General features: G+C 70.1%; 35 protein-coding genes (2 of these 35 only partly in view). 18 read left to right on the top strand and 17 right to left on the bottom strand.

What is annotated here, in order from left to right; translation table 11 throughout:
- The 6 genes from ABS735_RS24010 to ABS735_RS23985 form a co-directional block, all read right to left on the bottom strand.
- Positions 1 to 1,248 carry the 5' portion of a DUF4357 domain-containing protein gene (locus ABS735_RS24010; RefSeq protein ID WP_373900503.1) on the bottom strand. Its footprint begins 570 nt before the window's first position, so the window shows 1,248 of its 1,818 coding nt (coding positions 1–1,248); the start codon lies at positions 1,246 to 1,248; its stop codon lies beyond the left edge, outside the window.
- Positions 1,249 to 1,492: 244 nt separating this feature from the next.
- Positions 1,493 to 1,870 (bottom strand): hypothetical protein, encoded by a 378-nt coding sequence (locus tag ABS735_RS24005; protein ID WP_373900504.1) that lies wholly within the window; start codon positions 1,868 to 1,870, stop codon positions 1,493 to 1,495.
- Entirely contained in the window at positions 1,867 to 4,284 is a 2,418-nt protein-coding gene (locus ABS735_RS24000; protein ID WP_373900505.1) for an AAA family ATPase, read from the bottom strand. The genes ABS735_RS24005 and ABS735_RS24000 overlap by 4 nt, the downstream gene beginning before the upstream one ends.
- A gap of 503 nt (positions 4,285 to 4,787) precedes the next feature.
- A complete protein-coding gene (locus ABS735_RS23995; protein ID WP_373900506.1) occupies positions 4,788 to 5,453 on the bottom strand; it encodes a contact-dependent growth inhibition system immunity protein in 666 nt (221 codons plus the stop codon).
- A 24-nt stretch (positions 5,454 to 5,477) separates the two neighbouring features.
- Positions 5,478 to 7,589 carry an RNase A-like domain-containing protein gene (locus tag ABS735_RS23990; RefSeq protein ID WP_373900507.1) on the bottom strand — a complete coding sequence of 704 codons (2,112 nt, stop codon included), beginning with the start codon at positions 7,587 to 7,589 and terminating at the stop codon, positions 5,478 to 5,480.
- Between the two features lie 222 nt (positions 7,590 to 7,811).
- Positions 7,812 to 8,273, bottom strand: a complete 462-nt coding sequence (locus tag ABS735_RS23985) for an ATP-binding protein (protein ID WP_373900508.1) — start codon at positions 8,271 to 8,273, stop codon at positions 7,812 to 7,814.
- A gap of 319 nt (positions 8,274 to 8,592) precedes the next feature.
- Here ABS735_RS23985 and ABS735_RS23980 point away from each other — a divergent pair, with 319 nt between their 5' ends.
- The gene (locus tag ABS735_RS23980) at positions 8,593 to 11,247 is read left to right on the top strand and encodes an ATP/GTP-binding protein (RefSeq protein WP_373900509.1); all 2,655 of its coding nucleotides are present in this window, start codon (positions 8,593 to 8,595) and stop codon (positions 11,245 to 11,247) included.
- A 5-nt stretch (positions 11,248 to 11,252) separates the two neighbouring features.
- The gene (locus ABS735_RS23975; RefSeq protein WP_373900510.1) at positions 11,253 to 12,179 is read left to right on the top strand and encodes a phosphotransferase; all 927 of its coding nucleotides are present in this window, start codon (positions 11,253 to 11,255) and stop codon (positions 12,177 to 12,179) included.
- Positions 12,180 to 12,402: 223 nt separating this feature from the next.
- Here ABS735_RS23975 and ABS735_RS23970 read toward each other — a convergent pair whose 3' ends face one another.
- From ABS735_RS23970 to ABS735_RS23960, 3 genes are all read right to left on the bottom strand, one after another.
- A complete protein-coding gene (locus tag ABS735_RS23970; protein ID WP_373900511.1) occupies positions 12,403 to 13,500 on the bottom strand; it encodes a PASTA domain-containing protein in 1,098 nt (365 codons plus the stop codon).
- 160 nt (positions 13,501 to 13,660) lie between these two features.
- On the bottom strand, positions 13,661 to 15,373 hold the full coding sequence (locus ABS735_RS23965) for a GTPase (RefSeq protein WP_476755850.1): 1,713 nt from the start codon (positions 15,371 to 15,373) through the stop codon (positions 13,661 to 13,663).
- Complete coding sequence (locus ABS735_RS23960; RefSeq protein WP_373900513.1) at positions 15,351 to 18,368, bottom strand: GTPase; 3,018 nt, start codon at positions 18,366 to 18,368, stop codon at positions 15,351 to 15,353. Before ABS735_RS23960 ends, ABS735_RS23965 begins: the two co-directional genes overlap by 23 nt.
- Before the next feature lie 599 nt (positions 18,369 to 18,967).
- On the opposite strand from ABS735_RS23960, the gene ABS735_RS23955 reads away from it, so the two are divergent.
- The gene (locus ABS735_RS23955) at positions 18,968 to 19,828 is read left to right on the top strand and encodes a helix-turn-helix domain-containing protein (protein ID WP_373900514.1); all 861 of its coding nucleotides are present in this window, start codon (positions 18,968 to 18,970) and stop codon (positions 19,826 to 19,828) included.
- On the top strand, positions 19,825 to 20,010 hold the full coding sequence (locus ABS735_RS23950) for a DUF397 domain-containing protein (protein ID WP_373900515.1): 186 nt from the start codon (positions 19,825 to 19,827) through the stop codon (positions 20,008 to 20,010). Before ABS735_RS23955 ends, ABS735_RS23950 begins: the two co-directional genes overlap by 4 nt.
- Positions 20,011 to 20,057: 47 nt before the next feature.
- Here ABS735_RS23950 and ABS735_RS23945 read toward each other — a convergent pair whose 3' ends face one another.
- The 5 genes from ABS735_RS23945 to ABS735_RS23925 are packed head-to-tail and all read right to left on the bottom strand — an operon-like array spanning position 20,058 to position 35,424.
- On the bottom strand, positions 20,058 to 20,615 hold the full coding sequence (locus ABS735_RS23945; RefSeq protein ID WP_373900516.1) for a hypothetical protein: 558 nt from the start codon (positions 20,613 to 20,615) through the stop codon (positions 20,058 to 20,060).
- Between the two features lie 55 nt (positions 20,616 to 20,670).
- Entirely contained in the window at positions 20,671 to 22,113 is a 1,443-nt protein-coding gene (locus ABS735_RS23940; RefSeq protein ID WP_373900517.1) for a hypothetical protein, read from the bottom strand.
- 10 nt (positions 22,114 to 22,123) lie between these two features.
- On the bottom strand, positions 22,124 to 26,143 hold the full coding sequence (locus ABS735_RS23935; protein WP_373900518.1) for an Eco57I restriction-modification methylase domain-containing protein: 4,020 nt from the start codon (positions 26,141 to 26,143) through the stop codon (positions 22,124 to 22,126).
- Positions 26,143 to 29,091, bottom strand: a complete 2,949-nt coding sequence (locus ABS735_RS23930) for a helicase-related protein (RefSeq protein ID WP_373900519.1) — start codon at positions 29,089 to 29,091, stop codon at positions 26,143 to 26,145. Before ABS735_RS23930 ends, ABS735_RS23935 begins: the two co-directional genes overlap by 1 nt.
- A gap of 30 nt (positions 29,092 to 29,121) precedes the next feature.
- Positions 29,122 to 35,424, bottom strand: coding sequence for a protein kinase domain-containing protein (locus tag ABS735_RS23925; protein ID WP_373900520.1), 6,303 nt, complete (start codon positions 35,422 to 35,424; stop codon positions 29,122 to 29,124).
- Between the two features lie 218 nt (positions 35,425 to 35,642).
- Here ABS735_RS23925 and ABS735_RS23920 point away from each other — a divergent pair, with 218 nt between their 5' ends.
- The 8 genes from ABS735_RS23920 to ABS735_RS23885 all read left to right on the top strand — a co-directional run bounded on the left by ABS735_RS23920 (position 35,643) and on the right by ABS735_RS23885 (position 50,802).
- Entirely contained in the window at positions 35,643 to 39,311 is a 3,669-nt protein-coding gene (locus ABS735_RS23920; protein ID WP_373900521.1) for a sigma-70 family RNA polymerase sigma factor, read from the top strand.
- 98 nt (positions 39,312 to 39,409) lie between these two features.
- A complete protein-coding gene (locus ABS735_RS23915) occupies positions 39,410 to 42,547 on the top strand; it encodes a helicase-related protein (RefSeq protein WP_373900522.1) in 3,138 nt (1,045 codons plus the stop codon).
- A complete protein-coding gene (gene drmB / locus ABS735_RS23910; protein ID WP_373900523.1) occupies positions 42,544 to 44,406 on the top strand; it encodes a DrmB family protein in 1,863 nt (620 codons plus the stop codon). Before ABS735_RS23915 ends, drmB begins: the two co-directional genes overlap by 4 nt.
- Positions 44,403 to 45,488, top strand: a complete 1,086-nt coding sequence (locus ABS735_RS23905) for a DEAD/DEAH box helicase (RefSeq protein ID WP_373900524.1) — start codon at positions 44,403 to 44,405, stop codon at positions 45,486 to 45,488. Before drmB ends, ABS735_RS23905 begins: the two co-directional genes overlap by 4 nt.
- Positions 45,489 to 45,548: 60 nt before the next feature.
- Complete coding sequence (locus ABS735_RS23900) at positions 45,549 to 46,106, top strand: GNAT family N-acetyltransferase (RefSeq protein ID WP_373900525.1); 558 nt, start codon at positions 45,549 to 45,551, stop codon at positions 46,104 to 46,106.
- A gap of 107 nt (positions 46,107 to 46,213) precedes the next feature.
- Entirely contained in the window at positions 46,214 to 47,752 is a 1,539-nt protein-coding gene (locus tag ABS735_RS23895; protein WP_373900526.1) for an ABC transporter substrate-binding protein, read from the top strand.
- Positions 47,753 to 47,767: 15 nt separating this feature from the next.
- Complete coding sequence (locus tag ABS735_RS23890) at positions 47,768 to 49,558, top strand: ABC transporter permease subunit (protein ID WP_373900527.1); 1,791 nt, start codon at positions 47,768 to 47,770, stop codon at positions 49,556 to 49,558.
- Positions 49,555 to 50,802, top strand: coding sequence for an MDR family MFS transporter (locus ABS735_RS23885; protein WP_373900528.1), 1,248 nt, complete (start codon positions 49,555 to 49,557; stop codon positions 50,800 to 50,802). Before ABS735_RS23890 ends, ABS735_RS23885 begins: the two co-directional genes overlap by 4 nt.
- 169 nt (positions 50,803 to 50,971) lie before the next feature.
- Here ABS735_RS23885 and ABS735_RS23880 read toward each other — a convergent pair whose 3' ends face one another.
- On the bottom strand, positions 50,972 to 51,094 hold the full coding sequence (locus ABS735_RS23880) for a hypothetical protein (protein ID WP_373900530.1): 123 nt from the start codon (positions 51,092 to 51,094) through the stop codon (positions 50,972 to 50,974).
- A gap of 103 nt (positions 51,095 to 51,197) precedes the next feature.
- On the opposite strand from ABS735_RS23880, the gene ABS735_RS23875 reads away from it, so the two are divergent.
- Together ABS735_RS23875 and ABS735_RS23870 are read left to right on the top strand one after the other, a co-directional pair.
- On the top strand, positions 51,198 to 51,362 hold the full coding sequence (locus ABS735_RS23875; protein ID WP_373900531.1) for a hypothetical protein: 165 nt from the start codon (positions 51,198 to 51,200) through the stop codon (positions 51,360 to 51,362).
- 511 nt (positions 51,363 to 51,873) lie between these two features.
- Positions 51,874 to 52,575, top strand: a complete 702-nt coding sequence (locus ABS735_RS23870) for a restriction endonuclease (RefSeq protein WP_373900532.1) — start codon at positions 51,874 to 51,876, stop codon at positions 52,573 to 52,575.
- Positions 52,576 to 52,608: 33 nt separating this feature from the next.
- Here the strand turns inward: ABS735_RS23870 and ABS735_RS23865 are convergent, their stop codons facing one another.
- Positions 52,609 to 53,196 (bottom strand): TetR/AcrR family transcriptional regulator, encoded by a 588-nt coding sequence (locus ABS735_RS23865; RefSeq protein WP_373900533.1) that lies wholly within the window; start codon positions 53,194 to 53,196, stop codon positions 52,609 to 52,611.
- Positions 53,197 to 53,268: 72 nt separating this feature from the next.
- On the opposite strand from ABS735_RS23865, the gene ABS735_RS23860 reads away from it, so the two are divergent.
- Positions 53,269 to 54,081, top strand: a complete 813-nt coding sequence (locus tag ABS735_RS23860; protein WP_373900534.1) for an SDR family NAD(P)-dependent oxidoreductase — start codon at positions 53,269 to 53,271, stop codon at positions 54,079 to 54,081.
- Positions 54,082 to 54,111: 30 nt separating this feature from the next.
- Here ABS735_RS23860 and ABS735_RS23855 read toward each other — a convergent pair whose 3' ends face one another.
- A complete protein-coding gene (locus ABS735_RS23855; RefSeq protein ID WP_373900535.1) occupies positions 54,112 to 54,897 on the bottom strand; it encodes a CDP-alcohol phosphatidyltransferase family protein in 786 nt (261 codons plus the stop codon).
- 109 nt (positions 54,898 to 55,006) lie between these two features.
- Here ABS735_RS23855 and ABS735_RS23850 point away from each other — a divergent pair, with 109 nt between their 5' ends.
- The 3 genes from ABS735_RS23850 to ABS735_RS23840 all read left to right on the top strand — a co-directional run.
- Complete coding sequence (locus tag ABS735_RS23850) at positions 55,007 to 56,017, top strand: zinc-dependent alcohol dehydrogenase (protein WP_373900536.1); 1,011 nt, start codon at positions 55,007 to 55,009, stop codon at positions 56,015 to 56,017.
- 115 nt (positions 56,018 to 56,132) lie between these two features.
- Complete coding sequence (locus tag ABS735_RS23845) at positions 56,133 to 56,531, top strand: 6-pyruvoyl trahydropterin synthase family protein (protein ID WP_373900537.1); 399 nt, start codon at positions 56,133 to 56,135, stop codon at positions 56,529 to 56,531.
- Between the two features lie 107 nt (positions 56,532 to 56,638).
- On the top strand, positions 56,639 to 57,671 hold the 5' portion of the coding sequence (locus ABS735_RS23840; protein ID WP_373901262.1) for a glycosyltransferase family 4 protein. Its footprint extends 188 nt past the window's final position; 1,033 of the gene's 1,221 nt are visible here — the first part of the coding sequence; its start codon is at positions 56,639 to 56,641; its stop codon lies off the right edge, out of view.

Genomic DNA, 57,671 nt, shown 5'->3' with positions numbered 1-57,671 from the left:
CGCGGTGAGCCGGAAGTCGACCTTCCGTGTCTCCACATCCTCCTGGGGCCGGAACCCCTCGAAGAAGTCCTCGTAGGCGTACGAAGGATGGAACTGCACCAGCTTGACCTGCTCTGGCCCGCCACCCAGGAACTCGGCCAGCCTCAGCGCGAGGTAGGTCTTACCGGTGCCCGGAGGGCCGTAGAACACCAGCTGCCGCTCATCGGCGAGCAGCTCACGCACCTCGTGCAGCCATGCCGTGTCGTGCACGAGCAGTTCGGCGGTCAGTTCGTCCGTGGGCTCGGGCAACTCCAGGTCGCGCCGGGCGACGATCGCCGGTACCTCCATGGTGGGGTCACGATCCGTCGCCTCGGCCTCCTCGGCCAGCTCCTGGTCACTCCGCCCCAGTCCGTCGATGAGGGGAAGCACAGCGGTGAGGTCGACGACGTCGTGCTGCACGGACAGCTTCTGCTGCAACGCCTCCGGCAGCTGGTCGTACGGCACGCCGTCGCGTCGCCAGGTGGCTCTGCGACGCAAGTCGGAGAGACCGCCCTCGGAGTCGACCCGCTCCAGCCCGCCGTCGACGAGACCGACATGGAGCAGTCCCCCAGAGATGGTGCAAACGGTGTCTCCGGGGCGCATCTGTGTGAGGAAGTAGTGCAGTTCGTCGACCATCGCCTGCTTCTGGCTGTAGGAGGCGGTGGCGTCATAACCCTCCTGGACATATCTGCGCAGCGCGCTCTTGGTGGGATCGCTCTCATCGATCAACGGCAAGTGCGTCGCCGGAAGGGTGACGAGACCGTCGGCCAGCCACAGGCGTTTCACCAGGTCCCGTCCCGCCACATTGGACCCACGGACCAGCCAGGCCTTGCGGGGCGGGCGCCAGGAGTGCCCGAGGTAGTCGACGAGCGGGAAGTCTTCCTCCGTACGCCACTCGGACAGTGCGTCCGAGCCGCGCCCGGCCACGATCGAGGCCGCCGCCGAGGGCGAGTTGCACTCGATGTCCCGGACGGTCTCCAGGTAGCCGGGCCAGCGCTCCGACTCCCGGATGGCACCCTCCTCGATCAGCGCCTCCCGTTGCGCCGTCGCGTAGGGTCCGGTACCCGGCAAGGTCTCCCGCCGTACCGGCGACCCGGCCAGCACCCGGAACTTCGGGCTGCCGTTCATCCCCTTCGCCGGCAGCACGCGCCCGCGCGCGTAGGGTCCGCCGTTCGGCAGCCGCAGCCGGAACTCCGGGTACCGCGCCTGATCGCCGCTTGTCGTCATCATTCCCCCAACAGGAAGTCCCAGTGAAAGACTATGCGGGACCGGGGCTTGCAACCTGATGGGCGTCCGGTCTCGCGCGTCGTCCAGCACCGTCAGGTCAACAGGAGGCCGGGGGCCTGCATGAACAGTCTCCGTACCGCCCCACTCTGGCGATCGTCGAGACAGCCGGGGACAAGCTCAAGGGCCTGTCCCGGTGCGACGTACGGTCGTTGGGCGACGATTCGCCCCTCTACACAGCCAAGCGGGCTCATGTGTCCTCGCGGGCGAGGGCTACGAGGAGGCCTGTGACTTCCATCAGCCGGGCGTGGATCTCGGCCGGGGCGGGCGGCAGCTCATAACCGCGGTAGTGGCAGGCTGCGCTCAGCGAGGTCCAAGTGGTGCGGCACCGGCGGGCGGTGTCGTGGCCGGCGTACCACTCCAGGCAGAGCATGCGGTGCTTGCCGATCCGCGTCATCGACGGGGTGATCCGCAACCAGTACGCGTCCAGGGCCAGATCGAGCGCCATGCGCAGCAGCACCGCTGCGGCACGGGCACGCAGGCCCGGGGCCAGCGTGTGGACGGTTCCGGGCGCGGGCAGCAAGAGCTTGCGGGCGGCGGTCACGAGGGTTTCGGGGGCGGCGCTCATCGAGTGTCTCCGATCTGCCGGGCGCCGGCACCACTCCGGATCGCCGTCGCCAGCGCCGTGGTGCGACGCACGAGGTCCTTGCGGTCGTCGACACGGGGCAGCGGCGAGTGTGACCCGGCATTGAAGGCTTCCACCAACGCCCAGCCACCCACGCAGACCCCCTCGACCGCCTCACGAGCGTGCTGCCGCTCGTCGCCGAGCAGGGCCAGGGCCACGTACGACTTCGTACGGTCCAGGGAAGCGACGCACTCCTCGATCGCCCGCAGGCTCAACCCCCGCTCGTCACGGAGCGTGCGCCGCGCGGCCTCCAGGCAGGCGGCCTCCACCGCCACCCGGCACATGGTGGGCAGGACATGTTCCGCCACCTCCTGGGGGATGCCCCGGTCGTGCGAGATGGCGCGCGCCTCCGCCAGCGCTTGCTCGACCGGATCGGTCAGTGGCTCCACGCCCACTACCGAGTCTGTCTGCCGGGTGACGCGCAGAACGGTCGCCTTGATGCCCAGGTGGACGATGGCCTGCTGGAGCCGGGTGTCGTGGGTGAAGACGTCGACCTGGCGGTTCCTGGCGTACGCGTCCAGTACTCGTGCCAGTCCCTCGACCTTCTCGGGGTCCATCGACTGCACCGGGTCGTCGATCACGAGAAAGCCGAAGGGGCTGGCTTCGTGGGTGGCGCGGGGAAGGAACAGCGAGAGTGCCAGAGAGTGCAGCTCGCCCTGGCTCATCACGCTGTAGGCGGGGGCTTCCATGTCGTCCACGGAGACGCCGAGCTCGACCTTGCCGCGCCCGGGAGTACCCGCGAGCGTCACGGATCCGAGCACGACGCTGCTGTGCTCGCACAGCTTCTGCCACACCTCCTGAGACCGCTGCGCGAAGGGACGCAGCCGCTCGTCGCGCAGCTCGTCGATGATGGGGCGCAACCAGGTCCGCGCCTTGCGGGCATGCCTGCGCCGGTCGCGCGCGGTCTCGGCTGCCTCCGCCGCACCGAGCCACTCGGAGAGCCGTACGGCCGCCGGCCGCCAGACGCCGTCGTGCTCCGCGAGCCGCAGCGCGGCCTCCTCCCGCACCTGTCGGCAGGCATCGTCCAGTACGGCCGCGGCACGCTCGACACGGTCCGCCAACTCCCTGGGGTGCGTGACGTCCCGGCACTGGGCCCACTCATGCCATACCGACGCCAGTGGCGACGTTTCACCGCGCAGCCACACCGGGACCGGCTGTACGAGGTCGTGTACGGCCCGCACCGCGACGGCGGCGGCCTTGCGGGCGGCCTCGGCCGCCACGGCGTCCGTGCGCAGCCGCTCCACCTCCGCCCGCGCCTGCTCAGCCCAGGCGCGGTCTAGCCGCTCCTCCGCGCCGCAGACCGGGCAGTCGGTCTTCTCCGAGCGACGCCGGTGCTCCAAGGCCGACTCCAGCAGGCCGGCGAGGCGGCGGGCCTCCTCGGCGTTGCCGTGGCGGGCCTCCTCGGCGGCCGCGGCCGCGTCCCGGAGGCGGGTCACCGTGCCGTGGACCTCGCGCAGGTCCGGTCCGGCGAGGCTCGCGTACTGCCGCAGCCGGGCCAACTCGCCCTCCGCGGCCGGGGTACGGCTTTCCAGCAGGGCGCGTACCCTGCCGAGGTCGGGCTTGGTTCCCGTCAGCGCCTGCGTCGCTTCACGCGCCCTGGGGTCGTCGAGCGAGGCCAGCTCCTCGAGGAGCCCACCGGTGAGCGAGTCCGCGCGCCTGATGACCTTCTCGCACTCGCTCGCGGCGGCCATGACCCGGCCGTCGAACTCGGCGAGCAGCTCAAGGCCGAGGAGCTTGAAGAAGGCGTCGTGCAGGTTGCCGAGCGTGCCATTGATCATCGAACCGAGCTCGCTGTACGGCAGGAAGGGCCGGGCGAGGTCCAGCGCATCGGCGTCCAGGACTTCCCCCAGCTTCCGCTCGGAGCCGTCCACGCCCCGGACCTCGGTACGCGCGTCCTCGACCTTGGTGCCGTGCCAGGTCCGCCGCACGGTGACGATCTCGGACTCCTCGCCGACGGCCAACTCCACGCCGACCTCCGGAGTTACATCCGGACTGTGCAAGTTGCGCCAGCCCTTCTGCCAGTCACCAGCCCGGCGCCCCTCCCATCGGGAGTTGTGACCCGTGATCGCGGTCTCCGCGGCTTCGGCGAAGCTCGACTTCCCGGAGCCGTTGGGGCCGGCGACGACGACCAGTCCAGGGCTCGGCGGCAGTTCGAGCGTCGTCCGCGGACCGATACCTCGCCAGCCGGCTGCGGTGATGGACCGCAGTTGGACGGGCCCGGCCCGTCCGCCGGTGTCCTTGGACCGGTCCTCGGGGAGCAGCTCGCAGAGCAGTGCCCGCACTTCCGGGGCGAGACCGGAGTGGCTCAGACGATCGAGGAGGAGGGCCCGCAGGGAGGCGGGGGACTGGTCGGGCATGGGCGATTTCCCTTGTTCGGTGCGAGAGGAGAGCAGAGGCGTGATCGATGTGCTGTTCGCACCCTAAGCATGTCGATACCCTGTTAGCGACGTCAACGCGTTTCTGCGAATCAGTTATTCGACTTTGTGTACTCGGGTGTGCGCGTGTTCGAGCGGTGGGAGGTGGCGTGGGTGTCCGCAGGTCAGTGCGCTGCTGCTGCGTGAGCACGACAGCTCACCCCTGAGGCTTTGCCGCTGGGCGGGTAAGACGCCTTAGAACGCCCACCACCGGATCGTCAGTGGAGGCGAGCCTCAAGTCGCGGCGGTGCAGGTGGCCGTGCCACGCGAGGTGCGGTGAGTTCCGCGACGGCCCGTTCCGCTCGGTTGATGACGCTGAGCGGCACCGACCCTGGCACTACCGTGACGGACGCGCGAGGGTTAGTCCCAAGGTGCCCGCCCCGTGCCCGAGAGCGCCGGCTGTGTCCCGGCGTGTGGTGCGCACGTCGATGACAGCAGTGCCTTGTTCAGGCCTCCGGGTAACGGGAGACAAGGCCGTGCACGTCACCCAGCCAGCGCCGGATGCCAGTGCCTGCGGGAGGCGACACCTCCATGCCCAGGATTGAGACGGCCTGCTTCAGTTCCTTGTCGGTGCCGGCCAGTGTCAGCAGGCCTGAGATGTCCCTGACGAGTTGCTCCCGGTCATCCTCGGAGGCCCCTGCCAGGTAGTCGTCGACGGCTTCGCCGTAGGAGGCGTACTCGTCGAAGAAGTCCTGATGGAAATAGCTGCCGAGGAACTGGTTCAGTTCGGGGAAGCGTTCCCGGACCTCCCACCTGCCGGTGGGCAGGGACTGCGCCGCCGGTACGGGATTCTCGAGTCGGCGGACCAGATGTGCGCGGATGACGCGGAGACAGTCCTCGACACTTCTGCCCGCCGGCGGCTCGATCTTCGGGAACAACTCGACGTCGTCCTCGATCTCGGACGACTGAAGACCGGCAAGGAGGAGGTCGTCGAGTTGCTGTACGGCCGTAGCCGCCCGGCGGGGGTCCCGGGAGACGATTCTGAGGTACGCGGACAGCGCTGGGCCGGGCGCTTCGGGGGTGTCGGTGAAGGCGTAGTCGTGTGCTGCGTACGCCGCAAGCAGGTCCTGGACCTCGTAGAACCGGTACCCGGGCTCGGGGGACGATGACATGTGACTGCTCCGTGAGGTGTTCGGTCAGGGAGTGGGGAACGAGGTCAGGATTCGGTAGCCGGAGGGGGCACCGGGGTCCCGCTTCAGAATGACACGGACCGAACGCACCTCTCGCGGCGATATGCCGTGTTTGGCGTCGTACCGGGTCAGGCGCAGCCCCGTAGTTTCGGCGAAGGTCTCGTCAAGGGTGAGCTTGCTCTTCTTCCCCTGCAGCCAGTTGCCGATGCGCTTCTGATTGCGCAGCAGCGTTCCGTCCGCGAAGCGTTGGGCATCGGCCTCGCGGAGGAAGCGTGAGTCCGCGTCGAGCTGCGGCTCGTTGCGCAGTCGGCTGCGCATGTCCCGCGTGGTCTTTTCCACATGGCGCTCAATCGTGTGCGAACCGTTCTTGCCCTCGTCTCCTTTGACGTCGGCGCGGTGCCTGGGCTTGACCGGCCCCTTCCGTTTGCTGCGAGGCCAGGCATGCTGCGACAAGCCGTCCTGAGTGCCGCTTCCCGCCGGGCCACCGCCGGCGCCCGCGACCATGAGGACGATGCCCGCAGTCCCGAGAAGCGCGGCCGGGAACACCGTTCCGGTCGCGGCGGAGCCGACCGAACCGACTCCGGCCAGGACAACTCCGCCCGGTGGGAAGAGCGCGAGGAGAGACAGCAGAACGAGCGCGAAGCCGAGACTGACCAGGAAGCAGTCGAGCGTGTCGAGCAGGTGGGAGGTGGAAATGGCCTTGCCGTCCGGGCCGGCGTCGCCGAAGCCGCGGCTGAGCAGGAACGTGCCGGTGATGCCTGCCCCGAGTGCTACACCGAGACGGAAGCGATGGACGGTCAACGGCTCTGCGAGCAACTGGTGGGAGACGACTCGCCAAGTGCGGAGCAGGACGGCCAACTGCCAGACAATCCACAGAAGGGAGGCGACACAGAAACCCATGAGTATCCGCGGTCCCGCGCCGGTGCTGAAGAACTCCTGCACGCCGGTCGTGGTGGTGAAGGACCCGACACCGAGGAACAGCAGCGCCGGCAGACTGAGAACCCAGGGAATGAGCACCAGCCATATCCGATGGGGACAGCGCGCACGGGCGGCCTTCAGGCGAGCCCGGAGAACGTCGCGCTGCCAAGCCCCTTGGCGGTCGGAGGCGTCCATTCGGCCGGTGATCCCGGCGACGGCGGCCCGCAGCCCTTCCGTGTCGTGTCCCGTCGTCGAGACGGCCGTCGCGAAAAGCAGGGAGCGGCGCAGCCGCACGAAGCGCAGGGCGATGAGCAGGCTCCACGGGACGTACCAAGTGGCATAACGCAGAAGAGCCCCCACGCTGTCACCCTCGGCACGCTCAGCGGCCAGCAGTACGTCAGGCATGGTCCGCTTGCCGCGATGTAACTGGCGGACGTCGACGGCCATGGCGACGGCCAAGCACGCGAGCGGCGCAGCCCACGCGTTCGCGTCCAACACCTCCAGCCATGACTCGGCCCACTCACCGGGCTCCTGCACGGTGTAGTTGTGCAGCGTGTGGTACACCGAGGCAGCGAGAAGCGGTACCGGTGCCAGGAGGCGCACCCAGCCCCGGGTCCGCCACAGCACGCCGACGCCCAATCCGGCCACGGACGTCCACACGAGGTGTGTGAACGTGTCCGTGGTCGGCACGGCTCCCGTCGACAACTGTCCGAACGGTGCGGGCAGCCAGGCGGTGAGCACTTGGTCAGGGCTCGGCACGTAGGGTGCGAAGAGCGAGTCAGGGATGACCCACGCGCCGTCCCGCACGATGGCTCGATCCCCGTCCAGGCCGAACCTGAGCACCGCCTCCAGTAGTCCGAAACCACCGCCCAGGGCTGCGCCCACTACTACGTAGTCGGTCAGCCCCCACTGCCGCCGCACCTTGATGCTCAGTCCGGCCAGCAGCAGCGGAGTTACCTTGACCAGTTCCTCCAGCCACGGCGCGACCGTGTAGCTGGTGATGTCCTCCACCTTCACCAGCGAGAGCCCGGACTGGTTGGCGTAGAGGCGCGTGTACGCGAACTCGATCAGGCCCGTCGCGACACCGCACCCGTACACGCCCACAGCGAAGGCGATCAGCACGGTTGACAGCCGCAGCGAACGTGTCGGCCAGGAGACGACGAACAACTGCAGCACGCCCCACACGGCTGCGGCAGCCATCACCACAACCATGCCCCGCCCCCGCCCCCGCCTCTTCTCGACGACATGCTCTGTGTTCGTGAAGGCGAAGGACAAGGTATGCGGTAACAGCACACTGGGCAACGCAGATTGACTTGTTGGCTTGATCGCGAAGTTGCGAAAGTCAAGCGACCCGTGCTTCCGCAACAAGGCACCTGAGTGCGTAGTGAGAGTCGGTGCAGTGCTGAATTCGGCGGACGGACATCAGTGGGAGTGATCAGCCGCTCGGTACTCGCACTCGGCCCAAACCGTCTTGCCGCCGGGCGGATACGGCTCGCTGCCCCAGCGGTCGGCGAGGGCGGTGACGATGAGCAGGCCTCGGCCCGACTCGCTGTCCGGCGGCGGCGGCGTGAGGAAGTCCGTCACGGGAGAGGGCGGCCGGTCCCCGCGGGCGTCGGTGACCGCGACGCGCAGGACACCGGCTGCCGAGTCGTGGGTGAGGGTGAGACGGAAGTCGCGGTCCTGGACCCGGCCGTGCAGCGCCGCGTTGGCGGCCAGCTCCGCGACGATCTGCTCCGCCCGGTCGATGACGTCGGATGACACCTGCCAGGTCCGCAACTGCTCATAGGTGAGCAGACGGGCGAGACGGGCACCGCGCCTGGTGGACGAGAACTGCAGCGTGGACGTCCGCATGGCGGCGGGGCGCTGGGGGGTGCTTGTGCTCATGGGACCACGGTGGCGGGCGCGGAGGGCGTCCGCCAGGGGTGACCCGCGTACGCACCGTTGTCGTACGGTCGCCCTTTGCGCCTTGTACGCGGGTATGGCACCCCTGGGAGTGCGAACTGGCGACTGCAGGGCGTGACACGCACGGCGCGACCGCTGGCGCTCGGCTTTCCGCCTGGATCGGTGACGTCCTGTGGTCACAAGGAGACGCGCATGCCGATGGGCGGGCAGTCCGAAAGGCTCCGCCCCAGGGTGACCGAGACTTGACGGAGTGTGAGACCGGCTGCTCTTCTGGCACCGTTGTCGACATAGAGGGGCGCTGGTGAGCAGGTCGGATCTGAGGGCTCTGTTCCGTTCGAACGATCGCGAGGTCAAGGCGGTCGACTATTTCGCGGACAGGCGCGACGAGTGGGAATCGGTGGCGCAGAGTCTCTCCCGTCTCGTCCATGTGGTCCGCGCCGAAGGCTTCGACGTGCAAGACCTCGAGGCGCCCCGCACCAATGTGCTCACGTTCTACGGCGTTGGCGGCATCGGCAAGTCGACGTTGTCCCGATGGTTGGCCAGACACCTGTCGGGAGGGCTCCCGGTTGAGGGGCACTGGCCTCCGCTGGACGACGGAATCGGCCCCGTCGTTCCGGTGCGCGTAGACCTGTCGCGTGACTCTGGCGTCGACTTCGAGTCACTGGTCCTGGCGATCAGGCTCGCCGCGGCGGAGATCGGGCGGCCGATGCCGACGTTCGATCTGGCTCTGCAACGCTACTGGGAGCACAACCACGCAGGGGAACCGCTCGACGAGTACGTCCGTCGTCGTACCCGGCTGAGCTCCCTTCCCGGAGCGCGGAACCTGTCCGGTCAGATGCAGTCGGCCTTGGCGGACGTCGCGCAGGCGGTGGCTCTCCCCGGCACGATGGGCCAAGTGGTCGGCCAGGGATTACGGACCGTTGTCCACGCCTTGAGGGAAAGGCACCACCGGATCAGGGCGCTGGCGGAATGCGACCGTTTCGCCGACCTCCTCGAAGCCGCACCCGACCAGGATGCGCTCAGCTTCTACCCGCACCTGCTGGCCTGGGACCTGGCGGGCCTCCCCACCAAGCACCGGGCCACCCTTGTGGTGCTGCTGGACACCTTCGAGGACGTGGGCGATCGGGTGCACCGTGATCTGGAGCGCCTTGTCCAGCGAGTGGTGTGGCTGATGCCCAACGTCCTGTTCGTCGTCACCGGCCGCAATCGTCTCCAGTGGGACGACCCGCGACTCGAGGGACAGCTCGACTGGGCAGGACCAGAGTGCTGGCCCCAGCTCGTAGGTGGCGCGACGCGCGAGCCACGGCAGCACACCGTCGGCTATCTGTCCGCCAGCGACTGTGAGACGTACTTGTCGCAGCGTCTGACGCGTGACGGCCGCCCGATGATGGACGATGCGACCCGGCATCTGATTACGGCGAACTCGCATGGCTTGCCGCTGTACCTCGACCTCGCCGCGATGCGGTTCCTTGATCTGTACCGTCGGTCGGGCAACGCTCCCTCTGTGCACGACTTCAACCTCGACTTTCCCGCCCTCGTCGCCCGGACCTTCCGTGATCTGCCCCCGGAGGCACGACGTGTCGTTCGGTCCATCAGCCTTTTGGAGTCCTTCTCCGTCCCGCTGGCCTCGGCCGCCGCAGGTTTCGACCACGACGCTCCGGCGCAGAACCTGGTGGACCGGCCGTTCATCGAGCAGGACCCCGGCGCTCCCTGGCCCTACCGCCTGCACGCCCTGGTCCGGGATGCGGTGCGGGAAGCGGACTCGACCAGCGACGACCGGTGGACGAGCGCCGACTGGCTGCGTGCCGCACAGCGCGCCTTCGACGCCCTCGGTCGTGAAGACAAGTCCCACCGAGCACGCCTGATTTCTGCCCTCCGTCAAGGCCTGGCACTGTCCCACCAGTTCGCCCTTCCACTCGGCTGGCTGGAGGACGCCGCCTTCCAGTACGTCGACGACTTCGTCTGGGAACCCATCGAACCGCCCGCAGGACCGCTGAACGGAGCTACCCCCACTCCTGCCCAAGCGCTCGCCACGACTCTCTCCGCCGTTGCCCAACGGCAGCGCCGGCACCGCGGCAGCACAGCACAACAACTGCGCGACGTCTTGCAGGCCGGCGTTCTGCCGCCGAGCCTGGAGGAACTGCCGCGATACTTCCTGGCAGAGTGCGACCGGGACCTGGGCAACTTCCAGGAGTCCCTGACCGGCATGCAGCGTGTTGCCGACCTGGACGGCCGCCTGGCCGCGACAGCTCGCCGGGGGCTGGTCCACCTCGGACGCCGCCTGGGTGAGTTTCCCCAGGCCCGGGAAGCGGCCCTGCAGCTCGGAGCAGAGGGACGTCAGGACCGTGTCCTCGGCGATCTGTGGTGGCCGCAGGGATCCATCGCCCTGGCTTGTTCCTCGTACGCGACCAGTCGCGACCAGGCTCTGGCAGCCGGACAGATCGGTGAAGCCGCCCTGTCACAGGCCTGCCTCGCCTTCGCTGCGGCCTTCCAGGACCGCCCCCGTGCGGCCGAGCAGATCGCCCGGGCCGAGGAACTCCTCGCAGGGGTGTCGATTCAGTGGGCCGATACGCAAACCCGCATCGCGGGGCTGGTGAGGGACGCGGGTATCACGCCGGACCTGCCGGAGCGCGCTGATGCCGTGGCCAGGGAAGCGGTCGCGGCCGGACTCACGTCGTCAGTCGCCTACGTCCGCTTCGCCGAGTGTCTGCACGCCCTGGTCGTCGGCGCGCCGGATGCGCTGACCTCGGCACGGCAGCGCCTGATGGAGGACTGCGTCAACGGAGCCGAGTTCGCGTACCTCGCCGAACTGACCTACCTCATGGCAGACGAGGAACCACCCGACGGCCTGCCGCGGGCCGCATGGCTGGACACCGCCACTCATGTAGGGGCACGCTGGGCCGGCCTCGTCGAGGACCGCCGACGCGAGTCGGCAACAGCACGTCAAGGAGCTTGAACCAGGTGGCTCACTACACCACGGCCGACCAGATCGACCTCGCAGCCGTTGCCAGCCGGTACGGGCTGACGGGTGTGTCCATTGCCCCGCTTTCCGGCGGCGCCGCGAACTCCAGCTTCAGGCTCGGCTCCCAGCAGGGGGAGTACGTCCTCACCTCGCTCGACAACCACGACGAGCAATCCGCGACCGCTCTCGCCGCCCACACCCGGGCCCTCCATGATCTCGGGGTGCCGACCAGCGAGGTCGTCCCGACCACGGACGGCGCACTGATCGCTTCGACCGGTGGCCGCCTCCTCGTCCTGAAGAAGTGGATCGCCGGCGGCGTACAGCAACCGCTGCCGCTCGCTCTCCTCACTGATGCAGGCGACCTGCTGGTCCGTCTGCACGCACTTGCCCCGAACGCCGAAAGTCTGGTCGACGTCCCCGTCGGTGCTCGACGCCTGTCCCCGGAGCACCTCGCCGCGATTCCGGGCTTCGCCGACCAGGAGTTCGCTCAATGGCTGACCTCGCGACTGGGCCGCATTCGCGACGCTGAGGCCGACACACACCGCTCGCCGTGCCTGATCCACGGGGACCTTTTCGACGACAACCTCATCGTCCGGGACGACGGCGGACTCTCGGTCCTGGACTGGGAGACGATTTCTGTCGACGACCCCCTGCTCGACCTGGGAATGGCAGCCGTCGGCCTTGCCCAGGACGAGGCCGGCCTTCTCGCCACCGATCGTCTCCACGCTCTTCTCGACGGGTACGAGAAGAGCCGCCCTCTCACCTCCGCGGACCGCGCGCTCCTGCCGTTCGAGATCGAGCACGCGGCACTCATCATCGCGTTCCACCGCTACTACCGCCACAATGTCCGGTTCCCGAACCCCGACAGGGCGACGTACCACCGGGCGATGGTTCGGTTCACTGAGTCGGTCGCCCGCCGGGTGTGAGCCCCTCGGCGGTCGCTGAACCCCGAGGGCGCAGCCTTGTCGCCGGGCACGGTTGGCGAGCCGCTGCTGGTCGGTGATGGGACAGTTCGTCCTGTGCGGGCCGCAGTGCGGACGGCATGTCGCTCGAGACGAACTGTCCCATCATCTCGCCGGGCTCAACGCTCACCCCGGCTGCCTCGGTATCCCGGGCGGGCGTCGGAGCGCTGCTCTGCGGGACCTACGGCTACGAGTGCCAGCGGTCGCGGCCATCGGAGCCGGGGCCGCAGACCATGGGCGTCCCCGCCTTGGTCACGCCGGTGGCACCCGGGGGTGAGCAGAAGGAGCCGGGGTGCACGGTGCCGACATTGCTGCTGCCGTCTTCGGACGACGAGGAGTCACCTCCCGTTGAAACGCCGCCGCCAGTCGTGCTGTCGCTGCTGCTGCCGTCGTGGTGGTTGGGGTCGTTGGCGGGGATCTTGTAGGTCGTGTCCTTCTTCGAAGGGCACTTCTGGACGAGATCGGCGTCGGTCCACTGACCCAGGTCGAGGTGAACCGTGGTGGTGGAAGTGACTTCGTCGTCCTCGTCGGGGCGTTGGAAGCACACCCGCCACTCGTCGCCTTCCTCGGCGGCCTCCTCGGCCGTGGGCGCGTCGATGTCGAGGTAGACGTCGTCGAGCGTGATGCTGTCGAGGTCGATGCCGGCCTGGTCCAGCGCCTTGACCGCCGTGTTGTAGGTGTCGCCGACGACATCCGGCATCGTCGGCCACGGGAGGGGGCCGCCGTCCTTCGACGGACAAGGCTCGTCGTCCTTCACAGCGGCGAAGGCGACCGACTTCGCGGCGGTGTCGGCCTCCTGGAAACACACCGTCCAGGTCGACCGCACGGCGATGGCACGGCCTTCCTGGGACGCGTCGTGACGCCCAGACGTGAAGCCGGCCGAACGAGCGCCGTTCTCCGCCTCGTCGAGGGCCTTGCCCGTGTAGTCGGCGAGTGCAGGGGCTTTCGCCGGGGCGGCGGACGGAGCGGCCTCGGTGTTCTTGTCGTCCGTGTCCTGTGCGCTGGCTACGGGCTTGTCCGGCTCGCTGTTTTCGAGCTGCCCGCTCATGCCGGCGCTGATCAGCATCAGGAAGAAGGCGCCGAACGTGGCGCCGAGCTTCGCGTACCAGCGCCATGCAGGCAGGACCCACACGGCCACCATGACAGCGATCATCACGAGGAAGCCGAGCCCGAGACTCACCGCGCTGAGGAGGGCGACGAGGACCAGGAAGCCGAGCAGGGCGGGGGTGGTCTTCCACCAGGGCCGGGACGGGGGAGGAATGGTAGGGGTGTTGTACGGGTTCACGGTTGCTCTCTTGTTCTCCGGTGTTCAGGGCTGATCGGACCGGCCGACTCATGTCAGGGGTAAGGCGTTCAACGGCAATGAACGGGCCAGTGTTACGTCAGCGGTCGTTCACTGACCGCGTACGCCGGGACGTCCGCCTGCCGGGGCCCGGCCCGCCGGGTCAGCCTGCGGCCTGCTCGATGAGCCTGCTGGCCGCGTCGCGCAGACTTCCGATCTCTTTCAGCGCCGCCTCGCGTGTGGCGCCGATCTGTCCGCCCGGGCGGGTGAGATCGCCCAGGGCGTGTTCCACGTCGGCGATCCACCCGCGCAAGTGCTCTTCGCCGGCGTCAACCAGGCCGTCCCGCTGCTGGAGCGCCACGTTGGCGAAATGGTCCCGGATTTCCTTCCGGTGTTTGTCCACCGCCATTCGATTGCTCTGGTCCTTGACGATGCTGACCGCGTCCAGGGCGGGGCCCATGACCATCGGTGCCCACTGAGCCTTTCCGGCCCAGCTGGAGACCTTGTTGGTCGCGTTGACCTTGCCCCACGGCTTGAACTTCTTCGCGCCGTTGGTGACCTTCCCGCCGGAGTCGAGCAGCTTCTGGCCCACCTTGTTCTTGCTGAGCCAGTCCACTACGGCAGCTGCCTGCTCTTTGTCGCTCGCGATCTTCCTGAGCCACTCCGACAGCTTTCCGGCCCCCTGCTTCGCGGCCTGCTCCGCCGCCTTCTTGACCGCTTCTTCGAGAGGTGACTTCGCGGGTGTGGCGGGATTCGCCTCGGGCGGGTTGACGTCGTTCACCCACTCCTCGGGCTCCGGTACGACATCTCCGTACTCGGCGGTCAGCGCGTCGTACGCCGCCCTCGTCGCGGAGGAGAAACTGATGTCGAAGTCGGTGTGGGAATCGACCAGCTTTCCGGCGACGTCGGTCGCGATGCCGGTCGGGACGGTGCCCTTCTTTTCCGAGACACTGTCGGCGATCCGGCCCCCTTCCGTTCTGATCCTGGCGGCGACGACCTCGCTCTCCCTCTCCAAGGCCTTCAGCACGCCCTCCCTCGCGCGGGAGAGCGACGCCTCGACCTTCTCCGCGGTCCGCACGGCGTCGAGGTCCTCGCCCTGCAGGTGCCACATCTCCTCGGCGTCCGCCAGAACCCGGAGGATTTCGTAAGCTTGCGCCCTGGGACGGAGACCGTTGACCCCCGGAGCGACTACTTTCCGCAACTCGGTGGTGAGGGCGTCGATGCCGCTCCCCGAAGCCAGCAACTCGCGCTCTTCATCGGTGAGGTCGGGATCGTTGGCCGCGTCGAGGAAGTCGCGGGCGTCAGTCGGGACGATCGGGACGCGGTCGGCGAAGGGGCCGAGCCGTTTGCGTATCTCGCCGAGAATGACCTCGCGGTCGCTGTTCTCGGCGTTCATCTTGTTGACGACGACCACGCTCCGGTCGGCGAAACCGTCGGCATCGAGGGCCCTGACAATGGCCTCCGTCTCGGCTTCGCCGGGCAGTTCGCTCGTCGTCACGATCATCAGCGCGTCCGCGCCGCGCACACCGCGTTCGGCCGAGGCTAGGTGCGAGTCGTCGCCCGACAGGGTTCCGGGCAGGTCGACCAGGGTCACGCCGTTCCACGGGTACGGCGTCTCCTCCAGTGTCTTGGGTGCCGCGTCGACGAGCTTTTCGACCTCTGCCGCCGGGAGTCGGAGGAGTGCGGCGATGAGTGTCGACTTCCCCGCGCTGTACGGGCCCAGGAGCGCGATCCGCAGCGGGCTCGTGTCCGTGCGGGGCAGGGAGGCTGTCAGGTCCCGGGTGCGCGGGTGGGCGTTCAGAACCTCCTCGGCCCGTGCACTCAGGGCCAGCACGGGGGCGCTCGGCCCCCCGTCAGCCGTCGTCCGCAGTCCCATCGCCTTCTCCGCTTCTTGAATCCGGGCGGACCTCGATCCGCTCGGTGAGGACATCCACGAGGTGCTTGTGCAGGTGTGCCCGCACGTCTGCGACGTGGGACGTATCGGTCCAGACGCGGAGTTCGCCCCCCGGCGTCCGGCGTGCTCGGCGGACGGCCGTCGGCTCCCCGCCGGCGAGAGCCAGCAGCCGGCGTGCCAAGGTGAGGTCGATCGCGTCGAGGGCGGACCGCACGGACGACTGCAGCCGGCCGAGCCGTTCGAACCGCTCGCGGGTGCTGCCGATGCCCGCGGTCTCTGCCGCGAACTGGGCCTCGACCTGGGCCGTCGCGTCCTCGAGGACCATCGCCAGCCGGGCGTCGACCCAGTCGAACAGATCGTCGAGGCAGGTCTCTGCCACTTCCGAGGCCGTTTTGGTCCACTCCTCCTCCGCCTGCCGTGCGCGGTCGATCTCGTTGCTCACCGCTTTCATCGCTCCGAGCAGGGCATCCGTCGCGTAGAGCGCCGCGGTGACGGGAGCGGAGGCAGCGGTGGTGGCGGCGGAGGTGGCCAGTTTCTTGGAGAACACCTTGGTGAGTCCCTTGGAGAGACCCTGGGCGGAGAACGAGTCCAGGAGGGTGGTGGCCGCCCCCTTGACGGCGGCTGACGCGATCTTCGGGGCGGGGTGCGGTTCCACGCGCGGGTGTTCGTCGTCCTGTCGCTCCGGGGCGTTTGCGGGGGCACGCAGCGTCCGTCCCCGTTCCCGCGCTCGCCGCACGAGTTCGTCCTCAAGAGCGAGGATGAGGCCGTCCCATTCCAGTTCGGTGAGGAAGTCGCTCCACCGCTGTGCGTGGTCCTCGCCGCCCAGGTTCCGGACCGTTTCCGGCAACCGCTCCCGGGCCCGGTGACGTTCGGCTTCGAGGCGTTCATGTGCCTCGCGGCCCGCGGTCCGGAACGCTTCGAGCAGCGCGGCCCGTTCACCCGGCGTCGAGCGTTCCAGTGCGTCGAGTGCGAGAGCGATCCGCGGGAGTTCTTCGGCCGCCCGGTCGTGGAAGGCGGCGAGCGGCCGTCGCACGTCCTCGGCCAGCCGTACGGCACGAAGGGGAATCGATCGCTCTGCCAGGAGCTGGGAGAGCGCCAGCTCCAGTTCGAGAAGTCTGCTCGCCCGCATGGCCCTGTCGCCCAACTCGCGATCCTCCACGGACAGTGACTCGTGGGCTGCACCGGTGTGGACCGCGAGGATGACGGGCGGGGCGGCCCCGGCCGCGCGGGCGACCTGTTCGATGCGAGCGGCGTGCCCCGACGCCGTTCTGAACTCTCTGTCGGGGGAGTTGGCGAAGACCGCGAGGCGCGCGGTTTCGTTGACCTTCCCCTTCACATTGACGACGGCCAGCAGCGGCTTCCCCGAGAGGAGAAGCCGCTGGAACTCCGCGGCCTCCTCGTCACGCATCGTGTCGGCGTAGTTCCAGATGACCGCGTCGGCGCTGTCGCACGCCGCCCGCGCGTGCTGCGCGTCGAAGTCGTCGTCCTTCGCGGCGAAGCCGGGTGTGTCCAGGTAGGTCACGGGTCCGACGTCGAAAGCGGTGGTCTTCCGTGTGGTGCGGTGCGCCCCTCGTCCGATCCCGGACCGGTCCGCGTCGCGCGTGAGGGCCTTGCGGAGCGTGGTCTTCCCGGACTTGGTTCTTCCGGCCACGGCCACGAGCAGCTTGCCCCGGACGGCAGGCAGGGGCTGTATGGCATTGCGAAGTTCACGCTCGACCGTTCCGACGCGGCCGATGACCCTGACGAGTCCCTCGCTCGCCACGGCGTGCTCGGAGTGCCCCGTTCGCCCCGTTCGCCGCAGGAGGTCCTCGACCTCGGCCCGGAGAACGGCCTGGACGGCGCGGTAGTCCGAGCGGCTCGTGTCCACCGCTCCGGGCGGTAGGGCGAGTTCGCCGACCAGGGGGTCGAGAGCCTCGCGGAGCCCGGGCTCGCTCTCCCGCAGGTCCATGGCCGCCGCCACGCGGTCGAACAGCGCGATGTTCTTGGCGTACCAGGACTCGAGAGCTCGCAGCCGGCCGGCGTCGTGCCGGGAGCCGACCGCGAGGAGCCCCGAGGCGAGCCGTGCCGCCGAACTCGTGGCCGGCGGCGGTACGGTCAGGGGCGTGGCCGAGGCGGGAGAGGCCGCCACTGCCAGTGTCGGCGTCGGCCCCGGCGCGTGTGCGAGCACGGCCCGGCAGTCGTCCGTTGCGAGCAGTTCCAGAGCGCTCCCCGACAGGGCGCCGGTGTCGCGGGCCGTGAGCACCCACACGAGGGCGTCACGCCGGTCCGACCTGAACCCGGAATGCGCGTCAGGCCCGAGCCAACGCCACCATTCCGGCCGTGCGGAGAGGAACGCCTCGTACGCCGTCCGCGCCGCGACGAAGTCCCGCACCCTCTCGAGCCGCGCCGCCAGCTCCCGGTTCTGCAGATCCTGGGCCGCCGAGACGCTGTGCTGGAGCACGAGCTCCCGCGCGGCCGCAGCCCGACGGGTGGCGCGGGGGCGGTTCAGGTCGGCCAGAACGCTGTCGAGGTCGAGGTCGAGGTCGATGTCGCCGATCGAACGCCAGATCTCCTCGGGCCAGTCCTGATCCGCACGACAGTATGGTTCGAGGGCCTTTGGTATCCGTCGTTCCGCGGCCGTCACCGACGCGCGGTCCGTCCGTAGCGCCTCCACCGGGACACCCTCAAGAGCTCGAAGGTGCGACCGCGCTTCTTCGGTCCGCGCCAACTCCCGCAGAGCCCTGGCATCTTCGGGGCCTGCCGCCATACCGGCCAGCTCCTGCTCCTCGACGCACGCCGACACGGCGTCCGAGACGCACGAAAGCGTGCTGCCGTACGCGGGCAGAACGGCACACCCGTGCTCCTGCGCCACCGCGTCCACGTTCTCGGCGAGCCGCCGTAGCGCGGCCTGTCCGGCCATGGCGTCGACCCCCAGCGGCTCGAGCAGGAGGGCCAGGATCTCGGTACGGGGACTCGTGCCTCCGGGCACCTCGGTCACTGTTGCTCCTTGTAGGGACGGTGGTGACGGACCACGCCCTTCGTGCGGGCGGAGGCGAGGCCGACGGCGACATGGTCGCCGGTACCGTGGTTTGGGATCGTCCTCACGGGGCTGCGCGGCCGGGCGAGTTCTCAGGGACACGCAGGACGTCGGCCCGGTGTGCCTTTCGCGTGCTGAGCCTGCTGGTGGCGCGCCCGAGGCGGAGTCCACCACTGACGGGTTCCTGGCCCACTGCCGCCCCCTTCGCCGCGCGCGCTCTCGAGGCTCGCGCGGTTCTCGCGATTCCGAAACGGAACGCGCCCCCCTGACCTGATGCCCCATGGTCCGCCATGCCGGAACAGATGGTGAGGCGACCTTGACTGTACACGGTTACGCACATGTGTGGTGGATGATCGCATGTTGACAGCGTCAATGCGCGCTTCGGGTCCCCTGGGCCCTGACCTTGCCGATTGGGAAGGGTGCGCTGGGAGTGCTCGCCACCCGTCTCGTACGCTGAGTCATCGTACGGACACGTTCGGTGGACGGTACGATTTCGGGTCGGTCATTCTGGGGTTCTCGGCCAGGGAGCTGGCGCGTGTGCACCTGGAGGTGGGCCTCGAATGACGACCGACCACGTAGAGCCGGCGGTGCCGGGCGGGGAGTGTGAGCGGGAGCCGGGACCGTCGGACAGCCTGCGGACGTTCGGAGCCGTCGTTCAGGCGTTGCGTGAGCATGCGGGGCTGAGTCGGGTGCAGTTCGGGGAGATGGTTCGGTTCTCCAAGCACACGGTTGAGTCGGTGGAGTTGGGGCGTCGGATGCCGGACGCGTCCTTCGTGGAGCGGGCGGAGGAGGCGTTGGGGAACACCGGGGCGTTGCGGCACTCGGCGCGGTTTCTGACGCGGGGTGAGGCGGGGTTGGCGGTTTGGTTTCGGCGGTGGGCGAAGCTGGAGCGGGAGGCCGTGAGTCTGTGTACGTATGAGTGCCGGTTGGTGCCGGGGTTGTTGCAGTCGGAGGGGTATGCGCGGGCGCTGTTTGAAAACCGCATCCCGCTGCTTACGGATGAGCAGCTCGAGGCTCAGGTTGTGGCGAGGCTGGACAGGCAAAGCATGCTGGTCGAACGGTCGACCGTTCCCTTCCACTTCATCGTCGAGGAGGCCGTCTTCCGGCGCCGCCTGGGTGGAGGCGAGGTCCGGCGCGAGCAGTTGGAGCACGTGTTGGAGCGCACAGCGTTTCGCAACGTAGCTTTGCAGCTCGTGCCGCTGGAAGTTGAGTACCACTCGTGTATGGACGGGCCATTACGTCTGCTGGAGACACCGGAAGGTCGACGGCTCGCCTACTCCGAGGGCCAGGAGAGCGGGCGACTGATTGCTGACCCGAAAGAGGTGAGAGTCCTGCAACAGCGCTATGACACACTGCGGTCGCAGGCCCTGAACCCGAAAGACTCGCGGGCCTTGCTGGAGCGACTGCGAGGAGAGACATGAGCGCGACAGAACTCGCCTGGTTCAAATCCAGCTACAGCGGTAGCTCGGGGGACGATTGCGTAGAAGTAGCCGTCACGGAGCAGGCCATCCACGTACGGGACTCGAAGGACGTACGGCGCCCGCCCTTCGCTGTGGAACGTGAGGGATGGTCGCGCTTCGTGGGGTTTGTCACCGAGGTGTGACGTGTGTCCCGGTGGCCGCGAAGACCGCCGGGACCTGATGGGTCGGCTCAGTTGGCCAGGGCGAGACGTTCTACGTGGGCGACCTTCACGGACGCTATGTCGGACAGCTCGCGCTTGTCCGCGAACTCGCTGTACTCGGTGAACTCACCCTTGTCGGCGTCGGTCTTGCCGGCCGCCAGGTGAGTCGAGCTGATGAAGGTCTGGCCGACGAAGTCGCCTTCCTCGTCGAAGGCGTTGACGACCACGGCATAGTTGGCGGGTCCGTCGCCCTCGTTGCTGATCTTGTAAACGAACTCGTACGTCTCGTCGGTGTCCGCGTCGCAGTCGTTGAACGAGTAGACGTCGTTGTCGTCGCAGTACTCGTCGTCGGCGTCCTCGACGACGAGTTTGCCGCCCGAGACTTCGACGTGGTCCATCGCGTCGTCGCCGTTGCCCAGGGCCCACCAGGTGACGCCGCCACCGGCGAGGAGCACCGCGACGGCTGCGGCGACTGTCAGGGTGCGCTTGCCCGGACGGCGTCCTGTGGTGGTGGGTGCGGGCGGTGCCGTAGGAAGCGGGGGCGGGACGGGCGTGACGGCCGGTCTCTCGGGCGGGTTGTCGGTCATGAGGCGCTCCGTTCGGGGGTGATGCGCACTGTGAGTGACGCAGGTCGGTGGTTGGTCAGGGGGATGTGGTGGTGTCCTTGCCGATGCGCAGGCCGGTTCCCGCCAGCAAGCACAATCCGGCGAGGACGGACACGACGCAGGCGGCTCTGAAGACGTCCGAGTGCTCGTCTGCGAACATGCCTGCGGCGGTGAGGCCGAGGAACACTCCGGAGGTCTGCCAGCCGGTTCCGGACGGCATGGGGGTTGCGGTACGCCAGCGGATGCGAGGCACCCACAGGCGCAGGAGCTCCGCGGTGGCTGCGAAGGCCACGAGACGGGACGTGATCATCAGAGAGAGGGAAGCTGTGTTGTCTCCGAGTTCGCCGACGCCGACGACGGTTGTGAGCGTGAAGTAGAGAATCGGGACCAACCAGGCCGGGTGCGCCCGGGTGCCGGGAGCGGGAAGGGCCTCACTGGTCCGGTCGGTGACCTTGGTGAGGCTGACCAGGGCCGGGGCATCCCCTGCAGTGCGGGGGGACGGGATGCCGGAGAGCGGCGGTGCCTGGGGGAGCGGCCGCAGGGCACGGTGCTGCGCGCGGCGGAGGCGGCGGCCGATATCGCCGTACGTGTCCATGTGGGCCGACAGTTGTGCTTGGAGGTCGAGCAGCTTCTTGGCCATGGCGTCGAATTCCGCCCTGCGCACGGCAGCGAGCCGACTGGCCTCTTCTTCGGCGGTGGTGAGTCGGCTGAGGGTTTCGGTCTGCAGTTGGGTGGCTTCCTTGCGCGCCTTGTCTGCTGCTCGCGGGGCCTCCGCCAGTTCCTTTCGCAAGCGGACGCGTTCGGCCTTGATGATCTCGGCGATGCGGTGGCGTTCGTCCGGCGGCAACAGGCGTGGTGCGCGGGCTTCCGCGCGGGCAAGGACGGACTGACGCCACTCCAGGAGGGGACGGCCGCGGTGCTGACCGATGCCGTTGATGTGGACCTTGCCGCCCTTGGTGCGGTGAATGTAGAGGACGTCGCCGCCCTTGCCGTTCGGTGCCTTCTCCCAACTGACGCGTTCGAAGTCGGCGGCTGTCCTGATTCCGTGGGCTGCGAGGTCACGGATGAGTCCCTTGCCGATGCCGTTCACCTCGCTTGAGGTGAGGTACGTGCGGCTGAGCGTGCGCTCGATGGACTCACGGCGCAGGACGGCCAGGGCGCGCGTCTCCTGGCTCTCGCGCTTGCCGTCCAGGCCGTTGAGCTGTTGGTTGAGGGAGGCTTCCTGGCGTGCTTGTCGTTCGTGGATGCGCTGAAGTGCCTTGCCGTGGACCGTCTCGGCGCGGTTGCGGTCCCGTGCCTCGCGGTTCAGGCGTTGCTGGTCGGAGACCTCGAAGGCAGGTCGCTTGTCGAGGAGGCGGCGGAGAGCGCGGATGAACTCGATGAGTTGGCGGCGCTCTGCGCGGATTGCGGAGGGGGAGGGGACAGTGGCCGGCGGGGCGGGGGTGGACCCGTCCCGCCGCGTGGGCGTGCTGTCGATCAAGGGAGTGCTCTCAGCGGGCGGGGTGTCGAGGGCCGTGGCCCGGGGGCGGGGTGAGGGTGGAGGTGTAGTTCTCGCCGTCCACCAACGGGTTCTCCAGGCTGACGCCGGCTGCGGCCATGCGGTCGTACTCGGCGAGGATCAGGTCCTTGGTGCGGTAGGTGCCGTACTTGGCCTCGTCCTTGCGCTTGACGATGGAAAACGTTTCGAGGATGTAGTCGACGTCTTCGCGAGAAATTCCGTAGAGGAGGAAGAAGAGGGAGTCCAGTTCGGATCGGATTACTTTGCGTCGGTTTTCGTCCCAACGGAAGGGTGAATTGGTATCGCCCAGGCTGGCCGCATACTCCGACATTTCGTGTCCCGTGTAAGTGAGTTCCAATATGCGAGCTTGTATGAAGGGATATTGATTACTCAAAAGCTCGGGTCGAGGGACAGGAACTTGTTGAGACGTGCTCTGCGGGATACTCGGCTGACTGAAGCTGTTCCTGAGGGCGTAGTCGTATGCGAAGGAATTAAGCGCGGCTGTCAACAGGGCTAGGTGTGGAGCATCTGGGCCCGAGGAAATGATCCATCCGTAGGATGCGGCACCCCAAGGGATAAGTGCCGCAATGCTCGTCCGCTCATCGTTATTGCGCGCAACCCGGCGGTGACCAAGGAGAGCGGTGGTGCATTTAAACTGCCGCCGTGCCTGACGGGCTGCCGTGTCGTCTGAGGACACCCAGTACTGGGGCTGAACTACGAAGTTTGGAGATGCGAGTTCACTAGGCAGCGATTCATGGGATCCTGTTGAATCAGCGAAGCGATGCGAGTATTGGTGGCCCATTCGACCTTCGTACAGCGGGAGCATCTGGGACCCTGCCCTCGTGAAGACGTTGCCCATAAGCTGCCACCCCGCGCCCTCCAGCTCCTCGCGGGTATGGAAGAGGTGTGAGTCGTTGGACATGTGGAACATCGTCATGAATGACAAGCCCCAAGGGTTGCCGTTCGGGTCGCCCTCCTTGATGAGTACTGGGACGCGCCGATAGATGCCGAGCGTAATTTCGGCGTCGCGCCGGGAGCGGAATACGGGGCAGGTGCCCGTGTTCGGGTTGAGGAGGGTGATCTCCTCGGGAGTGAGAGCGAACGCCTTTCCTGCGGCGTCCAGTTCTGACGGATCGTGAACGAAGAAGGCGAATCGGGCAGCTGGTTCTCGCATGGCGCGGCCGGTGAGGGACAGAATGCTGAACTTCATGCGTGAGTCAACTGCGGGAAACAGTCCGCTGCGGTTCTCGAAGTCGTACAGCGCCGCGATCGACCCGTTCTGAACCAGATCCTTGAAGAAGTGCTGTGTCGTGGCATCCGTCGCGATACCTGTCGGCACGATGACGCCCATGCGGCCGTGCGGGCCCGTCAGCGTACGGTTGGTCTCTGCGAAGACGGCGTACGTGTTGATGTCACCCCGGCCGGTGAGCGGGTAGCGCAGGGACAAGCGCAAAAACTGGCTGTCACCCTCCGCCTGACGCTTGGCCGCAGTGAACTCGGCGAACAGGTCAGGGTTCGTCTGCGGCAGGGCTGCGATGAGCCGTTTGCGGGCAGCAGCGTTCGGAGCGTTGGCGATCTCCGTGTCGCGCTGGGCGAAGAACTCCTGTTCCTGGAGCTTGATGCGCTCCCACGGCGGATTCCCTAGCACACAAGAGAATCCGCCGGCCCACCCCACGGACGGGTCCGCGTCGCCGTCCGCAGCCTCAGAGACTGCGAAGACCTCCGGGAACTCCAGGTGCCAGTGAAAGAACCTGTACTGCTGTGCGAGCCGGATGATCTCCTCGTTCGTGCTCACCGGAATGCCCGCGCCCGCGCTCTGGAGGTCCCGGAAGACGCCCTCGGTGACAGGCGTCGGCGCGCCCTGGACCTTGGGCCACATGAAGGCCGCGCACCAGGCATCGCCGATGTGCATGGCGCGGAGGTATTCCGCGGACTGTTCCAGTTCGCGGAAGCGGCTCGACTGAAGGCGGACGTCGCGCAAAGTGTTAGCCCGAGTCGCAGTGATGTCGCGCAGGCTTGCCGCGAAGGCCGCGTTGGAGACCCAGATGCGCTCCTCCGTGTGGAAGCTGAGCTGGCCGCCGCGTTCCGCCGCGTTCCGCTTCTTGATGGCCGAAGCGACCTTCTTGTCGTCGCCCTCGATCGGCTTGAAGGCGTCATCGGGGATGCCCTTGGCCAGCAGCGCCGGCGTTGCACCGATCAGCGCGTTGCCGTGCTTGACGTGGGCGTCCAGGAAGCCCAGCGGCTTGCCCGGTTCCAGGGCCTCCAGCCACAGGGACACCTTGGCCAGCTCGACCGCCATCGGGTTGAGGTCGACCCCGTAGATGCACCGCGCGACCACCTCGTGCAGCGCGTGCCGCACCGCGTCGATGGTCGGCTCCGGGTTCTGCTCCCGGACCGCAGCCACCCGCTTGGCGATACGCCGAGCCGCAGCGACCAGGAAGTGGCCGGAGCCGCAGGCCGGGTCGCAGACCGTCAGCGAGAGCAGTTCGCTCTCGATCGCATCGCGGGCGTCCGGCTCGCCCGAGCGCGTCGCCCGGATCTCCCCCCGCTTCACCGCGTCGTCGATCACCGGGTCCAGCGCTGAGTCCAGCAGGCACTCGATCAGCGACGACGGAGTGTAGTACGAACCCGTCGTCTTCCTCGCGTTGCCCGCCAGCTCGACCAGCTCGAAGGTGCGCTCCGTCGCGTTGTGCTGCGGGACCAGCTCCAGCAGGGACTCGTAGATGGAGCCCAGCTCCTCCGCGTCCAGGTGGCGGTAGTCGACCACCCGGTTGCGCTTGCTGGTGGTGTCCCGCACGATCGACAGCGCCCGTACCGCCTCCAGCAGGGGCTCGTTCGACAGGGACAGGCTGTGCAGGACCTTGTCCGCCTCCGTATCGTCGAAGATGCCGCCCAGGCCGGGCAGGCCCAGCTCCGGCAGGCCGTCGTCGTTGCCCAGGCCCGACAGGACGAAGCGCAGCGCACGGTACAGGTCACCGTGTGCCGTGCCCCGGCGACGGTGGGCGTGCCGGCGCAGGCGGGCCGACGAGAAGTACGTCTTGTAGCGATCCTTCGCCTGCTCCTCCGCCGACGGGGACAGCAGGACCTCCCGGTCCTCCGCGACGAACAGGAACAGCAGGCGGTAGACCATGCGCAGGAGCCCGTAGTGGAAGGTCTTGACGTCGACGGTCTCGCGCAGCTCGCGGTTGGCCGGGTGCTTCAGGAAGCCCGTGCCGAGGGTGGTGATTGCCCGCTGGACGCCCTTTCGGAGCTGGTCCAGGGCGCGCGTGCCCTGTGCGATCGCCTCCGTGCGCCACTTCTCCAGCCAGCACGTCGACGGTGCCGCGTTCTCCGCGACCTCGAAGCGGGACACGTGCAGGAGCCGGTACAGCAGGACGAACTCGCTGAACAGCTCGCCGTCGAAGATCGCCTCCAGGTCGAACTCGACGTACGACGCGGTCGCCAGCGCGCTGGAGTCGCGCAGCAGGCGCACCTGGCGGCCGTTGGTCAGCAGGCCCCACAGGTGGGCCTCGGTCCGGTTCAGGCACTCCTGGAGCATCGACTGCGGAGGCACCGTGCCCGCGCCGCCGGGACGCTTGTCCAGGTTGGCGTTCCACGGGGTCTGGTGGATGAGCGCGTGCTGCCAGCGGTGCGAGACCTGGAAGTGCTTCTCCGTGTCCGAGTCGGCCGTGATGCCCTCCGTGCCGATCGGCGTCAGGCGGCCGAAGCCCAGCTCCCGCCACAGCGGGGCCAGCCAGTCGGCGACCGCGCGGCCCGTGGGGTCGCTGGCGGGCAGGCCCGTCACCCGGTCCTCGGGGAGGTGCTTGCGCAGGTCGCGCCAGAGCGGCTTCAGGTACTCCCAGCTGCGTTCCGCCTCGTCGCGGACCGAGCGGGACGACGGCAGGCCGTAGTCAGCGGGCTTCGAGCCCGGGACGTCCTTGCCCTCGGAGATGCGCAGCAGCATGTCGGTCGGCAGCAGGCCGCCGACCGTGTGGACTGCGGTGAACACCTGGTGGCGGGTCGTGGCGGACATCAGGCGGACGCTCCAGAGGCAGCAGCGGGGTTGGCGGGGAGGTAGAGGTACGCGCCCAGGACGTCGGCCGGCTTCTGGGCCGTCACCGACAGGCCGCGGACGATCTCGCCGGAGGCCTGGCGCACCCGGCGGTGCGAGGCGTCCAGTTCGGCGGCCAGTTCGTCGCCGTACGACTCCAGCTGGTCGGTCGTCTCGGGGAGTTGGTCGAGGACGCGCTTCATCATGCGTTCGCCGAAGTGCGGGTCCGTGTTCTCGGACGCCGTCGCGCCCAGCAGCGCCGCCGCGCGCTCCTGCGACAGCCACACCGCGTTCTTCGGGGAACCCTCGAAGGCGAGCAGGCGTGCGTCCTCCGCCACGAGCTGCTTCTCGCCGCTCCGCGACGGCAGGGTGAGGTGGAAGCGGTAGCGGACCAGCAGCAGTGTCGTACGGGTCGATACCGCGTCAGTCGTCACCACGCCGCAGCGGCGTGCCGGGCGGGCGCCGTCCGCCTCGGTGTCCAGGGCCGAGTTCAGGACGTGGGACGCCAACGCGCCCACCACCGGGTCCGTCCGTACCAACGCGACCTCGCCCCGTGCCACGGCCGGATCGTTCCGGAACGGGATCGGACGGTCGCGCTCGATCACCTCCGCGCCCACGGCCGTCGCGAGGGCGTCCCTCAGGCCTGCCGGTGTGCCGCCCACCTGTGCGGTGAAGTCGGGCGTCGTCTCACCGGCATCCCGCAGCACCGCGCCGAGCGCGCCCAGGGACTCGCGGACGAACGTCTCCACCTCTCCCGTACCGCCGAGCGCCTCTCGGACCGCCGCGACCTCGCGGGCCACCTCCTCCGGGTGGATCGAGCGCTGCGCGAACCGGGAACGGGAGGTCGTCTCGCGCTCCGCCGCCGAGTTCCAGTCGCTGTCCAGCTTCGCCGTGCTCACCTTGAACGCGTCCGCGCCGAACAGCGCGCCGTCGTCCTCACGGCCGCGCATGAGCAGCCACTCGACGATCGCGTCCGTCACGCCCGTCGACAGCTCGTCGGGGACGGACACCGAGATGCCCAGGTCCTTCTTGATCTGGCGGTGCTTCTTGATCAGCACCTCCAGGACCTTGCCGTCGATGCCGTTGTCGTCGCCGTACAGGGTGATGACGCGGACCTCGTCCCGTTTCTGCCCGTAGCGGTCGACGCGGCCCTCGCGCTGGTCGTGGCGGGTCGGGTTCCAGGCCAGGTCGTAGTGGATCACCGCGTCGAAGTGGTGCTGGAGGTTCACGCCCTCCGACAGGCAGTCCGTGGCGATCAGTACCCGGCGCGCGGCGGCGTCCTCGCCGGCCTCGGTCGCCAGCGCCTCGATGTTGTCGATGCGCTGCTGGGGCGAGAGCTCGCCCGTGACCGCCTTGACGACGGTCTTCGCGCCGAGCGGGCCGCGCTTCTTCGACTCGGGGTCGTTCGCGAGCTGCTCGGCCAGGTACTTGGCCGTGGGGATGTAGCGGCAGAAGACGATCGGGTGGTAGCCGTCGGCCAGCAGCGACTTGAGGTGCTTGAGCAGGGCCTTCAGCTTGAGGTCCCTCGCCGGACCCTCCAGCTGCGCCGCCCGGTCGGCGAGTTCCGCGAGCCGGGAGCGGGGGGCGTCCTCCGCGGTCTCCGCGCCCGGTGCTACGTCCATGCCCTCCATCGAGTCGCTGTCCGCCGCGTCGCTGTTGAGCGGGGCGCCGAGCTTGTCGGCCTCCTCCGCCGACGCCGCGACCGCCGCAGCCGACCGCGTCCGCAGGGTCTGCGACGCCGCCCTCGGCGAGGACACCAGCGAGCGCAGCAGTGCGATCGCCGACCACCAGGCGATACGGGCCTCGCGGCGGCCCCGGCCGTCCGCCTCCTCCACACGCTCACTCGCGTACGCGATCGCGTCGTCCAGCAGGGCCCGGTACTCCGGGGACAGCTTGTACGTCTCGTCCTTGAAGTAGCGGTCCGAGGGGAACGCGGTGCGCTCGGCGAGCGAGTCGTCGGCCAGACCGTCCGCCTTGGTGAGGTACCGACGGACGTCCGCGCGCTTGCGGGCCACGAAGTGCTGGGCCAGCAGTTTCCTGCCCGCCTCCGACTCCAGGTCCACGGAGGCCAGCTCGGGCTTGACCAGGCCCAGCAGGTTGCGGAACGCGGACTCCTTGCCGCTGTGCGGGGTCGCCGTCACCAGGAGCAGGTGCCGGTCCTTGTCCTCGGCCACCCGGCGCAGGAGCTCGTAGCGCAGCTGGTTCTGCGTGCCGGTCTTGGTGTCGTCGGCGGCCACGCAGGTGTGGGCCTCGTCGACGATCACCAGGTCGGGACAGTGCCGTACGAAGTCGTCGCGGTGGCGGGTGGACTTGATGAAGTCCGTGGACACGATGACGTGCGGGTAGCGGTCGAAGAGAGACTGTCCCAGGTCGAGCCCCCGTTCGAGACGGGTGACCGTCGACGACAGGACCAGTTCCGCGTCGATGCCGAACTTGCTGCGCAGTTCCTGCTGCCACTGCTCCGCCAGGGCGGGGGAGCACAGGACCGCCAGGCCCGTCGCCTCACCCTGCGCGAGCAGTTCGCTTGCGATCAGGCCCGACTCGACGGTCTTGCCGATGCCGACGTCGTCGGAGATCAGCATGCGGACCGTCTTCTGGCGCAGCGCCATCAGCAGCGGGACCAGCTGGTACGCGCGCGGTTCCACCGCGATGCCGGCCAGCGAACGGAACGGGCCCGCGCCCGAGCGGAAGCCGACCCGCAGAGCGGTGCGCAGCAGGCCGGCGGCCCGCTGGTCCCCGAGGTCGGTCGGTTCGGGAGCGGCGAAACGGGCCTCCTCGACCGTCTCGAACACCGGGAAGACGGCGGCGATGTCGTCGTCCGAGCCGCCGAGCGGGCGCAGCACGAGCAGGTCGGGCTTGCTTTCGGGGAGTACCACCCATTCGCGGCCGCGGGCCTTCACCAGGGAACCGGCGGAATACGTGAGTGCCATGTGTGTCGTCAAGTCCTTCGGTGAAGGTGATCAGTTGGCGGCAGGAGTGCCGAAGTAGCGGACGTTCGCCGCGGCGATCGCGTCCCAGTCGGTGCCGTGGCCGAAGCGGACGACGTCCCAACTGGCGTTGAAGAGACGGTCCTCGGCGTCCTCGTCACGCAGGGAGTCCTGCTCCTGGCCGGGAGCGTCGACGAAGACGGCCACGTTTCCGCCGGGCAGCCGGTACACGAAGTCGGGTCGCGCGTTCGCCTCCGTGAGGAACGGCGCCGCCTCGTCGGGCAGGTGCAGTCCCCGTGCCTTCGCCCAGCCCAGGAAATCGCCCTGGGCGGCGAGATCGGCGGCGGCCGACGTTTCCACTGGGGTCGGTGTCTCCGGCGCCCGGTCGAGCAGACGGCGGTACTGCTCCGACCGCGACTCGCCGCGTGCCTCGCGCTTCGCCGTTGCCGACGTGAAACGCACCAACAGGTGCCGGGCAGCGTGGCGGTTGATCTGGGCGTGGTCGAGCTGGTTGCCGTACGTCAGCAGGCATTCGTAGCAGCCGAGCGCGCACGGACGGTCCGGGTGCGGGCCGCCCAGGTCGGTGCCGTCGTCGTCGAAGTGGCAGATCGACAGCGCGTACCGGGCAGCCTTCGCCAGCGCGTCCGGCTCCGCCTGGAGGCGGCGGAGTACGCCCGCGCCGCCCTCGGCGGCCTCCATGAACAGGAACCGGCCCCGCGGTCCGCCGTCCGGCGGCAGCAGTTCGCTGGACAGCTCGGCGTCCTCCAGCTCGAACGCGGCCTCGATGCCCCGCTCCAGCGCGTACATGAGGGACAGCGCCTCCGGCTCGGGCAAGGCCTCGTCGAGGGTGAGGACGAGGATGTTGCGGCGGTCCTCCACGTACGGGATGACGCGCTTCTTGCGGCGCCGCTCCTTGCCGTCCTCCTCGACCATCGGCAGTTCACTGGAGTCGCCCGAGGCCTCGGCGGCGTCCCTGTCGTTCATCCAGCGGCCGTCGGCGAGATCGAGCCAGTAACCCGCCGGCTCGTCCTTCTTGGCGCGGACCCGGCCCAGGTTGGTGATCCGGACGGTCGCCGAGTCCCCGTAGGCCAGGTCGGCGAGCGGGGCATCCCCGCTGTCGGTGACGGACGCGTTGAGGCGGCCCTTGCGGGCGCCGTGGTCCTGGAAGCGGTACGAGGTCTCCATGCGGTAGCCGGCCCGGCGGCGCTCCTCCTCGTCCGAGGAGATCCGCTCCCGGCGCGTGGTGTACACGGTGTGCAGCTGGAGCAGACCGTGGGTCGCCGCGCCGAGCGGCTCGTCGCACATGTGGCAGCGGTCCTGGCGTTCGGCCGGGTCGTGGTGGTAACCGCAGTGCGCGCAGCGGCGGGCCTCGCTGGTCGCCAGGTCACCGGACGAGTCCGGCGGCAGCTGGATGCGGGTCACCTGGTAGCGGGCACCCTCGTGGTAGATGAGCGCACCGGGACCGAACTCGCGGATGGCCAGGAACCGGGGCCGCTGGAGGTAGTCGCCCTCGCCGCGGCGGCGGCCGACCGTCGGGATGTACGCCGCCAGCGGCAGGCGGGGGAAGCTGTAACCGGGCAGGAAGCCCTCGGAGGCGAGGTAGCGGTAGGGGTTGAAGTCCGACAGCACCGACTTGCTGTCGACGCTCTCGTTCATCAGCAGGTTGAGTTGCGTCTCCGCCTCGCGGCGCCGGGCGTTGGCCCGATTGCGGTCGATCTCCGTGAGGCTGTAGTCCAGACGCCGCCTGTTCTGGATGTACTGGTCGTCGAGCGCGGCGCGGAACAGCTGACGCCACCGGTCGAAAGCCTGGTCGAACCGCTGGGGCACCGTGCGGACCCGGTCCTGGATCCAGTCGTCGTGCCACCACGTCGTGTCGGCGGCGAACCCCGGCAGCAGCGGGCCGAGCACCCGCAGTGCCGCCTCCACCGTGCGGTCCTGGGCGCTCTCGTCCAGGGAGGCGTCGAGGATGTCGGGCAGCAGCCCCAGGGCGGGGTTCGGGCGGTCGCCGGTGTCCGGGTACGACACGTCGAGGATCTCGGGTATCGCGCGGCCCAGCTTCAGGCCGGCCTCCGCGATCCATATGCCCTGCAGATGCGAGAGGACCAGGTCCTCGTTGGCAAGGTCCAGACGTGGCGGGGCCACCGCGCCCGCCACCATCCGCTCCGAGCGGCGGAAGTAGTACTGGTCGTGGCTGTTGCCCGTCGCGCAGTACGTCGTCACCAACGCCGGCTGGCCGCTGCGGCCCGCGCGGCCGGAACGCTGGGCGTAGTTGGCGGGAGTGGGCGGGACGTTGCGCATCATCACCGCGTTGAGGGAGGAGATGTCGACGCCCAGCTCCATGGTGGGGGAGCAGTACAGCAGCTTCAGCTCCGCTTTGCGGAACGCCTCCTCGCGCCGCTCCCGCTCCTGCGGTGCCACCTGAGCCGTGTGTTCGCGCGCGAACATGCCGGACAGCGCGCTCGCCGCCTCCTTGTACAGGTCGCGGAAGAACGTGTTCACCCGCGGGCCGTCACCGCTGGGGTAGGTCCGCGTCAACGGGTCGTGCGCGCCCGTCTCGCCCTTGCCGGACCGCCAGATCAGCGACTGGGCCGCCACCCGGTATCCGGTCCGGGCCTCCGTGGTGGGCCGACGGTAGCGGCCGCCCGCCCGCTGCGGGGCCTCGGACACCTCCTTCACCAGGCCGTTCGCGGCGAGGACCTTGAGCAGTTCGGCGATGACGAGTTGCAGGTCCTCGGGGGAGAGGTTCTTGAACGAGGGGTCGGCGCGCCTGAGGTACTTGCCGAACTTGCCGCGGGCGGAGAGGAACAGGCCGGAGCGGTTCAGTCCCCGGCCTGTCGACGGGTGAGGGTAGGCGGTGCCGACGTTCGGCCGGTCGGAGGCCGACAGCACCCACGGGTCCACCAGCCGTTCCTCGCTGGCCCGCTGCAACGCGTCGAAGTCGTCGCGGAAGTAGGCCACGTCGATGGCGAGGGAGCGGCGCATCTCGTTCAGTAGCGCCTTCGTGATCTCCGCGCGCAGGGCCGGGTCGGCGTCCCGCAGGGCCGCGTGCGTGTGCGCCCAGCGGTCCTGCTTCTCCGCCACCCAGTGCAGGTCCGCGTAGTCGATCTCCAGCAGGCCCGTCTGCTCCAGGTTCGGCATGGTGATGCGCCAGCCGCGTTCCAGGTCGAGGTACAGCCGGAAGGCGACCACGTCGCGCAGTGTTTTGGCCGCGGCCTTGGCGAGCGTCGGGGGCTGGTCGGCGTCTCCGGCGTAGTCCGCGGGGCCGATCGCGAGCGCGTTCGTCACCGCCGAGGCCAGTTCCTCGTGGGTGAGGCCGTCCTCGCCCGCGTCCAGTGCCGCCCGGAAGAGGGCTCCGCGCAACTGGGTGATCTGTACGAAGTCGTTGAAGTGACCGGCCTGGAGGGAAGCGTCCTGACGGTTGTCGACGAAGGTGAGGAGCTTGCGTGCCTCCTTGTCCAGGGCCTCCTCGGGCACCGACTTCAGCGATCGCACCACGGAGGCGGAGATGAGGGAGGTCGCCGAGGAACGGCCCTCCTGGTCCAACGTCGCGAGCTTGGCGAAGTCCCGGCCGCGTGTCTGCTCGTAGGCGACACCGCAGTGCAGGCAGAACAGGAACGGCGACGGAATGAAGGCGGCCTGCAGCTCGCCCCGGCCTTCGTAGCCGAGCGGGTCCACGGTGACGGCGCGCGGTACCCGGTCGCGGTACGTCTTCTTGAGGACCTCCTGGCCCCTCTCGTCCAGCTCGAGCCATGACTCCGGCAGGCGGCGGTCGTCGACGGCGTACTGGACGCTGGACGGCCAGGCCCGCTCCGGGTCGATGAAGAGGTAGCCGTCGCCCTGTCGTCCACCGGTTGCCGAGGTGTCACGGCGGGCCTCGTAGCGGACCTCGCCGTCCTCCTCGTCGCGCCAGACCGTCAGGTACTCCTGGCCGCACTCCCGGCAGAAGGCCAACGGCATCAGCAGCTTGCCGCCGCTGCCCGGCTGCTCCAGCTGGTAGGAACGGGTCAGATGGCGTGAGAGTTTGTCCTCCAGAGTGACGTACACGGTGTCACCCTTGGAGAGGAACTGGTGCAGCCGGAAGGCGAACAGCGGTCGGTCGGTGACCGGATGCCGGGCCTGCGAGCCGGCCTCCAAAGTCGCCTCGACAGCCTTCGCACAGTCCTCCTTGGCGACCCCCGACTGCTCCGACAGCTCAGAAGCCGCCGCATCCAGCGTGGTCGGCCGCCGACGCACCAGGCGGCCCGTCACCTCGTCCGTGGCCAGACCGAAGCGGGTCTCGATCCATCGGGCCAACGGGTCCCGTACGAGGTCGGCGTACGCACGTGGCGCGGCCGGTGAGGTCAGGCGCTCGGCGGGGACGGTGTCGGGTGCCTCGTCGGTGGCACGGACCAGGGTCTCCCCGATGACGTGCTCCGGGCTGACCGTCGTGCCGAACAGCCTGGTCGCCATACCGGCGACGACCTTCTTCTGGTCCTCGATGGTGCCCTCGGTCGACATGGTGGCCGAGGTGCCGATGCACTGCACGCCGGGCGCCTGGCAGGCCTCGCGGACGCGCCGGATCAGCAGGGCCACGTCGGCGCCCTGCCGGCCGCGGTAGGTGTGCAGCTCGTCGAAGACCAGGAACTCCAGGCCCCTGGCCATCTTGATGAGGCTGGCCCGGTCAGCGGGCCGGGTCAGCATCAGCTCCAGCATCACGTAGTTGGTGAGCAGGATGTCCGGCGGGTTGTCGCGGATCTCGCGGCGCTTCTCGTCGTCCTCCTGGCCCGTGTAGCGGGCGAAGGTGACCGGTTCGTGGCCCTGGCCGTAGCCGTCGCGCAGGTACTTCTCCAGCTCCTTGAGCTGACTGTTGGCCAGCGCGTTCATCGGGTACACGATGATGGCGCGCACCCGCTTGACCGCCTGTGGGCCTTCGGCGTCCCGCTCGTGCAGCACCCGGTTCACGATCGGGACGATGTACGAAAGCGACTTGCCGGAGCCGGTGCCCGTCGTCAGCACGTACGAAGCGCCGAGCGCGGCGGCGTCGACGGCCTCGCGCTGGTGACGGTGGAGCGTGAGCGGCCGGCCGTCCGGTACCGTGCCGCCCTCAGTCTTGCCGGCCTGGAAGATGCGGGCACATTCCGGGTGGATGACCTGGTCGCCGACCAGCTCGGCCACCGTGCCGCCGCTCTCGAAGAACGGGTTGAGGGACAGCCACGGATCAGGCCACTGCGACTTGTTGTCGAGATCCTTCTCCACGAAGGCCGCGACGCGGTCGTCCCGGATGACGGTGCCGCCCTCGGTGAAGTCGCGGTAGTCCTTGACGAGAGAGCGGTGCACGCCGAAGACGTCCATCGCTGTGCCGGAGGCGGTGACCGGCGCGGGCCGCGGGGCAGGCGTGGACGGAGCTACGGCGGCACGCTCGGTGGTGGCTACCAGCGGCCGCGTCGGGTCGAGAGCACTCCAGTGGGGGAGCTGCGGAGTGTCCGCGTCTCGCAGCGCCAGTGGGCGCAGGGCGTCGCGGACTTCCGCTGCGGTCGCGGGACGGTCGGCAGCGTCCTTCGCCAGTAGCCGGCCGACGAGACGGATCAGTTCGGAAGGGATTTCAGTACGGATGACACCGAGAGGAGTCGGCTCGGCCTCGAGGTGCTTGCGGGCAAGTTCGAACGGCGACTCGCTGACGAAGGGAGGCACACCGACGAGCATTTCGTACAACACACAGCCGAGCGCGTACAGGTCGGCGGCCTGGGTGACCTGGCGGGCTTTGAACTGCTCCGGTGCCATGTAGCGGGCCGTGCCGACGCTGACGCCGGTGCTGGTCAGCCGAGCCTCGTCCGGGTCGTCGGCGATGCGGCCCATGCCGAAGTCGAGGACCTTGACGGTTCCCCCACGAGTCAGCATCACGTTCGCGGGCTTCAGGTCGCGGTGCACCACGTCGGCAGCGTGGGCAGCGGAAAGGCCATCGGCGATCTGCGCGCCGATCGCGGCCACCCACGACAGGGGCAGTTGATGCTCCTCCTCGACGAGATCGCGTAGCGTCTCGCCGTCCAGGAACTCCATCACCAGGTAGGGCAGTCCGCTGTCCCCGGCGACTCCGCCCGCGATGAGTCGTGTGAGGTTCGGGTGCTCGAGCCGACGCATGATGCGAACCTCGCGCGCGAAGCGCTCCACCGCCTTCGTGTCCGTGGCGGTGTCGATCAGGGCGCCCGTGCGGCGGCGCAGGATCGTCTTCACGGCGACCGAATGCCCGGGGCCGCCCTCCGGCGCCTGGAGGTCCTCGGCGCGGTGAACCTCCCCCATGTTGCCCTTGCCGATGACCTGTCCGGTGCGGAATCTGCCGTCGATCACCTTGTGGCCCATGGCCGTCCCCTCAATTTTGGCCTCGCCGTTCCACCCGGGAACCGACGTGCCCCCTCCACACTGCGCGTCTTGCTGACGTTGTTTCAGGTGACGCTGCGAGCGGTCTCGTACACATGATTTATGTCGTGAACTCGTTGATGCTGTCAACAGAGATGCGTAGACTCGCTTGCGTTCAAGGGATTGGGATCGTGAGGCATCACATGGTGAGGGAGTTCGACATGTCCGTGTCCACGGCCGCGCTGAGCGAGCTGCTCAAGCGGCTGCGGCTTGTCGCGGTCGGCGGTGTGGTGCCGGAGCGCGAGTTTGCCCAGGAGGCGCACGCGCTTGGCCTGAGTGACGCCGAACGGGCTCGGTTGCGTGCCGAGCTGGCCAGGATGGGCCTCCTGGTGCGGGAATTGCATATGCACGTGGAGGTCGACTCGCCTGATGGTGAAAAGGTTGTATGCGTACGTGAAAAAAATGTGACCTCGCGTGTCCTGCTCGCTCAGGCGCTGCTCTCCCGCTACGAGGACGCCAATGGAGACCTGACGTCCCGGGTCGTCGAGGGCGTAATTCGACTGGCAGGGCTTGATGCCCGCGAGGCTGCGGCGCTGCGGGCAGGGGCCAGCGTGCGACCTGTTGCGGATAGTGTGGACGCTGACGCGACGGGGAATGCCGGGACGTCCGACGAGCTCCGGGAAACCCCTGCGGCGCCGACGGCCGACAACGCCGCCGTCGCGCCGGAGGGCGACCTTGCCGACGCGCTGGCAGCCGCCCGGGCTGTGCTGGAAGCCGACCGGTTCGAACGCAACGCGCACAGGCGGCTGTTGAGTGCCGAGGCCGAGGTGGGGCTGACCGCACTCCTGCGGGGCGGAGTGGAACGGATCGCGCACGAACCCGGCGAGGAGGAGCTCAAGGCGCTGCCGCGCGACGATGTCCGAGTCCGGGCCCGCGACTGTCTGGTCCTTCACAACGTGCGGCTCGTGCACTCCCTGGTGCGTCCGCATCTGGAACAGGGGCTCGACTACGACGACCTGGTGCAGCACGGCGTACTCGGGTTGATGCGGGCCACGCGGAAGTTCGACCCGACCATGGGCAACAAGTTCTCCACCTACGCCACCTGGTGGATCCGGCAGTCCATCACCCGGGCCATCGCGGACGAGGGCGCGTTGATCCGGATCCCCGTGCACATGCACGAACAGATGCGCAAGGTGGCCAGGGCCGAACGCACTCTGGCCGCCGAGGGACGGTACGCGAGCGCTGCCGACGTCGCGGTGCGGTGTGACATGACCCTACAGAAGGTGGAGGAGATACGGCGCCTCACCCGTCGTACCGACTCCCTGGACCGCGTCATCGGTGACGGCGCGACCCTGGGGGACTTTGTGGCGCGGACGCACCTCCTGCCGTCGGTCGACCGGCAGGTGATCGGTGCCCTGTTCACCGAGGCCGTCATGGACGTGGTGGACACGTTCACCGAGCGTGAGGCGCGGATCCTCGTGCGGCGGCTCGGCCTGGACGGGGACGAACCTTCGACCCTGGACGACCTCGGACGCGAGTTCGGCGTCACACGGGAGCGGATCCGGCAGATCGAGGTCAAGACGCGCCCTGTGCTGCGGGTGCGGGTGCGAGCGGCGGGCCTCGTCGGTCTGGACGCCCTGTGCGAGGAGGCCGAGCGCGCGGCGGAGCGGGCGGCCGAGGCCAAGAGAGCGGCACGGTACGTCCGCGCCACCCACGCGGCCCGCACAGCCCGGGCTCGGTTCGCCCTTCGCAAGGCCAGGGCGGAGCGCCTGGCCCGGGCCGACCGGGAGCGGGAACAGCAGCAAGGACAGCTGCCGGAGACGGAGCGGGTGGCGGAGGCCTCGCTGCAGACCCCGGTAGCGGGGGAGAGGGAGGAAGCCGCCGACGTGTCGACTACCGTCGCCGAGGGGAGCGGCCGGGACCAGGTCGTCGCGGAGGTCGGCGAAGCCGCTGAGGCCGGGGCTTCGAAGACGATCGCCGCCGACTGGGAGCGCGCCTGCCGGATGGCGGGAGCACCCGTGGACCAGGTCTCCTGGCTCGCCGACTACGCGCGAGCGGCGCTGGGAGACGATGGCCTGGCCGCGCTGTTGGGGCAGGCGGCTGCCGACATGGTGGTGCGGGACGCCCCAGGGCACGGACATCTTTCGCGTCCGGTGCTGACCGCGCTGGAGGTGCTGCGCCGGGTGCTTGACGCCCTGGTGGAAGCCGGACAGCGACCGGAGGACTTCTTCGACCGCCCCGCCGAAGCCCTGCGAGGGGCGACACCCCGCAGCTACCTCGCGGCCAGGCCGCTGGTGAACCGTGAGTCGCGACTGGCTGTCCGCGACAGCCTGCGGGAGTTGCTCGCCGCCGCGTCCTCCGGTGACCGGGCGGCGGAAGAGCCGGAACAGACACGCGTTTCCGCCCAGGCTCAGGAATCGGAGAGCGAAGCCGACAAGGCCGAGGCGGCGCCGGTCGTGGTGGAGAGCGACGCCACCACTACGGCGCCTCAGGCCACCGCCGACTGGGACAAGGCCCTGACGCTGACACAGCCGCCGCTGGGCGGGGGAGTCTCCTGGCTCGCCGAGTACGCTCTGCTGGCTCTCGGGCATCTGCAGTTGACCGTACTGCTCGGGCCCTCCGTGACGGATGCCGTCGTGCGGTCCGCGCGGCAGCGGGGGGTGCTCGACCGGTCTGTGGTCAAGGCACTTGAAGTCCTGAAGGCGGTTCTCGACGCCGTCAAGGACGCTGGCCTGCGGCCCGAGCACTTCTTCGAGCGACCTGTCGCCGCGTTGGCCGGGGCGACTCCCCGGACCTATCTGGCCTCGAGACCGCTGGTGCGGGCCGAGTCGCGAGCCGCCGTCCGTGCGGCCTTGCGGGAGTTCGTCGCCGGACGTCCGGCAACCTCCTCGGCCGAATCCGTCTCGGTCGGTCAGCCTCCGGTCGTTGTCGAGTCCTCACTCGTCGAAGCTACGGCCGAAGCCGAAGCCGAAGCCGAAGCCGAAGCCGAAGCCGAAGCCGAAGCCGAAGCCAAGGCCAAGGCCGCCGTCGGCGCAGGCGCCGAGTCCGACACCGATGCCGGTGCTAGGCACGAGACGGCGCTCGCGACGCTCACGCAAGAACACGAGCGACGGCTGAACGAGGTTCGCGACGCCGCCGACGAGCGCGTGGCCGCGGTCCGCGCGGAGGCCGAGCGACAACTCGACGCGCTCGAAGAGGAACTGCTGCACCGGGCGGACCGCGCACGGGAACGGCATGCCGCGCACGTGCGGCGCCAGGCCGAGGCACACGTCGCGGAGCTGGAGGAACGGCACCGCGAGGCCTGCGCGGCGTTGCTGCGCAGGGCCGAACTCGCGGAGGAAGTCGCCCTTGACGCGTCGGACGGGGAGCAGCGGGCGCATGAGCTGGAGCGGCGGCTGTACGACTACCGTGAGGGCGCCGAGGCCCGGATCAGGGAGCTGGAGTCCCGCCTGAGGGACGCCGAGACGGTCGCTGCCGAGCGGGAGCGCGCCGCCGGAACCCGGGCCGCCGAGCTGGAGACCCGGCTGCGGGCGGCAGAGGACGCCGCCGAACAGCGGGAGCGGGCCGCGAAGTCGGCACGGGAGGAGTACCGCCAGGGCGCCCAGCTGCGTGTCGCCGAGATCGAGGCGCGGCTGCGGGACGCCGAGGCGGCGGTCGCTCAGCGGGACCTGTTCGTCCAGGCGGCCCGCCGGCGCGCCGAGGAAGCCGAGCAGGAGGCGGCCCAGCGGATCGCGCAGAGCGAGCACAACGCCTGGCTGCGCATCACCGATCTGCAGACACAGCTCAGCGACCTGCAGACACAACTCGGCGACGCACAGGGGCAGCTGGCCGCAGCGCAGGAAGCGGCTTCGGGCCGCACCTCGCTCCGGGACCGCTGGCGCCGTACCTGAGTCGTCACCGCCCGTTCAGCGCCACCTCCGCCCCCGCCTACCACCCTCACCTTCTCTTCGTCCGAGCACCTCACGGACTCGACATCACCAGGAACACCATGGATCCCCGACAGGAACTCGTCTCCTACCTCCGGCGGCAGCTCGTCGGCCCGGCCGAAGGCGCACACGAGACACTCGACGCCCCGCCCGACCGGCAGTACCTCATGGGAACCCTCTATCCGCAGGAAGCCGATCTCCAGCGTCAGTTGGAGGCGGCCGCCGAGGAGCTGGAGGGTGCCGGTACGGAGACCCGGGCCGAGGACACCGCGCCTGCCTCCGACCCTGTCCCGGAATCCAACTCCTGGCTGCCCTCCTCCCTCGGGTTCAGCTTCTACACCGACGCGGACACCGTGGAGGTCGACTGCTCCGCCGCGCGCTACGAGACCAGGGCCGGGACGAGTGAGCGGGGCCGGAGCTGGCAGCGGATCCCGCTGCCGGCCGAGACACACCGGCTCGGCCCGGAGCTTGGTCAGGTCACGGTCCTGGACGGCCGGGCCGAAATCCGCGTTCGGCACCGGACGTTCGGCACCGGCAGGCTCATCACCGTCGCCCTGGTGAACTCCGCCCGCCACCAACCCGAACTCGGCAAGTCGGCCCACTGGGACCGAATGCTGTTCCAGGTGGAGCTGCGGGCCCGGCCCGTGGACGGCAGGGTGCTCCAGTACCCCAGCGTTCGTCTGGCCAGCCGCGACCCGGAGGAGCAGGAACTCCGCCTCCAGTACCGTCACGTCCGCACCCACGCCGTCGGCCACGGATGCGCGGTGGCGGAGCGGCGCGACAACGCCGGGGAGCAGGTGACCGAGCTGAGCGCGGCCGTCATGCCGGAGGCCGAAGTCACCGGCGTACGGGCCGCAGGGCTCAGCGGCTCCCCGGTGCTCGATCTCCTCCACCTCGCCGATCCCGCCGTACCGGTGGAGCAGCTGCGCGAGGAGCTGGCCGAGTTCGCCGCGCACTACCGGGCCTGGTACGTGGGCCAGCTGAACGAGGACGTTCCCGAATGGGGACGCGCGGCCGCCGCCCGGGTCCTCGACCGTATCGGCGCGGCCGTCACCCGCATCGAGTCGGGTGTCCGTACCCTCTGCGACCCGCGCCGCCCCGAATTGCTGCACGCCTTCCGCGCCGCCAACCGCGCCATGGCCCTGCAGATGCGCCACTCCGCAGCCGATCTCGCGGGTACCCGGCGCTCGCCTCGCGAGGCCGTGCCGCCGGACCCGGAGCCGTATCAGGGAGCCACTTGGCGCCCCTTCCAGCTGGCGTTCTTCCTGCTCGCCGTGGACGGCACGGCCGATCCGCACCATCCGGACCGGGCCGTGACCGACCTGATCTGGTTCCCCACCGGCGGTGGCAAGACCGAGGCGTATCTGCTTCTGGCCGCCTTCACCATGGTGCTGCGGCGACGGGAACCGGACGGCGGGGGCACGGCCGTACTCAGCCGCTACACGCTCAGCCTGCTCACCACCCAGCAGTTCCAGCGCGCCGCCACCACCGTCTGCGCACTCGAGACGCTGCGCCGAGCCGAACCGGCGGTGTACGGAACCGAACCGTTCTCCATCGGGCTGTGGGTGGGCGAGACCACCACCCCGAACACGTACGACAAGGCCCGCACCGCCTACGAGAACGCGCGCCAGGCCGCCCGGCCCGACGACATCTTCATCCTCGACCGCTGCCCCTGGTGCGGCACGCGCATCCTGCCCGCCCACAAGTCACCCGACGCGGGTGACTACGGGGTACGCGCCACCGCCGACTCCTTCGCCTTCTTCTGCCCGAGGCGTGAGTGCGTCTTCCACGACGAACTGCCCGTCGCCGTCGTGGACGAGCATCTCTACGACAGGCCGCCGACGTTCGTCCTGGGGACCGTGGACAAGTTCGCCCGGCTCGCCTGGGAACCGCGGGCGGGCAGGCTGTTCGGAGCGGGTAGCGGAACCGGCGCGGGAAACCTGCCTCCCTCGCTCGTCATCCAGGACGAGCTGCACCTGCTCACCGGCCCGCTTGGCACCACCGTCGGACTGTACGAGTCGGCCGTCCTCGGGCTGTGCGTCGGGCCTGACGGCACCGGCCCCAAGGTCGTCGCGTCCACCGCGACCATCCGCCGCTCCGGGGAGCAGGTCCGCGCACTGTACGGCGGGAGCGTCCAGCTCTTCCCGCCGGCCGGTCTCGACGCCCGCCACTCCTACTTCGCCGAACCCGACACCTCCAGGCCCGGCCGCCGCTACCTCGGTGTCATGGCCCAGGGGCACACGGCCGGCCGTGCCGCCGTGGCCACCGCCGCCGCGCTTCTCCAAGGGGCGTGGGAACTTCCCCTGGAGCACCGCGACGCCTACTGGACGCTGGTCGCCTATCACCACAGTCTGCGGGAGCTCGGCCGCACGGTCACGGCCGCGGCCGACGACATTCCCGCCCAGCTCGCCGGACACGACACGGGCAAGGGCGTTCGGGCTCTGCCGGACCACCAGGTTCAGGAACTGACCAGCAACCTCCCGCGGGCCGAACAGCCCGTGCTGCTGGACCGGTTGGAGAAGAACTGGGACGACCCGCAGTCAGTGTCCTTCCTGCCCTGCACGAACATGCTGTCCGTCGGCGTGGACGTCAAGAGGCTCGCGCTGATGTTGATGCAGGGGCAGCCCAAGACGACCGCCGAGTACATCCAGGCCACCAGCCGGGTGGGCCGGCACACCGTGCCCGGCCTCGTCGTGACGTTCTTCAACGCGACCCGGCCCCGGGACCGTTCGCACTACGAGACCTTCGATGTGTACCACCGGTCCTTGTACCGGCACGTGGAGCCCACCAGTGTCACCCCCTGGTCGGTGCCCTCCCGCCGACGGGCCCTGCACGCCGCACTGGTCGTCCTCGTCCGGCACCGGCTCGGACTCGCCACCGAGAACCAGGCCGGCCAGATCCTGGACCGCATCCCCGAGGTGGAAGCGCTCGCCGAGGAGTTGGTCGCGCGTGCCGTGGCCGCCGAACCCGGCGTCGGCGACGAGGTGCGGGCGGAGCTCGCGGGCCTGATCGCCGACTGGGAGGACGCAGCCAGGCAGGCCCACAAGGACGGCCGCGAGCTGTACTACCGCAGCCAGGGCAAGGGCCAGTCCAACCTGATCAAGAGCTTCGAACAGAACTACGGCCTCTGGGAGACACCGAACTCCATGCGCAACGTGGACCGGGAGTGCCAGGTGACGGTGAAGGGAGCGGACCTGTGAGCCGCACACTGCGGGTACGGCAGTCGCAGACGGTGGTGCCGTTCGGTGTCGGAGCCGTCTTCGACATCCAGGGTGAGTCCTTCGTCGCCACCGGCATCGGAGACTGGCCTCCCAGGGGCAGGCAGCGGGTCGAGTCCGCCCGTCTCGCCTCCCGCCTGGGTGTCACCGGGTTCTACGCCGCCCCGGCCACCGCGAACGACCGCTTCGACGTCCCGGACGCGCCCGGAGCGCCGTACATCCGCTTCCCGTCCTGGCTGTTCTGCGGGTCCTGCCGGCGGATGAAGCGCTGGCGGATCGCCGACGAGAAGCCCGGTCAGCCACCGCGCTGCCCCTCCTGCTCGCCGGCCCGGACGCTGGCGCCCATGCGGTTCGTACAGATCTGCCAGGCCGGCCACCTCAGCGACGTCGACTGGTGGTTCTGGGCCCACTCGCGACGCGACGCGGGTGAACGGCGACGCTGTGAGGAGCGGGACAGGCTGAGGTTCCTGGTCTCGGAGCGGGCCTCCGGCCTCGAGGCGCTCTCCGTGACCTGCACCGCCAAGGGCTGCGGCGCCTCCCGGGACCTGCTCGACATCCTCGGTACACATGGCATGCGCTGCTCGGGACGCAACCCGTGGCAGCGGACGAACGAGCGGGTGGAATGCCCCCGGCCGGTACAGATCGTGCAGCGCACGGCCGGCAACCTGTATTACCCGATCGTGCACTCGGCCCTCGACATCCCCGAGACCGACGTGCCGGCGGCTCACGGTGACGAGGCCGTCGTGGCAAAGGTTCGGGAGCACGACCTGTGGGTGCCCCTGTGTCGGGTAGCGGCGACGCCGCGGGCCGCCGCGTTCCGCACGATGATCCAGGAGGACAGCGGTGCCGACGACGTCCTCCTGGACGCGCTGATCGCGGAGGAGACGGGGGAGTCCCAGCCCTCCCCGGTCGCGTCGTCGTCCGACCCGCAGACCGGACCGGCCCGTCCCGATCTCAGCCGTGAGGAGTGGGCCGCCTTCACCGCTCCCACCCCGCCCGCCACCCGGGACTTCGCGTTGCGGGAGACCACCCTCGGCCTGGCAGGGGAGAGCGACGACCCGTGGGCCACGCTCGGCCGCCGCTTCGGCAGGGTCGTCCTCGCCGACCGGCTCCGCGAGGTGCGCGCCCTGTCCGGCTTCACGAGGGTCTCCCCGGATGCGACGGTCGTACCGGCCGACACCGCCCGCCGGCTCAAGTGGCTGCCGGCGGTGGAGGTGTTCGGCGAGGGGATCTTTCTCACCCTGGACCGGGCCGAACTCGCGAGCTGGGAGGCGCACGGGGAGGTGCGGAGACGCGTGAGCGGTATGCGGGCCGACCTGGACCGTTCGTTCCAACGGGATCGTCTGGAAGCCCTCACCGGCCCAGACCTCGCGCCCCGATTCGTCCTCCTCCACACGCTCGCGCACCTGCTGATCCGCCAGCTGTCCTTCGAATCCGGCTACACAACCGCGAGCCTGCGCGAGCGCGTCTACGCCCGCCCTGAGCAGGACCAATACGGCATCCTCGTCTACACCGCGGCCGGGGACGCCGAGGGCACCCTCGGCGGACTCGTGCGCCAGGGCGAGCCGCCACGGCTCGCCGAGACACTGCTGCGCATGACGGAGGCCGCCGCATGGTGTTCGGCCGATCCGCTGTGCTCCGAACACACGGGCCAGGGCTTCGGCAACCTCAACCGCGCGGCCTGCCACGCCTGCGCGCTGCTGCCGGAGACCAGCTGTGAGACCGGAAACACCCTCCTGGACCGGGCCCTCGTCGTCGGCGGCGAGCACGTGCCCGGTTATCTGGAGCCAATCGTCACCGCCGCCCGGGCCGCCGCGGCAGACGCGATGGAGAAGCCATGACCCTCACCTACCTCGACCTCACTCCCGATCAGCGGGCCGGTCTCGACGGTCTTCCCTTCGACGGCAACCACCTGGTCAGCGGCCCACCAGGCAGCGGCAAGAGCCTCCTGGCCGCTCAGCGTGCCGTCATGCTCAGCCTCACCGGTACCCCCGTCGCACTGCTCACCCGCTCCAATCTGCTCCGGCAGTCGCTGGCCGCGACGGTCCACGCCCTGGCCCCCACCGACCGGAGCGTGCGGGTCACGACGGCACACGCCTGGCTCGCCCAGTGGTACGGCGGCAAGGCTCCAAGTACCGCGGACGGTTGGTATGACTGGAGCGCGCTGTTCGAACGGGCGGCCGACACCGGCCCTGTGCCGGGCCTCACCCTCGTCGTCGACGAGGGCCAAGACCTGCCACCCGAGTTCTACCGGCTCTGCCGGATGCTCGGCGCCCGCCTCACGGTCTTCGCGGACGAATGCCAGCGTCTCACCGACACGCACTCCACCCTCGACGAGATCGCCGGAAGACTCGGCCGTTGCGCACGCCACGCCCTCGACGGGAATCATCGCAACACGGAACAGATCGCGTCCTTCGCCGCTCATTTCCGAACGGGGGCCGGTACGCCGGTCCTGCCCGACCGGCAGGGCCCGCCACCGCGGCTGCACCGGTTCCCCGAGCGGGGTGCGGCCGATCTGCTTGCGCTGCTCGCCGAGCGGCACCCCCGAGAGACCATCGGTGTGATCGTCAACTCCAAGCACACCCAGTTCTCCCTGCTGGGCAGCCTGTCGCGCCGGGCGCCACGGCTGAAGCCCCAGCTGTACACGTCGGACGCCAAGGGAGGCCAGTACCGCAATCTCGACCTCGGCCGCCCCGGCATCGTCATCGTCCACCGGGCCAGCGCAAAGGGGCTGGGCTTCGACACCGTCGTCGTCCCAGACACCCACACGGACGCGGCCGTTGACCCCACTTCGGCGGCCCTGCGCATGACGTACTACGTACTCGCGACCCGCGCACGGCGTGAACTCCATCTCGGCTACGAAGGGGACTCGGAACCCCCACTGCTCGCCCAGGTGGGCAGAGGCGACCTGATGCGGGGCTGACGGTCCTCCTGGCCAGGGGGATGGTGATCGCCCGGTTTCACTAATGCGTACGATGTGCAAGTGCGCGACAGTGACTACTACAGCATTCGCCCAGCAACCCCTGCCGACGTGGACGCCGCCCGAGCCGTCATGCTCGACACCGTCTACCGGGACTTCGGTACGGGGTACGTCCCCCGCTGGCACGGCGACGTCATCGACCCGGCCGGGGCCTACCTGGCCCCCGCTCGGCACACCCTCCTCGTCGCCGTGGACGCGGACGGGGAGGTCGTGGGCACCGGTGCCCTCGACTCCCGCGGTCCCGCGCACCCCCCGAACCCCGCGCACGTCGCCGAGCGGTACCCCTCCGGCGTGACCGCACAGTTGCGGCGGGTGTACGTCCGGCCCGAGCACCGGCGGCGGGGGCTCGCGCGTCGACTTGTCGACGAGTTGCTCGCGTTCGCCGTCGCCGACGGGGGATACCGGGCCGTCTACCTGCACACCGACCCCGCAGTCACCGGGGCCGAGTCGTTCTGGCGGTCGTTGGCCAAGGTCGTGCATGACGAGCGGGAGGATGCGGGGGGTGGGCAGGGGATCGTGCACTTCGATGTGCCCGTGGTGGGAGTGGCCGGGGCCAGGTAGGCGTGAAAATCGTTTCCATGTAGGCTCCCGATGCGCTGCCGCGCCCGCGCCCGGCACCGCCTTCCGCACTCCACCTGCCCGCTCCCGACCTGATCGATCCGAGGACCATGCGCTCCCACCGCCGCCCCCGGCTGCTCGCCCCGCTCCTGCTCGTTCCGCTGATGGCCGGCTGCTTCGCCTCCGGAGGCGAAGCAACCGGATCCGGCTCCCGCGGCGGCAAGGACGGTGACGGCGCCCGTCTCCGCGTCGCCCTCGCCTTCCCGCCCGCCGAGAACCTGTCCCCGTACGGTGCCGACGCCACCCTCCTCAGCCGGCTCGGGGTTACCGAAGGGCTCACCTCCCTCGACGCCAACGGCTCCGCCGCCCCCGCACTCGCCGAGTCGTGGCGGCGGGACGGGGACAAGGCCTGGGAATTCAGCCTTCGCGACGCCACCTTCCAGGACGGCAGCGACGTGACCCCGGCCGCCGTAGCCGACTCCCTCACCCGTGCCACCGGCGCCAAGCCCTCCCCCGCCGCCCTCGCCGGCGTCACCCTAAGCGCCAAGGCGAGCGGTGACCGGGTCGTACGCGTCACCACTGCCGAGCCCGACCCCGTACTGCCGCTCCGGCTCTCCAGCCCCAGCCTCGCGATTCTCTCCAAGGACGCCTATGGAAAGGGCGGCCAGGGCGCCAATGGAAAGGGCAGCCATGTCGACCCCATCGGCCACGCCACCGGCCCCTTCGAGCTGACCAAGGTCAACGGCGCGACCTCCGCCTCCCTCGACCGGTTCGACGACTACTGGGGTGGTCGCGCGCAGGCCTCCGGCATCGACGCGCGCTTCATCGCCGACGGCACCGCCCGTGCCAACGCCCTGCGGACCGGCGAGCTCGACATCGCCGAGGCGGTTCCCGTCGCCCAGGCCGCCTCGCTCGACGAGAAGACCCGGCGCGACACCGCCACCACCCGGACCACCAGCCTGCTCCTCAACGCCTCGTCGGGAACCTTCAAGGACGCCGGGCTGCGAGCCGCCGCCCGACAGGCACTCGACACCTCCGTGTTCGCCAAGGACGTCTACGAGGGGTACGGCGATCCCGGTGCCGGTGTCTTCGGTCCCGCCGTCACCTGGGCGGAAGGGAAGCGGACCGCACCCGTCGGGCGGGCGGCGGTCAAGAAGCCCGGGGACGGTGACACCATCACCCTCGCCACCTACGACAACCGGCCCGAGCTGCCCGAGGTCGCCCAGGTGGTCAAGCAGCAGTTGGAGAAGGCCGGGTTCGCGGTCAAGCTCACCGTGCGGGAGTACTCGCGGCTCGAAGGCGACGCCCTGGGCGGGAAGTTCGACGCCTTCGTGCTCGCCCGGAACACGCTCCTCGACACCGGTGACCCCGTCGCCGTCCTCGCCAGTGACTACACCTGCGACGGCGGCTTCAACATCGCCCAGCTCTGCGACAAGGGCGTCGACCGTGCCGTCGCCGACGCCGAGAAGATCGCCGACACCGCGAAGCGGCAGGACGCCGCCATGGCCGCCGAGGCCCGCGTCCTCGGCAGCGACGCCGTCGTGCCGCTCGTGCACCAGCGCATCATCACCGGCGTCGCCGACTCCGTACAGGGCGTGATCCTCGACCCGTACGAGCGCACCCTCGTCGGCACCGGCACCCGGCGCTGAACCGTGTGGCAGCGAGTGGCCGGCGCGGGGTGGCGGATCCTGCTCGCGGGCGGGCTGGTGTGCGGGATCGGGCTGCTGCCCCGGCTCACGCACACCGACCCCGCCCACACCGTCCTCAAGGCGCGGTCCGCCGAGCGGGAGCCCACGCCCGAGGTGCTCGCCGACATCCGGCGGCAGCTCGGGATCGACGGGGGGCCGTGGCACACACTCACCAGCTGGCTGAGCGGGCTCGTGCGCGGAGACGCCGGGCAGTCGTGGATCTCCGGGGGCGATGTGCTGCCCGGCGTGCTGCGAGCGCTCGGTGCCTCGCTTCTGCTCATGGGTGTCGCGTTGTTCGTCGCCGTTCTCACTGCCGGGCTGATATGCGCACGCACCCTGCGGCTGGGGGCCCGGCGGCGGCTCGGTGGGCGGCGCGGTGGCGGGAGCGTGTCCGCCGTGCTTGCCTCACTGCCCGAGTTCCTGGTCGCCTCCGTGCTCGCCACCGTCGTCGGGGTGCAGCTGGGGTGGCTGCCCGCGCTGGGGTGGTACGGGCCCCAGTGGGCCCTGCTGCCCGCGCTCGCCCTCGGGCTGCCCGCCGGGGCCGTGCTCGGACGGCTGCTCGATGATCTGCTGCCCGGCGCCTTCGGCGAGCCCTGGGCGCTGGCCGCCGCGGCGCGTGGGCTGACCGGGAGGTCCGTCGCCCGTCAGGCCGTGCGGCGGTGCGTGCCCGCGCTGCTGCCCAACCTCGGGCTGTTCGTCGTCGGGCTGACCGGCGGGGCCGTCGCCGTCGAGCAGGTCTTCGACATCCCGGGGCTCGGTCGCACCACCCTCCAGGCCGCCCTCGCGCAGGATCTTCCCGTCCTCCAGGCCGGCACCCTCGCCCTCGTCCTCCTCGCCGCGTTCGCGACCGGCGCCACCCGCGTCGCCGCCCGATTGCTGACCGGGCCGGCGCTGCGTGACGGCGCGCTCTCCTCGCTGCACCGGTCCGCCCCGCCCGCCGGAGGGCTGCTGCCACTCCTCTACGGCGCCCTTCTCCTCGCCGTCGTCGGGTTCGGGCTGGCCCGTGATCCGCTCGCCCTCGACACGGGGGAGCGGCTGCGGGCGCCCTCCCTCGGCCATCCCTTCGGCACCGACGCCCTCGGGCGCGACCTGCTCGCCCGCGTCGGCCACGGGGCGCTGGACACCCTCTTCCTCGCCGCCGCCATCAGCGTTGCCGCGCTGCTCGTGGGCGTACTGCTCGGGCTCGTGCCCCGGGTCTCCGCACCGCTCGTCGACACGGTCAACGCCGTACCGCCCGTGCTCGTCGCCCTCCTCGTCACCGCCGTCGCCGGGAGCGGAGCGGCCACGCCGGCGCTCGCCGTGGGGGCCGTCGCCTGGGCGCCGCTCGCCGCGCACACCTCCTCGCTGCTGCGCCAGGAGCGCGCCACACTGCACATCACCGCGACCAAGGGGCTGGGTGCGGGGCGGGTCCATCTGCTGCGGCGCGAGTTGCTGCCCGCCGTGCTGCCGCCGGTCCTCCGGCACGCCTTGCTGCGGCTGCCCGGCGTCGCCCTGGCGCTCGCCTCCCTCGGGTTCCTCGGACTCGGCGCCCAGCCGCCGTCCCCCGAGTGGGGCCTGCTGCTCGCAGAGAACCAGCCCTACGCCGAGCGCGCCCCCTGGGCCGTACTCGCCCCCGCCGCTGTACTCGCGCTGCTCGGCGCGCTGGCCGTCAGCGCCGCGGGCGGGCTGCGCCGGCCCAGGCGGTCATCTCCTCCTACCGTCGAGGCGGCCGAGCGGCCGTCCGTCGCGGAGGCGGAGAAGGAACCGGTCCCGGCCGAAGCCCGATGACTTCCAGCTCCGCCGGCCGGTCCGTGCAGGCCCCCGGCCGTCGCACCGCCCCGCTCTCCGGGCTCTCCCCGTTGCTCCGGCTGCTCATCCTCACCCAACTCGCCTTCAACGTCGGCTTCTTCGCCGTGCTGCCCTTCCTGTCCGAGCACCTGGGGCAGTCCGTCGGCATGGTGGGATGGCTGGTCGGGTTCGTGCTCGGGCTGCGGACCTTCAGCCAGCAGGGGCTGTTCGTGGTCGGCGGGGCGCTCGCCGACCGGTACGGCATCCGGCCCGTCGTGCTCGCCGGGTGCGTGCTGCGGATCGCCGGGTTCGGGTGGCTCGGGTTCGCCGAGCGGACCTGGGCCGTCGTCGGCGCCGTGCTGCTGATCGGGTTCGCCGCCGCGCTCTTCTCGCCGGCCGTCGAGTCCGAGGTCGCCCGGCAGGCGGTTGCGTGGGAGGAGGCGGGCGGTGGTGACCGGACCCGGGTGCTCGCGCTGTTCACCGTCGCCGGGCAGGCCGGCGCCTTCGTCGGGCCGTTGCTGGGTGCGCTGCTGCTCGCCGTCGACTTCCGTACGGCCTGCCTCGCCGGGGCCGGTGTCTTCGTGCTGGTCCTCGCCGGGCACGCTTGGCTGCTGCCGCAGCGCATCCCCGGGCGGGTCCAGGCCCGCGTCAAGGGCGGAGCACGGCTCGTACTGCGCAACCGGCGCTTCCTCGCGCTGTGTTGCGCCTACGGTGCCTATCTGCTCGCCTACAACCAGCTCTACCTCGCCCTGCCCGCCGAGGTCGAGCGGGCCGCCGGTTCGCAGGCCCCGCTGGCCTGGCTGTTCGCCCTGTCCTCGCTGCTCGTGGTGACCGCGCAGCTGCCGGTGACCCGGTGGGCGGGGGAGCGGCTGGCGCCGCGCCGGTCGATGGTGGCGGGGCTGGCGCTGATCGCCGTCGGGTTCGCCGTCGTCGCTCTGGCGCGGCCCGCGGGGTGGACGGGGACGGGCGGGCTGGTGCCGGCCGCCGGGTTCGTCGTCCTGCTGACGCTCGGGCAGATGCTTGTCGCGCCCGTCGCCCGCGCGTGGGTGCCCGACCTCGCCGAGGACGGGCGGCTCGGGCTGTACACGGGTGCCCTGTCCTCCGTGTCCGGGCTGATCGTGCTCGCGGGCAGCTCCGTCACCGGTCTGCTGCTGGACGCCGGGCTGCCGGTCGCCGTGCCGTGGCTGGTGCTGGCCGCCGTACCGCTGGTGGCGGTGGGGGTGCTGCCTCGGCGGCGGTACTGAGTTCCTCGGGATCGACTACCGGTACCTGGCCGTCAACCACGACTCCCGCTGCGGTTGCGTCGCCAACTCGCCCCCGGACAACTGGAAGTCGCTCGTCTCCGTGTCTCCGCGTCCCCGCAGACCCGCGCCCGGCTTCTGGCTACGGTGCCCCCGACCCTGCGGGCCACTCTCATGGGCACACGGCCGAGGGGGTGTCGTTCGCCTTCAGCCCGGACGGCATGACCTTCGCCGTCACCGCCTTGGGCTTCCGGGTCAGCAGCAGCGAGGAGTTCGAGGCACAACTCTGGGACATGGGGAAGAGGCGGCCACACGGGGCAGGTGAATTCGCCGGCGTTCAGTCCGGACGAGTGGCACCGTTATGTGCCGGACGGAGTGGCGTACCACCGGATTTGTCCATGACCGCGAGCCAATGGAGTGGCGGCTACCTGACCCCGGACACGGCCGTGGTCACCCTGGGCGGGGAGACCGAGGACGCGGAGGAGCGGTTCCGCCACCACCTGGTCGACGTGCGTAGGGGCACGATCAGCGGCGAGATGACTGTCGAGGTGGACCACCCGTAAGACCTGAAGCCCCTGGGCGACGGCTCCTGGCTCACCGACGGCCCATCCGCTGGTCCGACGGCTCGTTGCCGTCCATGTCCCCGGACCCGGCGGGTTGAGGGAGCCAGCAAACGGTCTCTGTCTGACCTGGCCTGTTCTTCTCTTCCTTGATCGCACGGCGTGCTGATGTGCTGACGCGTTGTCAGTGCCGCCTGTCAGTATGGGCGGTTGTGCGGGGGAGCGGTGAAGAGGGGGAGGATTGTATGCCTTGGGTACGGTCGTACGTGCGCTCTGACGGGACACCGGTTCGCGGACATTGGCGGTGGGCTCCGGGCGCCAAACGGGAAACGATGATCCTCGGTGTGGTGGCCTTGGCCGTAGTAGGGCTGGGCAACGGCAACGTATCGGCAGGAGGCGAGAAGACTCCGCGGTCGCGGACCACGGTCCAGTACCCGATCCGGTTCGACAACGTCCCCGCTGCGCGGGCGCCACAGCCCCGTCCCACGGTGTCGTACCCGATCCGGTGGGAGCGGTGACCCGGCGGCGGCCGCTGGCGAGGCGGCGTACGAGGCGGGCCGGCCGGAGGCAGCAGCAGCGGGACGCGCGGCTGGTCGTGTTCGCCGTGGTGGCGGCGGCCGGTATCGGGCTGGTGGTGATGGTGGTCAACTGGCTGCTGGCGCACTGGTGGGTGCTTGTCGTGATCCTGGTGCTCGCCGTGCTGGGAGGCGCCGGCCGGCTCTACAACCGGCAGCAGCGGGCCCGGTGGGAGGCGGTGCGGGCGCAGGGCCTGCGCTACGGGCTGCCGCACCTGGACGCGCTGCACCATACCCGGTTCGAGGACGCGGTACGGGAGCTGATGCGGCGGGACGGCTGCCGGGATGCCCGGCGGGTCGGTGGACGCGGTGACCTGGGCGCTGACGTGAAGGCCACGGACCCGTTCGGGCGGCGCTGGGTGGTCCAGTGCAAGCACCGCCGCGACGGTGCCCAGGGCTCCGCGGTGGGCACGCCGGATCTGCAGGTGCTCAACGGGACGGCCCGGCAGGTGCACGGTGCGGACGTTGCGGTGATCGTCACGAATGGCCGGGTGACCGGACCTGCGGTGACGTTCGCCAAGCAACAGCGGCTGCACGTCGTCGACCGTCGGACGCTGGCCGTGTGGGCGTCGGGTTCGCGTCCGCTGTGGGAGCTGTTGCGGGCGGTGCCGCCTCCGCGTCGCCCGTCGTCCTTGAGCTGAAAGACGCGGCTTGTTCGGCTCGCGGTGGGGCTCCTAGCCGCGCAGCGCGGCGACCGCCTCGTCGAAGAGGCGCTCGGGGTCCTCCGCGCCGCCGGAGCGGTACCACGCGTCGACGGCCGCGTCGAAGCAGGCCAGGGCGGCGGCGACGAAGGCCAGGGCCCGGGGGTCCGGGGCCGTGGTCGGGGGCAGGCCGAGGCGGCGCTGGATGTCGGGGGCGAGCAGTCCCTGCCAGCGCAGGTGCTTCTCCAGGTGCCGGGCGCGTACGGAGGGCGCCTCGTGGTGGATGCGGGCGAGGGTGAGCTGCTCCTCCGGGGTCTTGTCCGCCGGACGGATGGTCAGGAAGGCGGCCCGGATGGCCGTCCAGGCCGACTCGTCGTCCGGGCGGGCCTCCAGCGCGGCCCGTACCGACTCGCCCAGCGCCTCGGTGTCGCCCAGGACGAGGTCTTCCTTGCTTCCGAAGTAGTGGAAGAAGGAGCGGCGCGAGATGCCCACGGTGCTGGTGATCTGGTCGATGGTCGTCGCCTCGAAGCCGTTCTCCGCGAAGAGCCGCATGGCGGTGGCGGCGATCTCCGCGCGCGCGGCGCGGCGCGCGCGCTCTCGAAGCGTGGGGGTGTCGGCCATGCACTCAGCCTATAGCTATGCATCGCGTGCATGACTTGCACTCAGTGCAAGGTCCTGCCTACAGTGCATCGTATGGCACCTATCAACTTCTCCGACCAGACCACCGTCGTCACCGGCGCCAGCTCCGGCATCGGCGCCGCCTTCGCCCGCGAACTCGCCCGCCGCGGCAGTGACGTCGTCCTGGTCGCACGGCGGCGCGACCGCCTGGAAGACCTCGCCTCGGAACTGCGGGCACGACACGGTGTGCGGGCCACGGCGGTGCCGCTCGACCTGAGCGAGCCGGGTGCGGGGCGTCGGCTGGCCGCTGATCTGGCCGGGCGGGGCATCCGCGTCGACGGCCTGGTGAACAACGCCGGCTTCGGCACCAACGGCGCCTTCCATCAGGAGGATCCCGACCGCCTCACCGACGAGATCAACGTGGACGTGGCCAACCTCGTCGACCTCACCCGGGCGTTCATCGAGCCGCTCCGCGACTCCGGCCGGGGCATCCTCGTCAACGTCGCCAGCGCGGCGGCCTACACGCCGAGCCCTGAGCTGGCGGTGTACGCCGCCTGCAAGGCGTTCGTCCTCAGCTTCACCGAGGCCCTGTGGTACGAATCCCGCGGCACCGGCCTGCGCGTCCTCTCGCTCGCCCCGGGCCTCACCCGCACCGAGTTCTTCGACCGATTCGAGGGCGGCGCCTACCAGGGCAGTTACGAGACCCCCGAGCAGGTGGTCGCGACCGCGATGCGCGCCCTGGACCGCGGACGGCGACCGAGCGTGCAGTCGGGCCGTCTGAACGCCGTCATGGTCTCGCTGCCCCGGCTCTTCACCCGCCGCCGCACCGTCCTGATCAGCGGGCGGATCTCGGCCCGCTCCTCAGCAGGGGGCGGCACGGCAGCCTAGGGAGACTCACCGGCACGGCGCCGACGAGGCTCACCGAGCGACGAGCTCCGGCACCGTCCCGGCAGGGGCGGCAGGCACCCGTGACCGTCGCCACAACCACCGCACGTCCCGCCCGAACGACCACACCAGCAGGCCCAGCGCCACGGCCACCACTCCGGCGTTCGCCGCGCGCGGCAGCAGGTCCGCGCCCGCCAGGAGGAGCAGGACGCCCTGCAGCGCGGCCACCGTCTTGCGGGCCGTGCTCGGCGGCAGCGGGGCGGTCAGCCACGGCCACACCCGGGCCGCCGCCACGAACACGTACCGCATGCCGCCGATCAGCAGCACCCACGGGCCCAGGCCCATCGCCACGTACACGCTGAGCACCAGGATGAGGAACGCGTCGACCTCCATGTCGAAGCGCGCGCCCAGTGGTGTGGACGTGCCGGTGCGGCGCGCGACCTTGCCGTCCACGCCGTCCAGGACCAGGGCCACGACCGTCAGGCCGACGAGGAGCGAGACGGGCGGCGCGTCGCGGAAGGAGTCCGCGACCAGGGCGGTGACCCCGCCGACCAGGGTGGCCCGGCCGAGGGTGACGCGGTTGGCCGGGCCGAACGACGGCAGCCGGGAGCGGTGCAGGGCCCGGGACAGCACCGCCCAGCCCGCGAACGCGAAGGCGAGGCCGGTCAGCCAGCCCGCCGTGCCCATGCCGATCGCGGTGCCCAGCAGTGACAGGAGAAGGAGCTGCGCGCCCGCTCCCACCGCGGTCTCCTGCTGAACGGACCTCGCGGCACAAACGTCGTACGCGTCGTCCGTGTGGTTCAGGTTGATCAGGGCCACCGAACATCCTCCGGCCGTGTGACAGAGTCGATCAACGCCGCTACCTTGTGCGCGGCTTGTGCATCCCTCGGTACGTGAGTGGCTTCCCGATCGTTCAGGAGGAGTGGCGATGACACGCAGGGCACGTGCGTTCTGGGTCGAGACGCCGGGCGTGGGCGCGATCCGCGAGGTGGAGCTGCCGGTGCCGGGTCCGGACGACGTGCTCGTGCGTACGCTCTTCAGCGGCGTGAGCCGGGGCACCGAGACCCTCGTCTTCGGCGGCCGGGTGCCCGGGAACCAGTACGCGGTCATGCGCGCGCCGTTCCAGGACGGCGACTTCCCCGGGCCGGTGAAGTACGGCTACCTCAACGTCGGTGTGGTGGAGGAGGGGCCCGAGCGTCTCGTCGGGCGGGCCGTGTTCTGTCTCTACCCGCACCAGACGCGGTACGTCGTCCCCGCCGCCGCCGTGACGCCGGTGCCGCCCTCGGTCCCCGCCGGGCGGGCCGTGCTCGCCGGCACCGTCGAGACCGCCGTCAACGCACTGTGGGACGCGGCACCGCTGGTCGGCGACCGGATCACCGTGGTCGGCGGTGGCATGGTCGGCTGCTCCGTAGCCGCCCTGCTGGCCCGTTTCCCGGGCGTCCGGGTCGAGTTGGTCGACGCCGATCCGGCCCGGGCGGAAGTCGCCGAGGCGCTCGGCGTCGGTTTCGCGTCCCCGGGCGACGCCGCAGGTGACCGTGATCTCGTCGTGCACGCCAGTGCGACGGAGGCCGGGCTCGCGCGGTCGTTGGAGCTGCTGCGGTCCGAGGGCGCCGTCGTCGAACTGAGCTGGTACGGCGACCGGCGCGTCGCACTCCCGCTCGGCGAGGCCTTCCACTCCCGGCGCCTGACCCTGCGCGGCAGCCAGGTGGGCACCGTCTCCCCGGCTCGCGCCGGCACCCGCACCTACGCCGACCGGCTCGCCCTCGCCCTCGAACTGCTCGCCGAGCCCGCCCTCGACGCCCTCGTCACCGGCGAGTCCTCGTTCGCCGAACTCCCGGACCTGATGCCCCGGTTGGCCTCCGGCGAGGTCCCCGCACTGTGCCACCGGATCCGCTACGACGGGGAGGACACCGGCGCGGACGCCCCCAGCGGCGCCTGACCTTGAGGAAAGACGCACGGCCCACTGAACAGGGGAAGGCACCCAGCCGTAATAGACGACACCCCGCGCAGCGATCGGCGGGGGACCAGACGCGCCACACCTGGAGGGTCGTCCGTTGTTCAGCATCACCGTCCGCGATCACATCATGGTCGCCCACAGCTTCCGCGGCGACGTCTTCGGACCCGCGCAACGCCTGCACGGAGCGACGTTCCTGGTGGATGCCACCTTCCGGCGCGAGCAGCTGGACGAGGACAACATCGTCGTCGACATCGGCCTCGCCACACAGGAGCTGGGCGCCGTCGTCGCCGAACTGAACTACCGCAACCTCGACAACGAACCCGACTTCGCCGGCGTCAACACCTCCACCGAGTTCCTGGCCGAGGTCATCGCCGACCGGCTCGCCGAGCGCGTGCACAAGGGCGCGCTCGGCGAGGGGGCCAGGGGCCTGGCCGGCCTCACCGTCACGTTGCACGAGTCGCACGTCGCCTGGGCGAGTTACGAGCGTGCGCTGTGACCGGCACATCGGTGGAGCCGACGACCGGCACACCCGTGGAAGCGACAACCGGCTCGACCGCGGAAGCGACGACCGGCTCGACCGCGGAAGCGACGACCGGCTCGACCGTGGAGGCGACGACCGGCACGACCGCCGCCGGGCGGACCCGGCTCGCCTACGTCCCCGCACAGACGTCCGCGACACAGCAGTCCGGACCGGCTCCGGCCCCGAGGAACGGGGGGATCGTCCCCATGTCCCTGCGCTCCGTGCACTTCGTCATGCCGGGCGGTGTCGACGACCCGGCCGCCCCCAGCGGCGGCAACGCCTACGACCGGCGAGTGCGGCTCGACCTGCCCGGCTTCGGCTGGCGGGTACGGGGGCTGCCCGTGCCCGGCGACTGGCCCCGGCCGGACGACGCCGCCCGCACGGAACTCGCCCGCGTCCTGCGGCGGTTGCCGGACGGTGCGGTCGTCCTCCTCGACGGCCTGGTCGCGTGCGGGGTGCCGGAGGTCGTCGTACCGGAGGCCGAGCGGCTGCGCATGGCCGTCCTCGTCCACCTTCCGCTCGGCGACGAGACCGGCCTGGACCCCGCCGTGGCCGCCGCACTGGACGCCCGCGAACGCACGGTACTGCGCGCCGTCCCGGCCGTCGTCGCCACCAGCGACTGGGCGGTGCGCCGCCTCGTCTCCCACCACGGCCTCGACCCGGGCCGTGTCCACGTCGCAGCCCCCGGCGCCGACATCGCGCCCCTCGCGCCGGGCACCGACGGCGTCTCCCGGCTGGTGTGCGTCGCCGCGGTCACTCCCCGCAAGGGCCAGCACCGGCTGGTGGAGGCGCTCGCGGCCGTGGCCGACCTTCCGTGGAGCTGTGTGTGCGTGGGCGGGCTCGGACAGGACCCGGAGTACGTCGAGCGGCTGCGGGCGCTGATCGCGCGGCACGGCCTGGAGGAGCGGCTGGTGCTCGCCGGACCGCGGGCCGGTGCCGAGCTGGACGCCACCTACGCCTCCGCCGACCTGATGGTCCTCACCTCCTACGCCGAGACGTACGGCATGGCGGTCACCGAGGCCCTCGCCCGCGGCATCCCCGTGCTGGCCACCGACGTCGGCGGCCTCCCGGAGGCGGTCGGACGTGCGCCCGACGGAGGGGTTCCCGGCATCCTCG

It is taken from the genome of Streptomyces sp. MMCC 100 (assembly GCF_041538145.2).
Classification (GTDB): Bacteria; Actinomycetota; Actinomycetes; order Streptomycetales; family Streptomycetaceae; genus Streptomyces.
This window is presented reverse-complemented; position numbering and strand designations above follow the sequence as displayed.

Bases quoted from the DNA above. Each gene is read 5' to 3' on its own strand.
- ABS735_RS23885 (WP_373900528.1), top strand. From the start codon at position 49,555: ATGACTTCCAGCTCCGCCGGCCGGTCCGTGCAGGCCCCCGGCCGTCGC.
- ABS735_RS23895 (WP_373900526.1), top strand. From the start codon at position 46,214: ATGCGCTCCCACCGCCGCCCCCGGCTGCTCGCCCCGCTCCTGCTCGTT.
- ABS735_RS23990 (WP_373900507.1), bottom strand. From the start codon at position 7,589: ATGGCTGCCGCAGCCGTGTGGGGCGTGCTGCAGTTGTTCGTCGTCTCC.
- ABS735_RS23950 (WP_373900515.1), top strand. From the start codon at position 19,825: ATGAGCGCGACAGAACTCGCCTGGTTCAAATCCAGCTACAGCGGTAGC.
- ABS735_RS23865 (WP_373900533.1), bottom strand. From the start codon at position 53,196: ATGGCCGACACCCCCACGCTTCGAGAGCGCGCGCGCCGCGCCGCGCGC.
- ABS735_RS23935 (WP_373900518.1), bottom strand. From the start codon at position 26,143: ATGTCCGCCACGACCCGCCACCAGGTGTTCACCGCAGTCCACACGGTC.
- ABS735_RS24005 (WP_373900504.1), bottom strand. From the start codon at position 1,870: ATGAGCGCCGCCCCCGAAACCCTCGTGACCGCCGCCCGCAAGCTCTTG.
- ABS735_RS23850 (WP_373900536.1), top strand. From the start codon at position 55,007: ATGACACGCAGGGCACGTGCGTTCTGGGTCGAGACGCCGGGCGTGGGC.
- ABS735_RS23995 (WP_373900506.1), bottom strand. From the start codon at position 5,453: ATGTCATCGTCCCCCGAGCCCGGGTACCGGTTCTACGAGGTCCAGGAC.
- ABS735_RS23875 (WP_373900531.1), top strand. From the start codon at position 51,198: ATGACCGCGAGCCAATGGAGTGGCGGCTACCTGACCCCGGACACGGCC.
- ABS735_RS23965 (WP_476755850.1), bottom strand. From the start codon at position 15,373: ATGGGACTGCGGACGACGGCTGACGGGGGGCCGAGCGCCCCCGTGCTG.
- ABS735_RS23955 (WP_373900514.1), top strand. From the start codon at position 18,968: ATGACGACCGACCACGTAGAGCCGGCGGTGCCGGGCGGGGAGTGTGAG.
- ABS735_RS24000 (WP_373900505.1), bottom strand. From the start codon at position 4,284: ATGCCCGACCAGTCCCCCGCCTCCCTGCGGGCCCTCCTCCTCGATCGT.
- ABS735_RS23860 (WP_373900534.1), top strand. From the start codon at position 53,269: ATGGCACCTATCAACTTCTCCGACCAGACCACCGTCGTCACCGGCGCC.
- ABS735_RS23945 (WP_373900516.1), bottom strand. From the start codon at position 20,615: ATGACCGACAACCCGCCCGAGAGACCGGCCGTCACGCCCGTCCCGCCC.
- ABS735_RS23920 (WP_373900521.1), top strand. From the start codon at position 35,643: ATGTCCGTGTCCACGGCCGCGCTGAGCGAGCTGCTCAAGCGGCTGCGG.
- ABS735_RS23930 (WP_373900519.1), bottom strand. From the start codon at position 29,091: ATGGCACTCACGTATTCCGCCGGTTCCCTGGTGAAGGCCCGCGGCCGC.
- ABS735_RS23915 (WP_373900522.1), top strand. From the start codon at position 39,410: ATGGATCCCCGACAGGAACTCGTCTCCTACCTCCGGCGGCAGCTCGTC.
- ABS735_RS23985 (WP_373900508.1), bottom strand. From the start codon at position 8,273: ATGAGCACAAGCACCCCCCAGCGCCCCGCCGCCATGCGGACGTCCACG.
- ABS735_RS23925 (WP_373900520.1), bottom strand. From the start codon at position 35,424: ATGGGCCACAAGGTGATCGACGGCAGATTCCGCACCGGACAGGTCATC.
- ABS735_RS23905 (WP_373900524.1), top strand. From the start codon at position 44,403: ATGACCCTCACCTACCTCGACCTCACTCCCGATCAGCGGGCCGGTCTC.
- ABS735_RS23880 (WP_373900530.1), bottom strand. From the start codon at position 51,094: ATGTCCCAGAGTTGTGCCTCGAACTCCTCGCTGCTGCTGACCCGGAAG.